The organism is Nocardia amamiensis NBRC 102102, assembly GCF_001612745.1.
GTDB lineage: Bacteria > Actinomycetota > Actinomycetes > Mycobacteriales > Mycobacteriaceae > Nocardia > Nocardia amamiensis.
The window spans coordinates 1-53946 of record NZ_BDBA01000069.1 but is presented as its reverse complement, the minus strand read 5'-3'; the positions used below and the strand labels follow the sequence as shown (position 1 = coordinate 53946).

Annotated in this window: 55 protein-coding genes, 1 pseudogene and 1 riboswitch; of the genes and pseudogenes, 32 read left to right on the top strand and 24 right to left on the bottom strand. The window is 67.6% G+C overall.

Going from position 1 to position 53946, the window contains the following annotated elements:
* Window positions 1-4 precede the first annotated feature (4 nt).
* Window positions 5-1228, top strand: coding sequence for an acetate kinase (locus tag NA4_RS15335; RefSeq protein ID WP_067470294.1), 1224 nt, complete (start codon window positions 5-7; stop codon window positions 1226-1228).
* 110 nt (window positions 1229-1338) lie between these two features.
* On the opposite strand, the gene NA4_RS15330 is transcribed toward NA4_RS15335, so the two are convergent.
* The 3 genes from NA4_RS15330 to NA4_RS15320 are packed head-to-tail and all read right to left on the bottom strand — an operon-like array spanning window position 1339 to window position 6443.
* On the bottom strand, window positions 1339-4083 hold the full coding sequence (locus NA4_RS15330) for a serine/threonine-protein kinase (protein WP_084497111.1): 2745 nt from the start codon (window positions 4081-4083) through the stop codon (window positions 1339-1341).
* Between the two features lie 6 nt (window positions 4084-4089).
* Window positions 4090-5070 carry a glutamate ABC transporter substrate-binding protein gene (locus tag NA4_RS15325; RefSeq protein WP_067470293.1) on the bottom strand — a complete coding sequence of 327 codons (981 nt, stop codon included), beginning with the start codon at window positions 5068-5070 and terminating at the stop codon, window positions 4090-4092.
* Window positions 5067-6443, bottom strand: a complete 1377-nt coding sequence (locus NA4_RS15320; RefSeq protein WP_067470302.1) for a GlnX family signal transduction membrane protein — start codon at window positions 6441-6443, stop codon at window positions 5067-5069. The genes NA4_RS15325 and NA4_RS15320 overlap by 4 nt, the downstream gene beginning before the upstream one ends.
* 187 nt (window positions 6444-6630) lie before the next feature.
* On the opposite strand from NA4_RS15320, the gene NA4_RS15315 reads away from it, so the two are divergent.
* The gene (locus tag NA4_RS15315; RefSeq protein WP_067470292.1) at window positions 6631-7317 is read left to right on the top strand and encodes an NUDIX hydrolase; all 687 of its coding nucleotides are present in this window, start codon (window positions 6631-6633) and stop codon (window positions 7315-7317) included.
* A gap of 220 nt (window positions 7318-7537) precedes the next feature.
* On the opposite strand, the gene thiE is transcribed toward NA4_RS15315, so the two are convergent.
* On the bottom strand, window positions 7538-8236 hold the full coding sequence (gene thiE / locus NA4_RS15310; RefSeq protein ID WP_067470291.1) for a thiamine phosphate synthase: 699 nt from the start codon (window positions 8234-8236) through the stop codon (window positions 7538-7540).
* 57 nt (window positions 8237-8293) lie between these two features.
* Between thiE and thiO the strand changes: the two genes are divergently transcribed.
* The 3 genes from thiO to NA4_RS15295 are packed head-to-tail and all read left to right on the top strand — an operon-like array spanning window position 8294 to window position 10363.
* Window positions 8294-9367 carry a glycine oxidase ThiO gene (gene thiO / locus NA4_RS15305; protein WP_067470290.1) on the top strand — a complete coding sequence of 358 codons (1074 nt, stop codon included), beginning with the start codon at window positions 8294-8296 and terminating at the stop codon, window positions 9365-9367.
* The gene (gene thiS, locus NA4_RS15300; RefSeq protein WP_040784432.1) at window positions 9364-9582 is read left to right on the top strand and encodes a sulfur carrier protein ThiS; all 219 of its coding nucleotides are present in this window, start codon (window positions 9364-9366) and stop codon (window positions 9580-9582) included. Before thiO ends, thiS begins: the two co-directional genes overlap by 4 nt.
* Window positions 9575-10363, top strand: coding sequence for a thiazole synthase (locus NA4_RS15295; RefSeq protein WP_067470289.1), 789 nt, complete (start codon window positions 9575-9577; stop codon window positions 10361-10363). The genes thiS and NA4_RS15295 overlap by 8 nt, the downstream gene beginning before the upstream one ends.
* 16 nt (window positions 10364-10379) lie before the next feature.
* On the opposite strand, the gene NA4_RS15290 is transcribed toward NA4_RS15295, so the two are convergent.
* Together NA4_RS15290 and NA4_RS15285 are read right to left on the bottom strand one after the other, a co-directional pair.
* On the bottom strand, window positions 10380-10760 hold the full coding sequence (locus NA4_RS15290; RefSeq protein WP_157129021.1) for a hypothetical protein: 381 nt from the start codon (window positions 10758-10760) through the stop codon (window positions 10380-10382).
* Window positions 10729-11202: a DUF6194 family protein gene (locus NA4_RS15285; protein WP_067470301.1), complete on the bottom strand. Its 474-nt coding sequence runs from the start codon at window positions 11200-11202 to the stop codon at window positions 10729-10731. The genes NA4_RS15290 and NA4_RS15285 overlap by 32 nt, the downstream gene beginning before the upstream one ends.
* 84 nt (window positions 11203-11286) lie before the next feature.
* Between NA4_RS15285 and NA4_RS15280 the strand changes: the two genes are divergently transcribed.
* Complete coding sequence (locus NA4_RS15280) at window positions 11287-11988, top strand: MerR family transcriptional regulator (RefSeq protein ID WP_067470287.1); 702 nt, start codon at window positions 11287-11289, stop codon at window positions 11986-11988.
* A 151-nt stretch (window positions 11989-12139) separates the two neighbouring features.
* Here NA4_RS15280 and NA4_RS15275 read toward each other — a convergent pair whose 3' ends face one another.
* On the bottom strand, window positions 12140-13018 hold the full coding sequence (locus NA4_RS15275) for an alpha/beta fold hydrolase (protein ID WP_067470286.1): 879 nt from the start codon (window positions 13016-13018) through the stop codon (window positions 12140-12142).
* Between the two features lie 301 nt (window positions 13019-13319).
* Between NA4_RS15275 and NA4_RS15270 the strand changes: the two genes are divergently transcribed.
* The 3 genes from NA4_RS15270 (at window position 13320) to NA4_RS15260 (ending at window position 16369) form a co-directional block, all read left to right on the top strand.
* Window positions 13320-14264 (top strand): ABC transporter ATP-binding protein, encoded by a 945-nt coding sequence (locus NA4_RS15270; protein WP_067470300.1) that lies wholly within the window; start codon window positions 13320-13322, stop codon window positions 14262-14264.
* Window positions 14264-15025 (top strand): ABC transporter permease, encoded by a 762-nt coding sequence (locus NA4_RS15265; protein ID WP_067470285.1) that lies wholly within the window; start codon window positions 14264-14266, stop codon window positions 15023-15025. The genes NA4_RS15270 and NA4_RS15265 overlap by 1 nt, the downstream gene beginning before the upstream one ends.
* A gap of 579 nt (window positions 15026-15604) precedes the next feature.
* Window positions 15605-16369, top strand: a complete 765-nt coding sequence (locus NA4_RS15260; protein WP_157129025.1) for an adenylate/guanylate cyclase domain-containing protein — start codon at window positions 15605-15607, stop codon at window positions 16367-16369.
* A 213-nt stretch (window positions 16370-16582) separates the two neighbouring features.
* Here the strand turns inward: NA4_RS15260 and NA4_RS41405 are convergent, their stop codons facing one another.
* Window positions 16583-16750 carry a CG2302 family histidine operon protein gene (locus NA4_RS41405; protein WP_169811045.1) on the bottom strand — a complete coding sequence of 56 codons (168 nt, stop codon included), beginning with the start codon at window positions 16748-16750 and terminating at the stop codon, window positions 16583-16585.
* 192 nt (window positions 16751-16942) lie between these two features.
* Between NA4_RS41405 and NA4_RS15255 the strand changes: the two genes are divergently transcribed.
* The 8 genes from NA4_RS15255 (at window position 16943) to NA4_RS15220 (ending at window position 26846) form a co-directional block, all read left to right on the top strand.
* Window positions 16943-18655 carry an acyclic terpene utilization AtuA family protein gene (locus tag NA4_RS15255; RefSeq protein WP_067470284.1) on the top strand — a complete coding sequence of 571 codons (1713 nt, stop codon included), beginning with the start codon at window positions 16943-16945 and terminating at the stop codon, window positions 18653-18655.
* Window positions 18652-19803 carry an acyl-CoA dehydrogenase family protein gene (locus NA4_RS15250; protein ID WP_245671380.1) on the top strand — a complete coding sequence of 384 codons (1152 nt, stop codon included), beginning with the start codon at window positions 18652-18654 and terminating at the stop codon, window positions 19801-19803. Before NA4_RS15255 ends, NA4_RS15250 begins: the two co-directional genes overlap by 4 nt.
* Window positions 19800-21398, top strand: coding sequence for an acyl-CoA carboxylase subunit beta (locus tag NA4_RS15245; protein ID WP_067470282.1), 1599 nt, complete (start codon window positions 19800-19802; stop codon window positions 21396-21398). Before NA4_RS15250 ends, NA4_RS15245 begins: the two co-directional genes overlap by 4 nt.
* An 8-nt stretch (window positions 21399-21406) precedes the next feature.
* Complete coding sequence (locus NA4_RS15240; protein ID WP_174552948.1) at window positions 21407-23437, top strand: acetyl/propionyl/methylcrotonyl-CoA carboxylase subunit alpha; 2031 nt, start codon at window positions 21407-21409, stop codon at window positions 23435-23437.
* 64 nt (window positions 23438-23501) lie between these two features.
* On the top strand, window positions 23502-24662 hold the full coding sequence (locus NA4_RS15235) for an acyl-CoA dehydrogenase family protein (protein WP_067470280.1): 1161 nt from the start codon (window positions 23502-23504) through the stop codon (window positions 24660-24662).
* 10 nt (window positions 24663-24672) lie between these two features.
* On the top strand, window positions 24673-25449 hold the full coding sequence (locus tag NA4_RS15230) for an enoyl-CoA hydratase family protein (RefSeq protein WP_067470279.1): 777 nt from the start codon (window positions 24673-24675) through the stop codon (window positions 25447-25449).
* Between the two features lie 5 nt (window positions 25450-25454).
* On the top strand, window positions 25455-26069 hold the full coding sequence (locus NA4_RS15225; protein ID WP_067470278.1) for a TetR/AcrR family transcriptional regulator: 615 nt from the start codon (window positions 25455-25457) through the stop codon (window positions 26067-26069).
* A gap of 75 nt (window positions 26070-26144) precedes the next feature.
* The gene (locus tag NA4_RS15220) at window positions 26145-26846 is read left to right on the top strand and encodes a hypothetical protein (protein ID WP_067470277.1); all 702 of its coding nucleotides are present in this window, start codon (window positions 26145-26147) and stop codon (window positions 26844-26846) included.
* Between the two features lie 97 nt (window positions 26847-26943).
* On the opposite strand, the gene NA4_RS15215 is transcribed toward NA4_RS15220, so the two are convergent.
* The 5 genes from NA4_RS15215 to NA4_RS15195 all read right to left on the bottom strand — a co-directional run bounded on the left by NA4_RS15215 (window position 26944) and on the right by NA4_RS15195 (window position 31924).
* On the bottom strand, window positions 26944-27309 hold the full coding sequence (locus tag NA4_RS15215; protein ID WP_067470276.1) for a hypothetical protein: 366 nt from the start codon (window positions 27307-27309) through the stop codon (window positions 26944-26946).
* A 241-nt stretch (window positions 27310-27550) separates the two neighbouring features.
* Window positions 27551-27925: a type II toxin-antitoxin system VapC family toxin gene (locus tag NA4_RS15210; RefSeq protein ID WP_067470275.1), complete on the bottom strand. Its 375-nt coding sequence runs from the start codon at window positions 27923-27925 to the stop codon at window positions 27551-27553.
* Window positions 27922-28176, bottom strand: a complete 255-nt coding sequence (locus NA4_RS15205) for a type II toxin-antitoxin system Phd/YefM family antitoxin (RefSeq protein ID WP_067470274.1) — start codon at window positions 28174-28176, stop codon at window positions 27922-27924. The genes NA4_RS15210 and NA4_RS15205 overlap by 4 nt, the downstream gene beginning before the upstream one ends.
* A 219-nt stretch (window positions 28177-28395) precedes the next feature.
* The gene (locus NA4_RS15200; protein ID WP_067470273.1) at window positions 28396-30468 is read right to left on the bottom strand and encodes a glycosyltransferase family 39 protein; all 2073 of its coding nucleotides are present in this window, start codon (window positions 30466-30468) and stop codon (window positions 28396-28398) included.
* 136 nt (window positions 30469-30604) lie between these two features.
* Complete coding sequence (locus tag NA4_RS15195) at window positions 30605-31924, bottom strand: bifunctional glycosyltransferase family 2/GtrA family protein (RefSeq protein ID WP_084497110.1); 1320 nt, start codon at window positions 31922-31924, stop codon at window positions 30605-30607.
* Window positions 31925-32080: 156 nt separating this feature from the next.
* Here NA4_RS15195 and NA4_RS43250 point away from each other — a divergent pair, with 156 nt between their 5' ends.
* Both NA4_RS43250 and NA4_RS15190 read left to right on the top strand, forming a co-directional pair.
* A complete protein-coding gene (locus tag NA4_RS43250) occupies window positions 32081-32203 on the top strand; it encodes a hypothetical protein (RefSeq protein ID WP_281180016.1) in 123 nt (40 codons plus the stop codon).
* Between the two features lie 69 nt (window positions 32204-32272).
* Window positions 32273-32995: a TetR/AcrR family transcriptional regulator gene (locus NA4_RS15190; protein WP_067470272.1), complete on the top strand. Its 723-nt coding sequence runs from the start codon at window positions 32273-32275 to the stop codon at window positions 32993-32995.
* A 181-nt stretch (window positions 32996-33176) separates the two neighbouring features.
* On the opposite strand, the gene thiD is transcribed toward NA4_RS15190, so the two are convergent.
* Entirely contained in the window at window positions 33177-34022 is an 846-nt protein-coding gene (gene thiD / locus NA4_RS15185; RefSeq protein ID WP_067470271.1) for a bifunctional hydroxymethylpyrimidine kinase/phosphomethylpyrimidine kinase, read from the bottom strand.
* An 89-nt stretch (window positions 34023-34111) separates the two neighbouring features.
* On the opposite strand from thiD, the gene NA4_RS15180 reads away from it, so the two are divergent.
* A complete protein-coding gene (locus NA4_RS15180) occupies window positions 34112-35248 on the top strand; it encodes a GTP-binding protein (protein WP_067470270.1) in 1137 nt (378 codons plus the stop codon).
* A 205-nt stretch (window positions 35249-35453) separates the two neighbouring features.
* On the opposite strand, the gene NA4_RS15175 is transcribed toward NA4_RS15180, so the two are convergent.
* Together NA4_RS15175 and NA4_RS15170 are read right to left on the bottom strand one after the other, a co-directional pair.
* Window positions 35454-36077, bottom strand: coding sequence for an NAD(P)-dependent oxidoreductase (locus tag NA4_RS15175; RefSeq protein ID WP_067470298.1), 624 nt, complete (start codon window positions 36075-36077; stop codon window positions 35454-35456).
* A gap of 167 nt (window positions 36078-36244) precedes the next feature.
* A complete protein-coding gene (locus NA4_RS15170) occupies window positions 36245-37327 on the bottom strand; it encodes an epoxide hydrolase family protein (RefSeq protein ID WP_067470269.1) in 1083 nt (360 codons plus the stop codon).
* An 88-nt stretch (window positions 37328-37415) separates the two neighbouring features.
* Between NA4_RS15170 and NA4_RS15165 the strand changes: the two genes are divergently transcribed.
* Together NA4_RS15165 and NA4_RS15160 are read left to right on the top strand one after the other, a co-directional pair.
* Window positions 37416-38060 (top strand): TetR/AcrR family transcriptional regulator, encoded by a 645-nt coding sequence (locus NA4_RS15165; protein WP_067470268.1) that lies wholly within the window; start codon window positions 37416-37418, stop codon window positions 38058-38060.
* 65 nt (window positions 38061-38125) lie between these two features.
* Window positions 38126-38533: a VOC family protein gene (locus tag NA4_RS15160; RefSeq protein WP_067470267.1), complete on the top strand. Its 408-nt coding sequence runs from the start codon at window positions 38126-38128 to the stop codon at window positions 38531-38533.
* A gap of 54 nt (window positions 38534-38587) precedes the next feature.
* On the opposite strand, the pseudogene NA4_RS15155 reads toward NA4_RS15160, so the two are convergent.
* The 3 genes and pseudogenes from NA4_RS15155 to NA4_RS15145 all read right to left on the bottom strand — a co-directional run.
* A pseudogene (locus NA4_RS15155) lies at window positions 38588-38824 on the bottom strand (inositol monophosphatase family protein); the annotation flags it as partial.
* Window positions 38821-39615, bottom strand: a complete 795-nt coding sequence (locus tag NA4_RS15150) for a thioesterase family protein (RefSeq protein WP_067470265.1) — start codon at window positions 39613-39615, stop codon at window positions 38821-38823. The pseudogene NA4_RS15155 and the gene NA4_RS15150, both read right to left, overlap by 4 nt.
* A 152-nt stretch (window positions 39616-39767) precedes the next feature.
* The gene (locus tag NA4_RS15145) at window positions 39768-41015 is read right to left on the bottom strand and encodes a KasA/KasB family beta-ketoacyl-ACP synthase (protein WP_067470297.1); all 1248 of its coding nucleotides are present in this window, start codon (window positions 41013-41015) and stop codon (window positions 39768-39770) included.
* Window positions 41016-41051: 36 nt separating this feature from the next.
* Between NA4_RS15145 and NA4_RS15140 the strand changes: the two genes are divergently transcribed.
* The 6 genes from NA4_RS15140 (at window position 41052) to NA4_RS15115 (ending at window position 45991) form a co-directional block, all read left to right on the top strand.
* Window positions 41052-41609 carry a TetR family transcriptional regulator gene (locus tag NA4_RS15140; RefSeq protein ID WP_067470264.1) on the top strand — a complete coding sequence of 186 codons (558 nt, stop codon included), beginning with the start codon at window positions 41052-41054 and terminating at the stop codon, window positions 41607-41609.
* Between the two features lie 253 nt (window positions 41610-41862).
* On the top strand, window positions 41863-42624 hold the full coding sequence (locus tag NA4_RS15135) for an SPW repeat domain-containing protein (protein WP_245671378.1): 762 nt from the start codon (window positions 41863-41865) through the stop codon (window positions 42622-42624).
* A gap of 45 nt (window positions 42625-42669) precedes the next feature.
* Entirely contained in the window at window positions 42670-44193 is a 1524-nt protein-coding gene (locus tag NA4_RS15130) for a PucR family transcriptional regulator (RefSeq protein WP_067470263.1), read from the top strand.
* Between the two features lie 283 nt (window positions 44194-44476).
* Window positions 44477-45028, top strand: coding sequence for a CBS domain-containing protein (locus NA4_RS15125; RefSeq protein ID WP_373862793.1), 552 nt, complete (start codon window positions 44477-44479; stop codon window positions 45026-45028).
* A gap of 49 nt (window positions 45029-45077) precedes the next feature.
* Window positions 45078-45578, top strand: coding sequence for a TraR/DksA C4-type zinc finger protein (locus tag NA4_RS40390; RefSeq protein WP_157129020.1), 501 nt, complete (start codon window positions 45078-45080; stop codon window positions 45576-45578).
* 146 nt (window positions 45579-45724) lie between these two features.
* Window positions 45725-45991: a hypothetical protein gene (locus NA4_RS15115; protein WP_067470260.1), complete on the top strand. Its 267-nt coding sequence runs from the start codon at window positions 45725-45727 to the stop codon at window positions 45989-45991.
* 20 nt (window positions 45992-46011) lie between these two features.
* On the opposite strand, the gene NA4_RS15110 is transcribed toward NA4_RS15115, so the two are convergent.
* Entirely contained in the window at window positions 46012-46473 is a 462-nt protein-coding gene (locus NA4_RS15110; RefSeq protein ID WP_067470259.1) for an SgcJ/EcaC family oxidoreductase, read from the bottom strand.
* A gap of 90 nt (window positions 46474-46563) precedes the next feature.
* On the opposite strand from NA4_RS15110, the gene NA4_RS15105 reads away from it, so the two are divergent.
* Window positions 46564-47025 (top strand): MarR family transcriptional regulator, encoded by a 462-nt coding sequence (locus tag NA4_RS15105; protein WP_067470258.1) that lies wholly within the window; start codon window positions 46564-46566, stop codon window positions 47023-47025.
* Window positions 47026-47035: 10 nt separating this feature from the next.
* Here NA4_RS15105 and NA4_RS15100 read toward each other — a convergent pair whose 3' ends face one another.
* On the bottom strand, window positions 47036-47710 hold the full coding sequence (locus NA4_RS15100) for a TetR/AcrR family transcriptional regulator (RefSeq protein WP_067470257.1): 675 nt from the start codon (window positions 47708-47710) through the stop codon (window positions 47036-47038).
* Between the two features lie 160 nt (window positions 47711-47870).
* On the opposite strand from NA4_RS15100, the gene NA4_RS15095 reads away from it, so the two are divergent.
* The 3 genes from NA4_RS15095 to thiC all read left to right on the top strand — a co-directional run bounded on the left by NA4_RS15095 (window position 47871) and on the right by thiC (window position 51789).
* Window positions 47871-48317 carry a hypothetical protein gene (locus NA4_RS15095; RefSeq protein ID WP_067470256.1) on the top strand — a complete coding sequence of 149 codons (447 nt, stop codon included), beginning with the start codon at window positions 47871-47873 and terminating at the stop codon, window positions 48315-48317.
* A 110-nt stretch (window positions 48318-48427) separates the two neighbouring features.
* On the top strand, window positions 48428-49807 hold the full coding sequence (locus tag NA4_RS15090; RefSeq protein WP_157129019.1) for a lipase family protein: 1380 nt from the start codon (window positions 48428-48430) through the stop codon (window positions 49805-49807).
* A gap of 217 nt (window positions 49808-50024) precedes the next feature.
* A riboswitch (TPP riboswitch) is annotated at window positions 50025-50147 on the top strand.
* On the top strand, window positions 50137-51789 hold the full coding sequence (gene thiC / locus NA4_RS15085; protein WP_067470254.1) for a phosphomethylpyrimidine synthase ThiC: 1653 nt from the start codon (window positions 50137-50139) through the stop codon (window positions 51787-51789). (Overlaps the previous riboswitch by 11 nt.)
* A 356-nt stretch (window positions 51790-52145) precedes the next feature.
* On the opposite strand, the gene NA4_RS15080 is transcribed toward thiC, so the two are convergent.
* Genes NA4_RS15080 through NA4_RS15070 form a run of 3 tightly spaced genes read right to left on the bottom strand, consistent with a single transcriptional unit; the run spans window position 52146 to window position 53846 of the window.
* On the bottom strand, window positions 52146-52979 hold the full coding sequence (locus NA4_RS15080) for a helix-turn-helix domain-containing protein (RefSeq protein WP_067470253.1): 834 nt from the start codon (window positions 52977-52979) through the stop codon (window positions 52146-52148).
* Complete coding sequence (locus tag NA4_RS15075) at window positions 52976-53494, bottom strand: DUF6879 family protein (protein ID WP_067470252.1); 519 nt, start codon at window positions 53492-53494, stop codon at window positions 52976-52978. The genes NA4_RS15080 and NA4_RS15075 overlap by 4 nt, the downstream gene beginning before the upstream one ends.
* Entirely contained in the window at window positions 53475-53846 is a 372-nt protein-coding gene (locus NA4_RS15070) for a hypothetical protein (protein ID WP_245671376.1), read from the bottom strand. The genes NA4_RS15075 and NA4_RS15070 overlap by 20 nt, the downstream gene beginning before the upstream one ends.
* Between the last annotated feature and the right edge of the window lie 100 nt (window positions 53847-53946).

Below are 53946 nucleotides of genomic sequence, written 5' to 3'. Positions count from 1 at the left end.
AGGCATGAGCAAGGCGGCCGGGGACTTGGTGCTGGTGATCAACTCCGGCTCGTCGTCGATCAAATATCAACTCCTCGATCCGGAGTCGAGCGTGGTGGCCGCGTCCGGAATCGTGGAGCGGATCGGTGAAGACGACGGGAGGATCGAGCATCGCGCCGACGGTCAGAGCACCGAACGTCCCGGGCGGATCGCCGATCACACCGCGGGGCTGCGCTTGGTTTTCGACGCGTTCTCCGCGACGGGACACGATTTGGTGGGGGAGGGGTTGCGCGCGGTCGGTCACCGGGTGGTGCACGGCGGCGAGGTGTTCTACCAGCCCACCCTCATCGATGACGCGGTCGTCGCCGCGATCTCCGACCTTTCCGTGCTCGCGCCGCTGCACAATCCGGCCAATGTTGCCGGTATCGAGAGCGCACGCGCATTACTGCCGGGCGTTCCGCAGGTCGCCGTGTTCGATACCGCGTTCTTCCACAGCCTCCCCGCCGCCGCGAAGACCTACGCGATCGACGCCGAAATCGCCGCCGCCCATGGCATCCGGAAGTACGGCTTCCACGGGACCTCGCACGAGTACGTGTCCGGCCGCGTCGCCGACCTGCTCGGGCGTGCTCCCGCCGAGTTGAATCAGATCATCTTCCACCTGGGCAACGGCGCGTCGGCCTCCGCCTTGCGTGGCGGGCGCCCGATCGACACCACGATGGGCCTCACCCCGCTGGAGGGGCTGGTGATGGGCACCAGGTCGGGTGATCTCGATCCTGGCATCGTGCCGCACCTGGTGCGGTCGGCGCATATGGACATCGACCAGGTCGACGCCCTGCTCAACCGGGATTCCGGGATCAAGGGACTGTCCGGCGTGAACGATTTCCGCGAGTTGCAGCGCCTCATCGAGAGCGGGGACCAGGCCGCCCGGCTCGCCTACGACGTGTACATCCACCGGTTGCGGCGCTACCTCGGGGCGTACCTGATCGAGCTCGGCGGCGTGGACGCGATCACCTTCACCGCCGGTGTCGGCGAGAACAGCCCGCAGGTGCGTGCCGACGCCCTCGCTGATCTCGTCGGGTTCGGCATCGAAGTGGACCCAGCCGCCAACATGGCGAAAGACCGCTCCGCCCGGCGCATTTCGCCACCCGATGCGCCGGTCGCGGTGCTGGTGGTGCCCACGAACGAGGAGTTGGCGATCGCGCGTGCCGCGCGGAAGGTGGTCGCCGACCTCGAGCTCGGTCAGCCCTGATGTCGTGTTGGGCTGTCCGCAGCCCGCCAGGGCGACCGCGTCGGCGGATCAGGCGAATCGCATCGGCCATGGTGCTGCCTGCCGTGCCTGGCCGACCGCCGATCGACCTGCTAGATCCAGCTTTTGGCGCGAATCGCGTTGGCCAGGTCGACGAGCGCGTAGCGGTGTTTGCGGTTGGGCGCGCCGCGGGCCAGGGCACGCAGCGTCGCCTCGGTGCCCTCCCGCAGTTCGTGTTCGGTGAAGGGCGCGCCGAACAGCGTCGCGTCGGGGCGTTTCGGCGTGTTGCCCGCTTGCAGCCAGGCCAGCGCCGCGCCGAGCACCAGCACCCGCATCTGCACCGCACGACTCTCGCCTCTGGGCAGGCTCGACACCCGCGAGGCCGAGATGTGCAGGGTGAACTCATCCAGTTCGGCCACCGGTGCGGCGGTCAGCATGAACAGCACGGCGGTCATCCGCGCGGTGGTGAAACACCGCGATGCCGCGGGCACGGCGTCGAGCGCCTGCACCGCCTCGGTCACCCTGCCGTTCGCGGCGAGCTGCCTGGCCAGCCCGAAGGCGGCGCTCACCACGCCGCGGTCGGTGCGCCAGACGGTCTCGTAGGTCTTCTCCGCATAGGCGCGCCAGTGTTCTGGATCCGGTGTATCCCACTGCTGAAGAATGAGTTCGGCGGTGGCGGCGAGGGCGAGCTTGGGGGCGATTTCGCCGGGCAGCACCCGGAAGACCTCGTCGAAGTTCGCGAAAGCGCGCTCGTACTCGCGGTCGAGCAGTTCGGCCACGCCGCGATACCAGCAGACCCGCCATTCCCGATCCGGCAAGCGCGCCAGCAGCTCCAGGACAGTGCTCGACTCGCGCAGATCGAGCCGCACCCGCGCCTCGGCAAGCGTGAGCTCCAGATCCAGATTCTCCGGCGCCTTCTCGGGATCGGCATCGGCCCGGGCGCGCGCATCCCACAGCGCATCGAGCGCCTGAGCGGGTTCGGGATGTACTGTGGCCGCGAGCAACGGCGCGGACGGATCCGCCGGGTCCAGCAGCGGAACAGACAGCCCTGCCACCACATCGAGGGGGTCGAGCTGGCTGCTGCGCGAGCGGCCGTCGGTGTAGGCGTCGGTTTGGCTGATCAGTTCGTCGGTACCGAAACTGGTGCGCGGCGGAGTGAAGACGGCCGACAGCTGCGGGTGCTCGTTACCGGTCTCCAGTGCGAGGATCTCCCGCAGCACGCCCGCCAGCTGCGCCGCCATCGCACGAGCGGAGGGGAATCGGCGTCCCGGGTCCGGGTCGGTCGCGCAGAGCAGCAGGCGATGGAAGAACGGGTAGCGCGCGAGCACCGGCTCGTCGGCGGGATCGGGGACGCCGTCGAGATAGCGTCCGTGCTCCAACGGCATGTGCAGGGTGAGCACAGCGAGCGTGCGGCCGACGGTGTAGATGTCCGAAGCGACGGTCGGGCCGGTCTTCGGGATCTCCGGCGCCTGGAATCCCCTGGTGCCGTAGAGGTTTCCGTATGCGCCGACGGCGGCGACCGCGCCGAGGTCGATCAGCTTGACCTGGTCTTCGGTGACCATGATGTTGTCCGGCTTGAGGTCGTTGTAGGCCAGCCCGGTCGAATGCAGGTACTCCAGCGCGGGCATGATCTCCAGCAGATAGGCGATCGCCTCGGTGACCGGCATGCGCTCCGGCCGTTCGTAGCTGTCGAGAATGGCGCACAGCGAACTGCCGCCCACGTACTCCATGACGATGTAGCCGACCGGCGTGCCGTCGGCCGCGGGGTGCTCGACGAAGTTGTAGATCTTGACGATGCTGGGATGGGCCACCTCGGCGAGGAATTGGCGTTCGGCCATCGCCACCGCCTGCGCTTCGGCGTCGCCGGTGTGCAGCAGGCCCTTCAACACCACCCAGCGGTCGCTGACATTGCGGTCGATCGCCAGGTAGATCCAGCCCAGCCCGCCGTGGGCGATGCAGCCCTGGATCTCGTACTGCCCGGCCACCATATCGCCCGCGTGCAGCGACGGCCGGAAATCGAATGGGGCTTCACACGTCGCGCAGGTGCCCGCCGTGGTGGACGGCCGAATCGGTGTCGCCCGGCCGACCGGCTTGCCGCAGCGCCAGCAGAACCGTCTGCCCTCGGACACCACCGGGTCGGCGAGCACGGCATCGCGTGGATCAGTGGGCGGCACCGTCGGAATAGGCACCAGACCAACGCCGAGCCGTCGCACCGCCGGACGGCTCCGGGGGGCGCGCACGCTGCGTCCTGTAGTGCGCGGCGCCGACGAGCCCGGTCCCGAGTACGGCCGCCGCGCACCCTCCTGTGCCGACTCCGGCGTGAGTTGCGTGGCGGGCCCTTCATCCGCCGGTGGTTGCTGTCGCGTTGCAGCCGCGTCCTCGGCATCCGATGACGGTTTCCATGCCACCGTGTTGGAGCTGGATTCCGGCTGGACCTGCTTGCCGCCGGCCTCGGACGCCCCTGATCCCGGTTCGCACGCGGGTGGGTCGTCGCTGTCCGATGCCCGGCTCCATGCCACCGCGCTGGAGCCGGTGTCCGGGCGGTCGCCGCGGATTGCGTGTGAGTCCTCTTCGCCTGCTCCCGACTTCGGATCGGCTGGAGCTGGGTCGGGCACGTCCGATGGCGGGCCGCCCGCCTGCTCAGTCGGCCCGGCCGCCGCGTCGTCGTGCTCGGTGGGTCGGCCGGTGGACGATGGCGTTCCGTCCGGATCGCGGCCGACCGCCTCCGGTTTCCTTCCCGCTACCCCTGGATGACGCCCGACCGGTCCGGGGAACCCGCCCTCGAGTAGATCGGCCGATCCCGGCTGTCCCGTGGCGGTTTCGTCCGGGTCGGGCTCGGGGACGGGCCGTGTGTTCATCTCCGGTCAGTCCTGATACCTGGGAGCGGGTGGAGCGGGAACCGGGCCGAGCGCGGTCAGATATTGCTGATAAAGCCGCGTCCAGGTGCCGTCGCCGCGGATGCGATCCAGCGTGCCGTTGACGAAGCGGACGAGATCCTCGTGGCCCTTGGGGATGCCGATACCGTACGGCTCCTCGGCGATGCTGCCGCCGACCAATTCGGTGTAGGGGTCCTGCTCGGCGAGACCGGCCAGGACGGCGTCGTCGGTGCTGACCGCGTCGACTTGGCGCTGCTGGAGGACGACCAGACAATCGGCCCAGGTGGGGACGGTGAGGATGGCCGCGGCGGGCTGGTACCGGCGCATGTGGTCCAGCGAGGTGGTGCCGGATACGATGCACACCCGCTTGCCCGCCAGATCGGCGATGCCGCGGATACCGGAGTTCTTCATCGCCAGCACGCGCTGATAGGCCTGCAGGTAGACGGTGGAGAAGTCGACTTTCTCGCGCCGTTCGCAGTTGATCGTCATGGTCTTGGCGACCAAGTCGACAGTGTGGTTCTGCAACGCGGTCTCGCGCTCGGCCGAGCCGAGGCTGCGGAATTCGATCAGGTCCGGGCTGCCGAGCAGGTCACGGGCGACCTCCCTGGCGATGTCGGCGTCGAAACCGACGACGGAGCCGGAGACCGGGTCGCGGTAGCTGAACAGGTTGCTGCCGGTATCCAGCCCCACCAGCAGCCTGCCCCGCGCCCGGATCGCGTCGATAACGGGTCCGCGCGCGGCGGCGCCCGCCCCGGTGGGTCGCAGACTCGCGGTCGGATCTCCGCAGCGCGGTGCGCCGGGCGCCGGCGGGACCGGCGAATCCGTCAGTACCGTGGCATTGGCGGGCAGCGGTGCATCGGTGTACTTGGGCGTCTTGGCCGCCAGCGGGGCGCTGGACTCGCTCGCACAGCCGCTCGCCAGAGCCACCACGACGAGGACGACAAGCAGAATGCCGCGCGGGGATCTCATCGGTACTCCCGAAGCCGGGGCCATATGCCGAGTGCGACATAGCCTGCCGCCAGAATGCCGAGCACCATCGCTCCTGCTCCTAGGAAGTCCAGTACGCGGGCCGCCTGGGAGATCTCGTCGCGCAGGTTGTCCCGTGTCTCGGCGATGCCCTGCTCCAGCGCGCTGTCCAGGGCGTCCACTTGCGCCGTGGCGTCTGCGGAGCCGGGGCCGATCGTCACCGCGGCCGCGCCGTTGAAATCGCCCTTGGCCAGCGCATCATTCATACGCTGATGGGCTAACCGCCAACGCTCCAGCGCGGGCACGGCATTGCGCACGTCGTCGGTGGCGGGCGCGGAGCCGGGGTATTTGCCGAGCAGGTCGGCCAAGCGCTCGATATTCACGTCGTATGTGCGGTCGTAGTCGCCGGTCGCGTCCCTGCGCACCAGCTTCAATGTCTCCGCGGCGCGCGCCTGCTGGGTCAGGATCCGGCTCTCGGTCAGCCGCGACGCCGGTACCGCGCCGTGGTCGCGGGCGCTGATCATCGACGCCGCCGACACCGAGCCCGCGAGCACCGTCCACGTCAGCAGGATCAGCATCGCCGCCGAGGCGAGCAGGAGACCCGGATTGAGCACCCGGCGCCAGCGCCGCGCCAGATCCCGCTGCACCCAGAACAGCACCCCCAGCGTGAGGATCAGCAGGCCGATGGCGGACCAGGGTGGGCGCACGTGATTGCGCTGCGCGGCGCTCACCGCGGCGGAGCGGTGATTCTGCAGTTCCTCGGCCATGGGTAGCAGCGTTGTCTGCATCTGGTTGGACGCCTCGCTCAGGTACGCGGCGCCGACCGGGTACCCGATGCGATTGTTCGTCCGTGCGGTCTCGACAAGGCCCGAGTACACCGGCAGGCCGGTGACGATGCCGGAGCGCAGCCGGGAATCCGAATCGGCCGTCGCGTGCGCTCCGACGGCGCGGTCGGATTGGGTCACCAATTCCGCGGCCGCCTCGCCCATGGCCTGGGTGTAGCGATCGCGCACCTCCTGCGGCTCCAGTCCACCCGAGATGAAGGCGGTGCTCGCGGCGGCGTCGGCGATCGAGAGCGAGGTGTACAGCCGGTGCGCGGAGTGCGCGTCCGGCTCGGTGTCGTAGAGCAGCACGTCCAGGCTCTGCTGCCGTTCGCTGACCGTCGCGGCGGTCATCGAGCCCGCGGCCAGGCACAGGCCGATGAGCAGCAGCCCGAGCGCGATCAGCCGCCCCGGGGAGGAATTGGCGAACGAACGTAGATTGGCCAGGTCGAGACGTTCGCGTACCACAGCGACGCTCAGCCCACCGGGATTCTCCCGGCCGGCGGGCGCGGACGGCGGCGTGAGTTCGGCCGTCGTCGGCTCGGAGCTAGCCATGTCCACCTCCCCAGTCTGGGCCGCGTGCGCGGATTTCTCACGGCCGGACCGCATATTCGATCACTCCGCGCGTATCGGTGCGGAGTTTATTGTGGTCGTACGAACGCTGCGGCGTGTGAAACACCCCCGGTTGGGAGCAAAGGGCGGGTGGGGGAGCACAGTCGTAGCTGGATGAGGATGGTACGAGATGCGTGGTGACGGCGACGGTTGGTCGCGCGGCCCGGACGGATTGCGGCACTGGGGCCGCTTCGGCGCCGCCGGACTGCTGCTGCGCGCTCCGCTCGCCGACGGCGGTTCGGCGGTACTGCTGCAACATCGCGCACCGTGGAGCCACCAGGGCGGGACCTGGGCATTGCCCGGCGGCGCCCGTGACAGTCACGAGACGCCCGAGCACGCGGCGGTCCGCGAGGCATGGGAGGAGGCGGGCATCGATCCCGCCGAGGTCCGGGTGCGCGGCGCGCGCGTGACCGCCTCCGCGCTGAGTGGCTGGACCTACACCACGGTGGTCGCCGACGCGGTTATGACCCTCCCGACCATTGGCAACCGGGAGAGCACCGAGCTGGCCTGGGTCCCCGAACACGATGTCGATTCCCGTCCGCTGCACCCCGGTTTCGCCGCCTCCTGGCCCACCCTGCGCGCCGCGCCCGCGCGGGTGCTGCTCGCCGAGATCGACCACGCGGTGGCCGCGGCGCTGCCCCGCACGATCGACCTCGCCGATGTCGGTTTCGTGTGGCTGCACTCGGATCCGGACGGACCGGGCGACTACGCCACGATCGTCGACGAGCCCGGCCTTCCGGCCGCCGAGCCGACCTCGAATGGGAGCGCCGCGGTGAACACCGCACTCTCGTTCACCCGGGGACAGTTGCTTTCCTGACGCAGAAAGGGACGCAGCCGGACGGAGTCCGTCGTCAGCCCGCGCCGGGCCGAGCGGAGGCTCGAGGCAGTCGCTTGTGCGCCGGGCCGAGCGGAGGCTCGAGGCAGTCGCTTGTGCGCCGGGCCGAGCGGAGGCTCGAGGCAGTCGCTTGTGCGCCGGGCCGAGCGGAGGCTCGAGGCAGTCGCTTGTGCGCCGGGCCGAGCGGAGGCGAGGCAGCCGCCTAAGCGTTCGCCAGCAGTGCCGTTTTCAGCTCCCGCGCCGCGGCTTCCGGGTCCCGGGCCTCGGTGATCGCGCGCACCACGACGACCCGCGTCGCCCCGGCTTCCAGCACTTGCGGCAGGTTCTCGGCGTTGATCCCGCCGATCGCGAACCACGGTCGGGTCGGGTGGGCGTCCGCGGTCGAGCGGATCAGTTCGGGTCCCGCCGCCTGCCTGCCCGGCTTGGTCGGGGTCGCCCAGATCGGTCCGGTGCAGAAGTAGTCGATGTGCTCGTCGATAGCGGCGAGGCCGGCCTGCGCGCGGTTGTGCGTGGATCGTCCGATCACCACGTCGGGGCCGAGAATCCGGCGCGCGTACCAGGGCGGGAGGTCGCCCTGCCCGAGATGCAGCACGTCAGCGCCCGACGCCAGTGCGATGTCCGCGCGATCGTTCACCGCGACGAGTGCGCCGTGCCTGCGCGCGGCCGCCTTCAATTCGGCGAGCGCGCCGAGTTCGGCCCTGGCTTCCAGGGGACCGAACTTCGCTTCGCCCGGCGAACCCTTGTCTCTGAGCTGGATGATGTCGACTCCGCCTGCGAACGCGGCCTCGGCGAATCTGGCCAGATCGCCCTTCTCCCGGCGTGCGTCGGTGCAGAGATACAGCCGCGCGCGTGCCAGACGCTCCCGGGGCGAAGGGAGTCGGTTCGGGTGGGAGGGTTGCACGCCTTCGACGGTAGCCGCGCTACCGTGGGGATGCGAAATAGGAGGCAGGTGGAGCGGATGCGGACTCTGGCGGTCGTCGGTGGCGGCGCCATCGGGCTCGCCGTGGCCTGGCGGGCCGCCGAGGCCGGTTGGTCGGTAACCCTGCTGGATCCGGCGGTGGCCAGCGGCGCCTCCTGGGTGGCCGGGGGCATGCTGGCACCGCTGTCGGAGGGCTGGCCGGGAGAGGAGCGGGTGCTCGAGTTCGGCGCCGCCTCGCTGGCCCGCTGGCCCGAATTCGCCGCCCGGCTGGAAGCGGCGACGGGGATCTCGGTCTTCGTCGCGGACGAGACCATGACTGTCGCGCTGGACGCGGCCGACGCCGCCGACCTGCGCACCGTCGCCGACTGGGTCGGCGGACGCGGCCACCGCCTGCGCATCCTGGACCGCGCCGGAGTCCGCGAGCTGGAACCCACGCTGGCCCGTTCGGTGCGCGCCGCGCTGCTCGCGCCCACCGAACCCGCGATCGACAACCGCAAGCTGATCGCCGCGCTGCGGCAGGCGGCCGAGGCGGCAGGCGTGGTGGTTCGCGCCGAATTCGTAGCCTCGCTGACCGACCTTCCGCAGGATCAGATCGTGCTCGCGGCGGGCGCCGCGTCGGCCCAGTTGTGGCCCGACTTGCCGGTTCGCCCGGTCAAAGGCGAGATCCTGCGCCTGCGGCAGCGGCCGGGCGTCGCTCCCGCGCCGCGGCGGGTGATCCGGGCCCGGGTGCACGGTAGGCAGGTATACCTGGTACCGCGGGCCGACGGAATCGTCGTCGGAGCCACTCAGTACGAGGCGGGTTTCGACACCGCGGTCACCGTCGCAGGCGTTCGCGACCTGATCGCCGACGCGGAGGCGGTCTTCCCCGGTATCGGCGAATACGAACTCGCCGAGGCCGGCGCCGGTTCCCGGCCGGGCAGCCCCGACAATCTGCCGCTGATCGGCCGGCTCACCGACCGGATCGTCGCGGCCACCGGGCACGGCCGCAACGGCATGCTGACCGTGCCGCTCACCGCGGACGCGGTGGCGAGCCTGCTCGGCGGGACAACGCTGCCCGAAGCGGAAGCCGCCGACCCGCAACGCTTTTCGACGACTGTAGGAGGAAGACGATGACGCTGTCATCCGTCCCCATCGGTGTCACGGTGAACGGCGACGAGCACGAGTTCGCCGAACCGCTCACCGTGCGCGAGCTGCTGGAACGTCTCGGCCTGCCGTGCAAGGGCGTCGCGCTCGCGGTGGACGGGGCGGTGTTCCCGAAGTCGCGCTGGGACGAACCGGTTGGGCGCGGCTGGCAGATCGAGGTGCTGACGGCGGTCCAAGGTGGGTGAGGAATCGGCCGCGCCGGGCTCGGAGATCGACGCCCCGCTGCGGATCGCCGACCGCACCTTCGGTTCCCGCCTGATCATGGGAACCGGCGGCGCGGAGAACCTCGCCGTGCTGGAGGAGGCGCTGATCGCCTCCGGTACCGAGCTGACCACCGTGGCCATGCGGCGAATCGACGCCGCGGGCGGCACCGGCGTGCTCGACTTGCTGAAGCGACTGAACATCGCGCCGCTGCCGAACACGGCGGGCTGTCGCACCGCCGCCGAAGCGGTGCTCACCGCCCAGCTGGCGCGTGAGGCGCTGGACACCGACTGGGTGAAGCTCGAGGTGGTCGCCGACGAGCGCACCCTGCTGCCCGACCCGATCGAATTGCTCACCGCCGCCGAACAACTCGTCGACGACGGTTTCGTCGTGCTGCCCTACACCAACGACGACCCGATCCTGGCCCGCCGCCTCGAGGATGCGGGCTGCGCCGCGGTCATGCCCCTCGGCGCCCCCATCGGCACCGGCCTCGGCATCGGCAACTCGCACAACATCGAGATGATCGTCGCCGCCGCGCATGTCCCGGTCATCCTGGACGCGGGCATCGGCACTGCCAGCGACGCTGCGCTCGCGATGGAACTCGGCTGCTCGGCAGTGCTTTTGGCTACCGCCGTGACCAGGGCCCGCCGCCCAGAATTGATGGCGGCGGCCATGGCGGACGCGGTCCGCGCCGGATATGCGGCGCGGTTGGCCGGGCGCATTCCGAAGCGGTTTTGGGCCCAGGCATCGTCTCCAGCGCCGTAGCGTGCCCGCCGCTGTCTCAGTGATCAATCGGCGAATCAGCCATATCGGCCCGGCCGACAGCGAACGCGATCACCCGGGCCCCTCCTCCGTCGAAGTGAAAGGCCTCGGCGTCGGCCAGTGAGCGATCGAGTGCGGTCTGCGCGGGCTGAAGCTGCCGCGTCTGCACCATTACGGATCCGGCCGGTTGCAGAATTCGTGACCGCATGAGCGGCGCTTCCTCGTATCCATCTTCGATGAGGCGCGGGAGTATTCGGGAGAGCTGGTCGTATTCGTTGTCGTGATAGAGCTTTACGGCCGAGGCCAGGGCTTCACTCAAACTCCGGTCCAGTTCGGAGTAGCGCGTCCCTGGAAGTGAGCCTGGGGCATCAGCTGTGCGCTGACGCGGCACGTCGCTCATAGCGGGAGCGTGCGCGTTCATACGCTGTGCGGAGCAGTTCGCGGGCCGCCTCCTCTGTGCGTTGGCCCGGGTTGATCACCGCGAGCCAGCCGGCGGAGCCGTATACGGGGTGGGCGATCACACTGTCGGTGACGCTTGGGTCGACCTCGACGGCTCGTTCGCGTGGAGCGTGGCCGGTCCAGTGGATGAAGGCTTCTTTTCCGGCGGCGATGTTGACGCGGAACGTATCCGTGCGGTCCAGGCGCGAGCTTTCGTCGCCCGGATAGTTCTTCGTCACGATCGTTGCGAAGGGCTGAGTTGCTTGCGGCACTTCCCCGCTCGGTGCGTAATAGAAGAACGTGTCGCCCCAGCTGATCTCGGGTGAGCCGTCGCCAGGTCCGGGCTGGAGGGTCAGGACTCCGTCGAGGCGGGATACCAGGCCGATGATCTCGTCGATGGTCATGTGCTCCAGCGTCACATTAAGGTGCTTGTGGAGACTTCGAGGCGGAAGACCAGGAACGAAAGGGTGTCGACTCTCAACTCGTCTATGCGCACGGTGGATGTCGCGCGGCATGCCGGTTACTCGGTGCAGCAGATCCGTAACCTCGAGCGTGCCGGGGTACTGCCGACCGCGCTGCGCACAGCCGCGGGTTATCGCAGCTACGGCGAGATCCACCTGCGTTCCGCGCTGGCCTATCGCGCGCTGGCGGCGGGCGTCGGCCCGGTCGAGGCCAAGCGAATCGTTCGGGCGGTGCATGACCGGCCGATCTCGGAGGTGCTCGCACTGCTGGATGCTGCGCACGCCCGGCTCGATCGTGAACGTGCCGACCTCGCGCTGGCCAAGCGGGCGGCCGAGGCGATCTCCGCCGAGCCGATCGAGGACGTGCGCGCGTCGGATTCTATGAGCGTGTCCGAGCTCGCCGCCGCACTCGGCGTGCGCCCGTCGACCTTGCGGCATTGGGACGCCGAGGGGCTTGTCGTTCCGGATCGCGTTGCCGGGCAGAGAACCCGACAGTATTCACCGGCTCAGGTTCGGGATGCTCGGATCGTCCACCAGTTGCGCAGCGCGGGTTACCGCGTCGACACCCTCCGGTCCTTGATGCCGGATCTGCCGCGCGGGCAGCGATCCGAAGACGTCGAAGCAGCGCTGGCAGCACGAGACGCGAGCATCACGGCTCGCTCGCACGCCCTTCTCGATGCCGCCGCCGCACTCAGGGCCGTGATCCTGCTTGCAGCAAACGCCGTCTGAACGACCCGCGTCGCGACCATGTCACCTGCCGGGCAGTGAGCCCCGCGAGTTCGGCGTCGCGATGACCTCGTGGAGAGGGTATTGCTAGATCATCCCCGCTTTCGGACGCACATGGGTACGGGCTGAGAGAGCGCCCGAGGGCATGCAGGCTTCAATCCGATGCCCAACCGCGGATTGCGTCGACAATCTCGTCGGACGCGTCTTCCTGGATGTAATGGCCCGCGCCGACGAGTGGGACCGTGTGGTGTTGCGGAAACAGCTGTTCCCACCGGTGAAGTTCGGTGGTGCGGAAGGCGATGTCCTTGGTGCCCCACACGATCAGCGCGGGTCGGTCGGTCACGGTCGGGAGTTTGCCTGCGACATCGGAGAGCAGACCGCGACTGCCGAGGATCTCGCGGGGAAACACGTGCACCGGTTCGCGGGAGGCCGGGGTGGGGAAGGGCCCGCGGTAGGCGTTCATCACGGTGTCGTCCAATTTCGTGCGACGGACTCCGGCCGGGATGATGCGTTCGACGAAGAAATTGCGTTCTCGGATCAGCCAGCCGCCGACCGGTCCGCCGAGAAAGCGCGAGAACGCTTGCGTTCCGAGGTCGGCTTTGGGCCAAGCCCAGGTGTTTCCGATGACGAAGGCGGTGAACCGGTCCGCATGACGTGTGGCGACGGCGAACCCGATCGGGCCACCCCAGTCCTGCACCATGAGAGTGATCTCGCGCAGATCGAGGTGCAGGACCAACTGCGCCACGATGTCGGCGTGCTCGGCGGGGGTGAAACGGTAGCCCGGCGAGGCGTAGGACAGACCGAAGCCGGGATAGTCGACCGCGATGCAGCGATAGCGGTCACGCAGGCCGATGACGATGTTGCGGTAGAGAAACGACCAAGTGGGATTGCCGTGCAACATCAGCAGCGGCGGCCCCTCGCCTTCATCGATGTAGTGCAACCTGACCCCGGTGAGGTCGAGGTAGTGATCGGTGAACGGGTAGAGGTGGTCGGGCACCCAGGACGGGCGCGGATGCGATTCGTGTGCGGGCATGCCGACGATCCTCCTTGCGGGTAGGTCGGGTCCGATCTGGTGAAGGTTCGGCCGTGGTCTTCCGTCATCCATGACTTCCACACCGAGTTCGGTCGAAACGCTCGTACCTGCGCGGATGATCGGGGTGGACGTCGCTCGCACAGGCGAGAGACGACCCGCACATGAATCTCGCGGTAGCCGCCGACGCGGTAGACGACGCGAACCGGGGGATACCCCTCATCTCGCCCTCATCCTCGAGGATGACCGAACTCGACACCATTTACCGACGCGCGTCGCCGCGTTTTGCGGAATGCTGGGCAGCATGATCGAGCTGAGAGGCCTGACCAAGCACTACGGGCAGACCGTCGCGGTGCAGGATCTGTCCTTCACCGTGCGACCGGGGCAGGTGACGGGCTTCCTGGGGCCGAACGGCGCGGGTAAGTCGACCACCATGCGGATGATCCTCGGGTTGGACAAGCCCACCGCGGGCACTGCCCTGATCGACGGCAAGCAGTACCACGAGCTGGACCATCCGCTGCGCGCCGTCGGCGCGCTGCTGGACGCCAAGTGGGTACATCCGAACCGGTCCGCGCGCGCCCACCTGGAGTGGATGGCCGCGTCCAACGACATCCCCAAGTCCCGAGTGGAGGAGGTGCTGCGGCTGGTCGGCCTGTCGGAGGTGGCGGGCAAGTCCGCGGGCGGATTCTCGCTCGGCATGTCACAGCGGCTCGGCCTGGCCGGTGCGCTGCTGGGCGACCCGCAGGTGCTGCTGTTCGACGAGCCGGTCAACGGCCTCGATCCGGAGGGCATCCTGTGGATCCGCCGGTTCATGCAGCGACTGGCCGCCGAAGGCCGCACCGTGCTGGTCTCCAGCCATCTGCTCTCGGAGATGGCGCAGACCGCCGAACACCTGGTCGTCATCGGGCGCGGCAAGCTCATCTCGGACTCGACCACGCAAGAGTTCATCGAGCGCGCGTCGGAGCAGTCGGTGCGGGTGCGCAGCCCTCAGCTCGACCAGCTGCGCAGCGTGCTCACCTCGAACGGCATGACCGTCCGCGAGGACGGCGCGGGCTCCGACGGCCCTGCGCTCGTGGTAGCGGGCGTGTCCAGTGACGCGGTCGGCAAGCTGGCCGCCGCGAACGACATCACGCTGTTCGAGCTGGCCCCGCAGCGCGCCTCGCTGGAGGAGGCGTTCATGCGGATGACCGGCGGTGCTGTGCAGTACCACGGCGAAGGCTTCGATCAGGTGATGGGAGGTGCGCTCTGATGGGCGTGCTGGCAGCGGAACGAATCAAGCTCACCTCGACCAGGTCGCCCTGGTGGTGCTCGGCGATCGTGGTGGCCCTCGCGCTCGGCATGGCCGCCCTGCTCGCCTGGGTGGCGCGGACGACCTACGGCGAGGAAGGCGCGATCGACCTGACCGTCTCCACCGCCGTGGCGGGGATCAGCGGTTTCGGTGTGATGGTCCTGATGATCATGGCGACATTGACCGTGACCAGCGAATATCGCTTCGGCATCATCCGGACGACGTACCAGGCCACGCCGCATCGGGACCGGGTCATCCTGACCAAGGCGGGATTGGTCGGCGTGTACGGCGCGCTACTCACCACGGTCCTGGTGTTCCTCGCCTACCTGGTGGCCAAGGCGCTCGGCGGCCCGGACGCGGGCGCGAGCCTGACCCTGTCGAGCCCGGAGGACTGGCGCGAGGTCTACGGCATTCCCATCTACGCCTTCCTGTGCATCGTCCTCGCGGTCGGCGTGGGTGTGCTGGTGCGGCAGTCCGCCGCAGCCATCTCGCTGATCGTGCTGTGGCCGCTGCTGATCGAAGGTCTGCTCGGCGCGTTCGGCAGCTTCGGCCGCAATGTCACCCCGTTCCTGCCGTTCGCGAACGCCAACCACTTCTTCAGCGCGGCCCCGTCCACCGCCAATTGGCACTGGGGACCCTGGGGGAGCTTGCTCTACTTCACCGCTTTCGTCGCTGTCGTCTTCGGCGCGGCCCTGATCTCGGTGAACCAACGCGACGCATAGGCGCAGCCGCACGGCGCCCGTCCTCGGCCCGCGCGGGGCCGAGTGACAGGTCGAGGCAGCCGCTCAGCGCGATCTACCCGAGTCGCCTTCCCTCGCCACTCGGGTTGTGGAGCGCCGACCTTGTCGGGAGGTCCGGGGCTCCGTCCACCGCCTGCCACTGCCCGGCGGACGGTGGGGCGATCGGCCCGGTGCGAATCTTCGCGCCGGGCCGATCGCTTTCGGCACAGCCGCGTGTGAACATCCCGGAAACTATGCCGCCTGCGCTTCCTGCACCCGTTCTCGGCCGAGTAGCCTCGGTTCAGCAACCAGCTCGTTATCCATCGCGGGGCCCGACGACGTGCTCGCTGACGTTCACCGCGGAGGTGAGAGATGGCGATGATTGCTGACCGGCCGAGCTCGGATCGGCTGCGATACCCTCGGGACGTGAGCGAAACACCTTCCGGCGGCGGCGAGTCGGCGCCAGGGCCGGAGGCCGACGGCGACATACCGCCCGAAACGGTCATTCCGTTGGAGTCGACCGAAGAGTTCGACTCTTCCCGCCGTAACGGTGGATCGCGGCGTGGCCAGCTGTCCGCGCTGATGAACGCCGCCAATCAGCGTGCCGATTTGATCGGTGTGCTGCGCAAGGCCCGTGAGCAGTTGCCCGGCGATCCCGCTTTCGGTGACCCGCTGTCTGTTTCGGGTCCTGGCGGCGCGCGGGCGGTCGCGCGAGCGGCCGACAAGCTGGTCGGCGACGCCCCCAGCGCGGCCAGGGAAATCGGCTTCGGCGCCTTGCAAGTCTGGCAGGCGATGTTGGAGCGCGTGGGCCGCGGTAAGGGTAGCCAAGAGATAACTGTGATGTTCACCGATCTGGTGGCGTTCTCCCGGTGGTCGCTGTCGGCGGGTGACGAGGCCACCCTCGAACTGCTGCGCGAGGTTGCCAAGGCCATCGAGCCGCCGATCGGCGAGCGCGGCGGCCAGGTGGTCAAGCGCATGGGCGACGGCGTGATGGCGGTCTTCCCCTCGGCGGACCGGGCAGTGCGCGCCGCGGTGAACGCCAAGTACAACCTCGCTGAGGTACACGTGCGGGGCTATCGCCCGCGAATGCGAATCGGTTTGCACACCGGCTCTCCGCGCGAGATCGGGGGTGACTGGCTCGGCGTGGACGTGACGATTGCGGCCAGGGTGATGGAGGCGGGCGGCAACGGGCACACCATGCTGTCCGAAGCCACGCTGCAAGCGCTGCGGCCCGAGACGCTGGACGAGCTCGGTCTCGCAGTCAAACCGTATCGCCGCAGCTTCTTCGCCGCGCCGCTCAACGGAGTGCCGGACGACTTGCGGATCTTCCGTCTGTCGCGGAATTAGGCGGCTGCCTCGAGCCTTCGTTCGGCCCGGCGCATGTGCGGCTGCCTCGAGCCTTCGTTCGGCCCGGCGCATGTGCGGCTGCTTCGAGCCTTCGTTCGGCCCGGCGCGTGTGCGGCTGCCTCGAGCCTTCGTTCGGCCCGGCGCGTGTGCGGCTGCTTCGAGCCTTCGTTCGGCCCGGCGCGGACTGTGGGCGGACTACGTCCGGCAGCGCCCTTATGCGAACCACCAGGCGAGAGCGCCACCTGCCGCGAGAACGGCGCAGACCGCCAGCGCGATGGACAGTGGGCGGGCGGTCTTCCAGGTGGTGTAGGCGCCGCCGACCAGAAACCCGGAGAGGGCGAGCAGAACGATCACGGTGATGTCGCTGGACACCGTGCTCATCTTGCTCCACGCGGCCAGGTCATCGCGTCGCGGGTGTGTGGACGCCGCCGCCGATGGTTCAGCACGCAATTAACAAGCACGCGTGCTTGCTTTTTTCTGCCGCGAGTGTGATGCTGGTCGCGGAACGCGGACTCCACGGATGCGGCATGCGGCCCATCCTGACGGTCCGCCGTACAGGAGGCATTCCCGCTGATGAGTATGCTGGCCGCCGACCCGGACGTGCTCCGGATCGGCAACTGTTCCGGCTTCTACGGTGATCGGCTCAGTGCCATGCGAGAGATGCTCGAAGGCGGGCAGCTCGATGTGCTCACCGGCGACTATCTCGCCGAGCTGACCATGCTGATCCTCGGCCGCGACCGGATGAAGGACCCGAGCCTCGGCTACGCGAAGACCTTCGTCAAGCAGATCGAGGACTGCCTCGGGCTCGCGCTGGAACGCAGGGTGCGCATCGTCGCGAATGCGGGCGGCCTCAACCCGGCCGGTCTCGCCGAAAAACTGCGCAAGGTCGCCGCGGATCTCGGACTGGACGCGAAGATCGCGCACGTCGAGGGCGACGATCTCCTGGCGCGCGCCGGTGACCTCGGTTTCGGCGCACCGCTGACCGCCAACGCCTACCTCGGCGCGTGGGGCATCGCGGAATGCCTGAACGCAGGCGCGGACATCGTCGTCACCGGACGAGTGACCGACGCGTCGGTGATCGTCGGCCCGGCTGCCGCGCACTTCGGTTGGGGCCGAACCGATTACGACCAGCTGGCGGGCGCGGTGGTGGCCGGGCACGTCATAGAGTGCGGCACCCAGGCCACCGGCGGCAACTACGCCTTCTTCACCGAACTCGCCGACCTGGGCAGGCCGGGCTTCCCCATCGCCGAAATCCGCGCCGACGGAAGCAGCGTCATCACCAAGCATCAGGGCACGGGCGGCGCGGTCACCGTCGACACGGTCGAAGCCCAGTTGATGTACGAGATCCAGGGCGCCCGCTACGCCGGACCCGACGTGACCGCACGCCTGGACACCATCCAGCTCGACCAGGACGGCCCGGACCGGGTGCGGATCAGCGCCGTCACGGGCGAGGCTCCGCCGCCTCGGCTCAAGGTCTCGCTGAACACCCTCGGCGGCTTCCGCAACGAGATGGAGTTCGTGCTCACCGGTTTGGATATCGAGGCGAAAGCCGAGCTGGCGCGTCGTCAGCTGGAGTCCTGGCTGCCGACTCGTCCCGCCGAGCTGACCTGGACGCTGGCCCGCCTGGACCGGCCGGACGCGGAGACCGAAGAACAAGCGAGTGCGCTGCTGCGCTGCGTGGTCCGGGACCCCGATCCGAACAAGGTCGGCCGCGCGTTCTCCAACGTGGCGGTGGAGCTGGCCTTGGCCAGCTATCCGGGATGCAGTTTTACGACCTTGCCGGGCAATGGTTCTCCGTACGGCGTGTTCACGCCTGGGTTCGTCGACGCCGCCGAGGTGCCACACACCGCGGTGCTTCCGGGCGGCACCCGTGTCGATATCGCGCCGTCCACCGACACTGCCGAACTCGCCGAGGTGGCCGAACCGCCCGCACCGGAGCCGTTGTCCGCTGGGGAGACTCGCCGCGTTCCGCTGGGCACGATCGCCTTGGCGCGCAGCGGTGACAAAGGCGGCGACGCGAACGTCGGTGTGTGGGTGCGCACCGACGAGCAATGGCGCTGGCTGGTGCACACCCTCACTGTCGCGCGCGTCAAAGAGTTGCTACCGGAGGCGGCTTCGCTCACCGTCACCCGGCACGTCCTGCCCAACTTGCGGGCGCTGAACTTCATCATCGAAGGCATGCTCGGTCGAGGGGTGGCCTACCAGGCCCGCTTCGACCCGCAGGCCAAGGGACTCGGCGAATGGCTGCGGTCCCGTCACCTCGATCTTCCCGTGGAGCTGCTGTGACCAAACCCTGGGACACGCCGGAACGACGCGAATTACGTTCCACGGTCCGTGGATTCGTGGAACGCGAGATCCTGCCGTACCTGGACGGGTGGGAGCGCGAGGGAGAGATCCCGCGCGGATTGCACAAGAAGGCGGGCGCGCTCGGCCTGCTCGGCGCGCAGTTCCCGGAATCGGCGGGCGGTTCCGGCGGCGACGGCGTGGACGCGATGATCGTCTGCGAGGAGATGCACCAGGCCGGGGCGTCCGGCGGGCTGTTCGCCTCGCTGTTCACCTGCGGTATCTCTGTGCCGCACATCATCGCCTCGGGCAATGCCGAGCAGATCGAACGCTGGGTGAAGCCCACCCTTGCTGGCGAGCGAATAGGCTCGCTCGCGATCACCGAGCCCGGCGGCGGCTCCGACGTCGGGCATCTCACCACCACTGCCCGCCGCGACGGCGACCACTACATCGTCAACGGCGCCAAGACCTACATCACCTCCGGCGTCCGCGCCGACTTCGTGGTCACCGCGGTCCGCACCGGAGGCCCTGGCTCCGCGGGCATCTCGCTGCTCATCGTCGACAAGGACACGCCAGGCTTCACGGTCAGCCGCAAGCTGGACAAGATGGGCTGGCTCGCCTCCGACACCGCCGAGCTGTCCTACGTGGACGTCCGGGTGCCGGTGGCGAACTTGGTCGGCCCGGAGGACTCCGGTTTCCACCAGATCGCGGGCGCGTTCGTCAGCGAACGCGTCGCCCTCGCGGTGCAGGCGTATTCGAGCGCGCAGCGCTGCCTGGACCTCACCCTGGCGTGGGTGCGCAACCGTGAGACCTTCGGCCGCCCACTGATCAGCAGGCAGGCGGTGCAGAACACGGTCACCGAGATGGCGCGGCGCATCGACGTCGCCCGGGTCTACACCCGGGACGTGGTGCAGCGCAGCGCCGAAGGCGAGACCGACCTGATCGCCGAAGTGTGCTTCGCCAAGAACACCGCGGTCGAGGCGGGCGAATGGGTGGCCAACCAAGCCGTCCAGCTCTTCGGCGGCCTCGGCTACATGCGCGAATCCGAGATCGAGCGCCAGTACCGGGACATGCGCATCCTCGGGATCGGCGGCGGGACAACGGAAATCCTCACCGGACTGGCGGCGAAACGATTGGGGTACCAGTCATGACCATCTTGCGGAGCACCCTGGACACCGGGTCGCCCGAGTACGCCGCGGCCGCGGAAGCCATGAGCGCCAAGCTCGTCGAGGTCGAGGCCGAGTTCGCCAAGGCCATCGCGGGCGGCGGGCCGGACAAGCTGGCCCGGCACCGCAAGCGCGGCAAGCTGACCGCCCGCGAGCGCATCGAACTGCTCATCGACGAGGATTCGCCATTCCTGGAGCTGTGCCCGCTGGCGGGCTGGGGCAGCGAATTCCACGTCGGCGCAAGCACCATCGCCGGCATCGGGGTGGTGGAGGGCGTCGAGTGCATGATCGTCGCGCCGGACCCGACCGTGCGCGGCGGCACCTCGAACCCGTGGACGCTGCGCAAGACCCTGCGCATCAACGACATCGTGCGGGAGAACCGGCTCCCGGTGATCTCGCTGGTGGAATCCGGCGGTGCGGATCTGCCCACGCAGAAAGAGGTGTTCGTCCCTGGCGGCCGGATGTTCCGCGATCTCACCCAGGCGTCGGCGGCGGGCATTCCGACCATCGCGCTGGTGTTCGGCAACTCCACCGCGGGCGGCGCCTACATCCCCGGCATGTCCGATCACGTGGTGATGATCAAGGAGCGCTCCAAGGTGTTCCTCGGCGGACCGCCGCTGGTCAAGATGGCCACGGGTGAGGAATCCGACGACGAATCGCTCGGCGGCGCCGACATGCACGCGCGGATCTCCGGACTTGCCGACTACTACGCAGTGGACGAGCAGGACGCGATCCGTATCGGCCGCTCCATCGTCAAGCGGTTGAATTGGCGCAAGCGGGGGCCCGCGCCGCGCGCCGAGGTGATCGAGCCGCTGTACGACCCCGACGACCTGCTCGGCATCGTGCCATCGGACCTGAAGATCCCGTTCGACCCACGCGAGGTGATCGCGCGCATCGTGGACGGCTCGGACTTCGACGAGTTCAAACCGCTCTACGGCAGCAGCCTGGTCACCGGATGGGCCGAACTGCACGGGTATCCGATCGGCATCCTGGCGAACGCGCGCGGCGTGCTGTTCTCCGAGGAGTCGCAGAAGGCCACCCAGTTCATCCAGCTGGCCAACAAGTCCGACACCCCGCTGCTGTTCCTGCACAACACCACCGGCTACATGGTCGGCAAGGAGTACGAGCAGAAGGGCATCATCAAGCACGGCTCGATGATGATCAACGCGGTGTCCAACTCGAAGGTGCCGCACATCTCGGTGCTGATGGGCGCGTCCTACGGCGCCGGCCACTACGGCATGTGCGGCCGGGCCTACGACCCGCGTTTCGTCTTCGCCTGGCCCAGTGCGAAATCCGCCGTCATGGGCGGGGCGCAGCTGGCCGGCGTCATCTCGATCGTCAGCCGCGCCGCCGCCGAGGCGAAGGGATTGCCGTTCGACGAGGAGGCCGACACCGGGATGCGCGCCATGGTGGAGGCGCAGATCGAGGCCGAGTCGCTGGCGATGTTCATGTCCGGGCGGCTCTACGACGACGGCGTCATCGACCCGCGGGATACCCGGACGGTATTGGGAATGTCCTTGTCGGCCATTCACAATGCCCCGATCAAGGGCGCCGAAGGCTTCGGCGTCTTCCGAATGTGAGGCGCGCCGTGTCCAATTCCCCTACGCCTATCACGAACGTCCTTGTCGCCAACCGTGGCGAAATCGCGCGCCGGGTCTTCGCCACCTGCCGCCGCATGGGCGTGGGCACCGTCGCGGTGTACTCCGATGCGGATGCCGCCGCGCCGCACGTCGTCGAGGCGGACGCCGCTGTGCGCCTGCCCGGCAATACGCCCGCGGAGACGTACCTGCGCGGTGAGCTGATCATCGAGGCTGCGCTCGCCACCGGCGCGGACGCCATCCACCCCGGATACGGATTCCTGTCCGAGAACGCCGAATTCGCCAAAGCGGTGCTCGACGCCGGGCTGGTCTGGATCGGGCCGCCCGTCGAGGCGATCGAGCAGATGGGCTCGAAGGTCGCGGCGAAGAAGATGATGGACGCCGCCGGTGTCCCCGTGCTCGCCGAGTTGGACCCGGCCGAGGTCACCGAGGAGCATCTGCCGGTGCTGATCAAGGCGTCCGCCGGTGGCGGCGGGCGCGGCATGCGGGTGGTGCGCGACCTGGCCGAGTTGGCACCGCAGATCGACGCCGCCCGCCGGGAGGCGGAATCCGCTTTCGGCGATCCGACGGTGTTCTGCGAGCGTTACCTCGAGACCGGCAGGCACATCGAGGTCCAGGTCATGGCCGACACCCACGGCACGATCTGGGCGGTGGGCGAGCGCGAGTGCTCCATCCAGCGCCGCCACCAGAAGGTCATCGAGGAGGCGCCCTCGCCGCTGGTGGAGCGCACCGAGGGCATGCGGGCGCGGCTGTTCGAGGCGGCCCGGCTGGCGGCGGGAGCGATCGGCTACACCGGCGCGGGCACCGTCGAGTTTCTCGCCGACGAGCAGGGCGAGTTCTTCTTCCTCGAGATGAACACCCGACTGCAAGTGGAGCACCCGGTCACCGAATGCACCACCGGTCTGGACCTCGTTCGGCTGCAATTGGATATCGCCGCTGGTGACGTCTTGGCTGCCGAACCGCCCGCGATGCGCGGGTATTCGATCGAGGTCCGGCTCTATGCCGAGGACCCGGCGCACGACTGGCAGCCGCAGAGCGGAACGGTGTATCGGATCGAGATCCCGTCGGTGCGTGCCGAATTCGATCTGCTCGACCGACCCGGCGTACGCCTGGACACGGGCGTGGTGGACGGTTCGGTGGTCGGCGTGCACTACGACCCGATGCTGGCCAAGGTCATTTCCTACGCTGAAACGCGAAGTGCCGCAGCGCGATTATTGGCCGCGGCACTGCGCCGGGCGAAGATCCACGGTCTGGTCACCAACCGGGACCTGCTGGTGCGGGTGCTGCGTCATCCGGCGTTCCTGGCCGGGGACACCGACACCGCGTTCTTCGAGACGCACGGCTTGAACGCCCTCGCCGCACCGCTGGCGTCGGAATCCGACGAGGTGTTGTCCATCGTGGCCGCCGCACTCGCCGACGCCGCGGCGAACCGCACCGGCGCGCGGGTGGGCGGCGGGCTGCCCAGCGGATGGCGGAACCTGCCGTCGCAGTCGCAGCGCAAGTCCTACGAGAGCCGCACCACCGGAACGCACGAGGTGGGCTACCGATTCGGCCGGACCGGTCTCACGGTGGACGGTCACGACGGACTCGGCCTCGTCGAGTCGGCACCGGACCGCGTCGTGCTGTCGGTTCCGGGCGAACGGGGTCCGGTGCGCAGGGAGTTCGAGGTCGCGCGCTATGGCGAGCAGGTCTACGTCGACTCGCCGCTGGGCCCGGTGGCCGTACGCAGGCTGCCCCGGTTCAGCGATCCGGCCGACCAGGTGGCCACCGGCTCGCTGCTCGCCCCCATGCCGGGCAGCGTGATCCGGCTCGGCGCCGAGGTCGGCAGCCGGGTCGAACAGGGTCAGCCGATCCTGTGGCTGGAGGCGATGAAGATGGAGCACACCATCGCCGCGCCCACCGCGGGCGTGCTCAGCGCCGTCAACGTCACCGTCGGCCAGCAGGTCGACGTCGGCGCCGTGCTGGCGGTCGTCGAACCCGCCTCCAACGACGAGACCAACGAAACGCAGGAGTCTCGATGAGACGCGATCGCGCGCTCATCGCACCGACGCCGTGCGAGAGCCCCCAGGTAGTACAGGAGAACTCATGAGCTTCATCGAAACCGACGAGCAGAAGGCGCTGCGGGCCGCCGTCGCCGCGCTGGCCGCGAAGTACAACTACCGCGACTACGTGCTTCCGAAGGCGCGCAAGAACGAGCCGCTCGACGAATTGTGGGAAGAGGCGGGCAAACTCGGGTTTCTCGGCGTGAACCTGCCGGAGGAATACGGTGGCGGCGGCGCGGGCATGTACGAGCTCTCGCTGGTGATGGAGGAACTGTCCGCGCAGGGTGCGGGCCTGCTGCTCATGGTTGTCTCCCCGGCTATCTGCGGCACCATCATCACCAAGTACGGCACCGACGAGCAGAAGCGGGAATGGCTGCCCAAGCTCGCCGACGGCTCCGGCAAGATGGTCTTCGGCATCACCGAGCCGGACGCCGGCTCCAACTCCCACCAGATCACCACCACTGCCCGCCGCGACGGCGAGGACTGGATCCTCAACGGCCGCAAGATCTTCATCTCCGGCGTGGACCAGGCCGAGGCCGTGCTGATCGTGTCCCGCACCTCCGACCACAAGACCGGCAAGCTCGAGCCCGCCCTGTTCATCGTGCCGACCGACGCCGAAGGCTTCACCAAGACGGCGCAGGAGATGGACATCATCGAGCCCGACCACCAGTACAGCCTGTTCCTCGACGATGTCCGGCTGCCCTCGACCGCGCTGGTCGGCAAGGAGGACGCGGCGCTGATGCAGCTGTTCGCCGGTCTGAACCCGGAACGCATCATGGGCGCTGCCATGGCCATCGGCCTCGGCCGCTACGCCATCGACCGCGCGGTGGAATACGCCAGGGAACGCACGGTGTGGAAGGCGCCGATCGGTGCGCATCAGGGCATTTCGCATCCGCTCGCACAGGTGAAGGTCGAAGTGGAGCTGGCCAAGCTGATGATGCAGAAGGCCGCGACCCTCTACGACGCCGGCGACGAGATGGGCGCCGCCGAGGCCGCCAACATGGCGAAATACGCGGCGGCGGAAGCCAGCATCAAGGCACTCGACCAAGCCATCCAGACGCACGGCGGCTCCGGCCTGACCAGGGACGTGGGGCTGGCCGCCATGCTGGCCGCATCCCGGATCGGCCGCATCGCGCCGGTCAGCCGGGAAATGGTGCTGAACTTCGTCGCGCAGCACTCGCTGGGCCTGCCGAAGTCGTACTGAGAGGACGCGCATGACCGAGACGGGCCCGTTCGTCCGCTACGAGGTGAGCGACGGTGTGGCGACGCTCACGTTCGACTCGCCGCACAACCGCAACGCGCTGTCCTCCAGGCTGGTCGCCGAGTTGCTGCGCGGGCTGGACGACGCGGCGGCCGACGACAAGGTGCGCGTCATCGTGCTCGCGCACACCGGCAACACGTTCTGCGCGGGTGCGGACCTCAGTGAGGCGAGCAACGCCGATCCGGCCGTGGCCGCCGACGAGCGCACCCGGGTGATGATCGGCGTGCTGCGCGGGCTGGTGGAGACACCGAAGCCGGTGATCGCGCGGATCGACGGCAATGTACGTGCCGGTGGCATGGGCATCGTCGCAGCCTGCGACATCGTCGTGGCCGGGCCGGGCAGCAGCTTCGCGCTCACCGAGGTACGGATCGGGTTGGCGCCGTTCATGATCTCGCTGACCCTGCTGCCGAGGCTCAGCCCGCGTGCCGCCAGCCGGTATTACCTGACCGGGGAGAAGTTCGGCGCTGCCGTGGCGCAGGAGATCGGCCTGGTCACGGTCACCGCCGAAGACCCGGCGGCCGAGGTGACGCGGCTGTGCGGGGAAGTGCGCAAGGGGTCGCCGCAGGGGCTCGCGGAGGCCAAGCGGCTGGTCAACGCGGACATCCTCGCGCAGTTCGACTCCTCCGCCGAGGAACTCGCGCAGCGTTCGGCGAGCTTCTTCGGCACCCCTGAAGTGCACGAGGGCATGCTGGCCTTTTTGCAGCGCCGCCCGCCGAGCTGGGCAGAATAGCGACCATGGCGACACCCCACGAACCGAAGCAGGACCGCAGCCGAGTCACCCGGCAGCGCCTGCTCGAGGCGACGATCGACTGCCTGGCCGAGATGGGCTGGGCGGCCGCGACGGTCGCCGTGGTCGCCGAGCGCGCCGGGGTGTCCCGTGGTGCGGCCCAGCACCACTTTCCGACCAGGGAGGATCTGATCACCGCGGCGCTGGAGTACATGTTCGACACGCGCAGCGGGCAGGCCGTGCAGGAGGCGGCGACGCTGGTGGAGCTGGGTGACGGACCCGCCCGCACCGAGGCGGTGGTGGCGGGTCTGGTCGAGTCCTACACCAGTCCGCTGTTCAAGGCGGCGCTGCAGGTGTGGACGCACGCCGCCGCCGATCCGGCGCTGCGCGAACGCATCGTCCCGCTGGAGGCCCGCTTCGGTCGCGCGTCACACCGCCGCGCCGTCGCAGCCCTCGGCGTGAACGACTCCGATCCGGTAGCCCATCACCTGGTCCAGGCGACTCTGGATATGGCCCGCGGCCTCGGATTGGCCGACGTCCTCACCGACGACTCGGCCCGCCGCAAACAAATCGTGCACCAATGGGCGGCGACGTTGCACGCCGCCCTGCACGCGCCGCGCTGAAACCGCCGCCGGTCGACGGATGTTGCCGCGTCGCACCGTCTTCCGGTTCGCGTGGTGAGCGGGGACACTGCATTCATGGTGTGGGTTCCGGTGGCGGCACTGGTGGCGACGGTCGTTGGCGTCGTCGCCGGGTTCTACTACTTTCTGGCGAATCGCCGCCGCAGTGTCGTGCGGTTCGATTTCGACTCCCGGCGGATGATCTCGGGCGTACCGGGATCTCAGGCGCTGCGGGTCTCCTATGGCGCGGCAGTGATCGGAAACCCTCATCTCGTGGTGGCGACGCTCGTCAACCGTGGCCAGAAAGACGTGCGGCCGGACGACTTCGTCCAAGGTCAGTCGTTGCCGATCGAGGTGAGTGCTCCGGTGATCGCGGTGATTCCGGACGACAGCGGCACCCGGCTCCCGATCGCTATCAGCTCGTCCGGCCTGGAGCTCGCACCCGTTCTGCTGCGCCGGAACCGCAGGTACACCATCACCGCGATCACCGATGGGCCACCGGCTTTCACAGTGCGTGATGATGTGCTGGCCGACACCGACATCTCCTGGAAGGAGAGCGATGCCGATTCGGCGTCCGCCCGATTCGGTGTCCGCCTGCTGATCGCGGGCGCAACGCTCATGACGCTCAACATCGTCACCGCGGCCGTGTTCGCCTCGTACTACGCGAAAAGCCAGGAGGTGCTGTATGAGCAGCGACGGACAATCGCGGAAATGTACGGCAAGAACATCGCACTCGATGAGGCCCTTCGCCGCCTCCTCGAATCTCGACCGCCTCGTTAGGGCGAGCCGCTGCCTCGGATACCCGTTGGGCAGAAGATGGCGACGGCCCCGCTTCCGCCAGCGCGGCGGAGCGGGGCCGGTCCGGTGAATCAAGTGGTCAGCACAATCCCTGCTGCTCGAGCCGCCCGGAATCGATGGCGTAGGAGGAGGCTCCGACCGCGGCCCCGATCAGTCCGACGATGATCGCGCCGGGGATCGCGCCGACGAAGAAGACCGGCAGCCCCACGAGCGCTCCGATCGCGGCTCCGACCGCCGCGCCGATGCCGGTGCGGAGCTCGATCGTGTCACCGGGCGGCAGACACGCCTTGATGTAGGTCACTTGCGGAGGTTCGCTGGTCGCCGCCGCGATCGGTGCGGCGTTGTCCACCGGCGCCGCCGACGCGGTGGACGCGAATCCCACGGCAAGCGCGGTTGCGACGAGTGCGCTGACCACCGTCACGGCCAGCTTCGTGAAAGCATTCAACTGTTTCCCTGAGTGTTCGCGGTGTACGCGTGACCTGATGGTGGCCGGGGCCCCGGCTCCCGACCCGAAGCCGTCACGTACCGAACATCATCGCTGGCGTTTTGCCGGGTGCCAAGAGCCCACCGCCGAATGACCCACCGTGGTAACGAACTCCTGCGGTCTCGCCGCCATGTCATACTCACCGATCCCGCGTGCCCGCCCTGATATCGAACGGTCCACCGATACGCCTACGCGTCCAGGATCACACCGCGAAGACGGCCACCTCGTATTTCTGGCAATACGGGTCCCGGGTGACAAGGGTGAGGTTCGCACATCGTGCCTGCGCGATCAGTATGCGGTCGAAGGGATCCCGGTGGATCAAGGGAAGCCGTCCAGCCATGACCGCATGCTCGTGGTCGATCGGCAGCGGAATGAATCCGCTGTCGCAAATTCGCTCGGGCAGGTCCTTCGGTCCCTCGAGCTTGCCGACGGCCTGCTTGATGGCGACCTCCCAGACGGTAGCCGCGCTCAGATACACGTCCGGATCACGATCGAGTAGATTTTTGATCTCGTCAGAGAGTGTGGGGTCGTCGGTCAGCCACCACAGCACGACATGGGTGTCCAGTAAGAGGCTCATGACAACAGGCCGAAGTCGCGGGCGATGGATGCGTTGGTCGCCTCAGTGTCCCAATCCGGCCCGAGAACGAGTTCTCCGCGCAGCGATCCGCGACCACTGCGATTCGCGCGACGGACCAGCGGCACCACCTTGGCGACCGGATGGCCTGCGCGGCTGATCACAATCTCTTCGCCGTGCTCGACCCGCTCGATGATCCGCGACAGGTGCGTTTTCGCGTCGTGGATATTGAATTGCTCAGCTGCGTTCCCCACTGCACACCTCCTTAGCTAAGAGGTTAGTCCACGAGGAGGCCGGAGCCAATGATCGGCATACAGGGGGCATAGCCGGGTGGTGCGTAGCCGAGCAGGCGCCGGAGCGTTCGGCGATTCGACGATCGACCGTGCGGCGGCGTCCACCAGTTCTGCGCACGCCACGCCGGTCGCGATGCAGCCCCGGGTTTGCAGGGCTTGCGTCGGGGCCGCATCGCATTGTCAGCGGGTGGCGGTCAGGTCGTACAAGGTGACGCCGTCCACCTGCGTGGCGGTGAAGTTCTCCTGGACCCACTGCGTGATCGGCGCGCTGGGCGAGGAGCTCGAGGAACCGGGACCGCCGCGGCCGCCGCCGACGAAATAGTGGATCTTTCCTTCGGCGACATACTGTTTGAACTGCTCCAGCGTCGGCGACGGGTCGCTGCCGTTGAAGCCGCCGATCGGCATGACGGGGAGTTCGGTGGCCAGCTGCAAACCTGCGGCGCTGTTCGAGCCGATGGCCGCGGCCACCCACGCGTAGTCGCCGCCGTTCTGCTCGAGCAGGGACACGACCTGCGCGCTCGGCTCACGAGCCCCGAGGAGCCCGCCGATTCCGCCGCCATTGGGCCCTGGACCGCCGTCCCCGGTCGCGTCGTCCGGTATTCCCTGCCCGGCCTGCCCATCGGATACCGTGCCCTGCGTTCCCGCGTCCGGCATCGGACCCGACCCCGGCGACCACCCATCCGGCGCTTGCCGGGCACCGGCGCGGCCATTCGTTGCCAGCCCGTCCTGCGGTGGACGGCCCATACCGATCATCACGTCGCCCCACGGCGGTCGATTGCCGTGCATCGCGACGTTCGGCCCAGCCGAGGGGATGGAACCGGCATGCGGGGTGGCGATCGTGTCGACCGCATAGGCGACCGGCCCGGCCAAGCCGGTGAACGCCACCGCGAGCGCCGAGACCACGGCCAGCTTCCGTGGCGCGGGGAAAGCGACGGCGAGCGTCGCGAATACACCGACGATCAGCACGGCCCAGCGCAGCCACGGCTGCCATTCGTTACTGCGGGACAACAGCATCCACGCCGTCGCCGTGGTGAGACCCACCGCGAGCGCCGACGCCAGCCGCACCGTCGGACGGCGGCGCTCCCGCCACAGCAGCACCACGCCGGCGCCGACCAGCGCGGCGACCGCCGGGGCCAACGCGACGGTGTAGTACTGGTGGAAGATGCCTCCCATGAAGCTGAACACCAGCCCGGTCACCAGCAGCCATCCGCCCCAGAGGATCAGCGAGGCGCGCTGCTGATCGGTTCGAATGCTTTTGCTGCGCAGGATGATTCCCACGACAAGCGCGACGAGGGCAGCTGGGATCAGCCACGCGATCTGGCCGCCCTGCGCGGGTTCGAACAGCCGCGTGATGCCGGTGTCGCCCCACATGCCATTGCCTCCGGGCGGAAGTTCGCCGCCGGGCCCGACGCTGCCGCGTTCGTTGCCGTTGAGCCGTCCCAGCCCGTTGTAGCCGAGGGTCAACTCGAGGATCGAGTTCTCGTGCGAGCCGCCGATCCACGGTCGCGACGAGGCGGGCCACAACTCCACCGCCAGCAGCCACCAACCGGCGGCCACCACCATCGCGGCACCCGCCGCGAACAGTTGCACAATGCGTTTGCCGAGCTTCGGCGGACCGGCGATCAGGTAGGTCAGTGCCAATGCGGGCACTACCAGCAGCACTTGCAATTGCTTGGTGAGGAAGCCGAATCCGATCAGCACGCCGGTCAGCACGAGCCAGCGCCAGCGGCCGTCCGCTACTGCGCGCGTCATCGCCCAGGCCGCGGCCACCATCAAGAACACCAGCAGCGCTTCGGGATTGTTGAACCGGAACATCAGCGCCGCGACGGGCGTCACCGCCAGCGCGGATCCCGCGATCAATCCGGCGGCGGGTCCGAACGGCTTGCGCACGGTAGCCCAGACGAGCGCGACCGTAGCCACGCCGAGCAGTACCTCCGGCACCAGGATGCTCCAGCTGTTCAGCCCGAACGCCCGCACCGACAATTCCATCAACCACAGCGAAGCGGGCGGTTTGTCCACGGTGATCGAGTTCGCCGCATCGGACGATCCGAAGAAGAACGCCTTCCACGACACCGAACCAGCTTGCACCGCAGCGGAATAGAACGAGTTCGCCCACCCGTTCGCGCTGAGGTTGCACAGATACGCCACCGTCGTGCCGATCAGAAGCACCGCCAGCGCCGGGTATTCCCAGCGGCGCTCGGGCTTCGGCCGCGGTGCAGCCGCGACCGGTGGTGTAGTGACGGTCGCTGTCACCGATGGTCTCCTTCAGGGGCGAGCGTGATGCGAGCGGACTTGAATGCGAGCTGCGCGAGAGCTCTCCGGGGCGGTCCGGCGAGCCCAGGGACAGCGGGTTGTCCGGCCGCGCCTGGTTGCGTAGGGCGTGTTGCTGTCACTGCTGGTCTCCTCCTCGGTCCACACCGATGGGCTTCGAGGGGGCCGCAGCCTTCGCGCCGGGCCCGGCCTGCGCAAGGCCAGAGGCGCGGCGTTCGGCCGTTCCCGCACTATCGCGGAACACCCACCGCAGCCCGACGAACCGCAACAGCGTCGCCACCAGATTGGCCAGTACCAGCACGGACAGCTCCAGATGCACCGCGGCGCCCGGCGCCCACTGATGCAGCGCGAACAGCGACCCACTGGTGAGCGCCAACCCGATCCCGAAAATCACCAGACCTTGGAATTGGTGCGCGACGACCCCGGTCGAGCCGCGCACCCCGAAGGTGAACGCCCGGTTGGCCGCGGTGTTCGCCACCGCCGTGATCAGCAGCGCCGCGAAGTTCGCCACCTGCGCGCCGGTGAACGGTTGCAGCACGACATACAGCAGCAGATAGGCCAACGTGCTCAGCACGCCGACGATCGCGAACCGCACCAGCTGTCCCACCATGCCCAGCGGCACACCGGGCACCAGCGGTTCCCGGCCCACCGCCCGGCGCAGTTCCTCCAGCGGCAACGCGCCGGTCGCCAATGCCCGTCCGAGCCGCCAGATGCCGCGCAGATCTTTGCGCGCGGTGTCGATGATGTCGACCCTGCTGTCCGGGTCGTCGATCCAGTCCACCGGCACCTCGTGGATGCGCAGCCCGACCCGTTCGGCGAGTACCAGCAACTCGGTGTCGAAGAACCACTCCCCGTCGCGGACCAGCGGCAGCAGGCGACGCGCCACGCCCGCGCGCATTGCCTTGAATCCGCACTGCGCGTCCGAGAAGTGCGCTTGCAGTGAAGCTTTCAGCAGCAAGTTGTAGCAGCGGGAGATGATCTCACGCTTCGGCCCGCGCACGACGCGGGAGGCGGAGTCGAGCCGAGTGCCGATGGCCAGGTCGGAATGTCCCGTGATCAGTGGTGCGACCAAGGGGAGCAGCGCGTTCAGGTCCGTGGACAGGTCGACGTCCATATAGGCGACCACCTGCGCGTCGGAGCGTTCCCACACCGCCCGCAGCGCCCTGCCGCGGCCCTTGGCAGCCAGGTGCACTACGCGCACGTCGGACAGGTCCTCGGCGAGCAGCTGTGCGACCTGGAGCGTGTCATCGGTGCTCGCGTTGTCGGCGATGGTGATGCGCGCCGGGAACGGGACCCCGTCGCGCAGATAGGCGTGCAACCTGCGCACGCACATGCCCAGGTCGGTCTCTTCGTTGTAGACGGGTATCACCACGTCCAGCACGGGCGACCCCGTGTTCTCGGTTCGTTCCGTCGCCGCGACGGTCACAGTCTCGGTCATGCGCACAACCCTCGACGCCGACGCTGGTGCGAAGCTGGGCCCGAGCTGTGAGCTTGCTGGGGGTGGAGCACAGCTGTGATGTGCCTGTGGCAGGCCGACATAGCGTACGGTCGAGGACAGCGGGACCACTCAGGTTCTCGGAACAAAGGACCACGATTGTCCGACAAATCTCCGCGCAGTTCGATGTCCAAGAAGTCCGGCAAATCCATCAAGGTAAAGCGAGCGGAGAAGAAGGCGAAGGCCGCAGGCGATAGCGGCGCCGACCCCAGGAAGCGCTGAGCGAGGCCGACTACACCGCTGACGGCCGGGTATCGGTACCGGTGGTAGCGGGTAGCATCCGCATTCGTGATGCGTAGCGGCCCGAGACCAGACGAGGCGTCGCGCAAGCGTGTCGACGCTCGCTCCGAGCGATGGCGCGAGCATCGGCGGAAGGTCCGCGAAGAGTTCGTCGACGCGGCATTCCGTGCGCTCGACAAGCACGGCCCCGGCGTCAGCATGGGTGATATCGCCAAGGAGGCGGGCGCGGCCAAGCCGAAGCTGTATCGCCACTTCGAGGACAAGGCCGATCTCTACAACGCGATAGTCGGCCGGATCCGCGACATACTGTGGGAACGGATCACGGCCAGTTTCGACCTGACCAACGATTCGGCCGGCGAACTCGTCCGCCGCGGGGCGTCCGAATATGTGCTGGTGGTGTCACAGCACCCGAACATCTTCCGGTTCATCCTGCACAGCCACTTCGCGCAACGATCCGACGAGTCCGCCCGCGCGGTGCAATCGGCCAGGCAGTCCGCGAAGCGCGCCGCCGAGCTACTCGCGGGGGCGTCCGGCGACGAGTCGGTGCCGATCGCGAGCGCGGAACTGGTCATCTATTCGATTTTCGGGGCGGTGGCCTCGGCCACCGACTGGTGGCTCGGCGCGAACCGGCTGGAGACACCGGCCATGCCGATCGAGCAGTTCGTCGCCTACCTCGCCGAGACCATCTCCGCGCTGGTGGCGGCGAACGCACGGCTCAACGGCATCGTTATCGATGCCGGCCGTCCGCTGCACCTTGCCGTTTCCCGTAGGTGACCGTGGCGCCGCCCGGGCGGACGCCGAGGCCGGTTGTCGCATACACGCTGAACGCCGTTGTTCCGATTGCCTTCACCGTTGAAGCCACCTGTGTTCTGCGACGCCCTCAGTATCGCAGTGCCCACCGACAAGAAATAGTGCTGTGCGGTGATGCCGGAAATCGAACTGAGCGGTGGGCTGGTCAGTTCTCGGTCAGCCGCCACAGCGGGGATACCGGCCCGTGGCCCGCGCCGAGATCGTAGGACGCGGCGAGGCAGCGGTAGGTCCACTCCTTGGCGAACTCCACCGCCTCGGGAACCGAATAGCCGTGCGCCAGCGCGCAGGCGATCGCGGCGGCCAGCGTGTCTCCGCCGCCGTGGTCGTTGCCCGTCGCGATGCGCGGCGCGGAGAACTCGAGGAACTGCTCGCCGTCGAACAGCAGATCTGTGCTGTATTCGGAGGAGCGCAGGTGCCCGCCCTTGACGATCGCCCATCGCGGCCCGAGCTTGTGCAGCGCCTCGGCCGCGCGCCGCGCCGAATTCTCGTCGTCCACTTCGAGGCCCGTGAGCAGCCTGACTTCGTCCAGGTTGGGCGTGACCACGGTCGCGAGCGGAATCAAGGTGTTGCGCAGCGCGTCCAGCGCTTCGATGTGCAGCAGCGGATCGCCGTGCATCGAGGCCGCGACCGGATCGACGACCAGCGGAATGTGGCCGTCGCGGCCGATACCGACCTCCTGACACACCGCCGCGACCGCCTCGATGATCGCGGTGGAGGCCAGCATGCCGGTCTTGGCTGCGCCCGCGCCGATATCCCCGACGACCGCGCGCACCTGATCGGCCACGATCTGCGGCGGAATCTCATGGAAGCCGCTGACCCCCACCGAGTTCTGCACGGTCACCGCCGCCACCGCCACCAGTGCGTGCACTCCGCACAGCGCCATGGTGCGGGTATCGGCCTGGATTCCGGCGCCTCCGCCGGAATCGGTACCGGCAATGGTGAGCGCCCGGACGGGGGTCTGCCCCTCGGCGGGCAATGGCAGCAGTTTCACGCCACAAACCCTACGGCGGTCCCGCCGCGTCGCCATCGCCAACCAGAACCCGCGCGGCGACAGCAAATGAAAATCGTTATCATTAGGGCATGAACTCCGATCTGCTTCCCGTCACTGTGCTGTCCGGCTTCCTCGGTGCGGGCAAGACGACGCTGCTCAACCACATCCTCGCCAACCGCGAGGGCCGCCGGGTGGCGGTCATTGTCAACGACATGAGTGAGGTGAACATCGACGCCGCGCTGGTCGCGGGACAGGGCCACCTCGATCGCACCGAGGAGAAACTGGTCGAGCTGACCAATGGCTGCATCTGCTGCACACTGCGTGAGGACCTGATCGAGGCCGTCGCCAGGCTCGCCCGTGAGGGGCGGTTCGACCAACTGGTGATCGAGTCGACCGGTATCTCCGAACCGATGCCGGTGGCCGCGACCTTCGACTGGGAGTTCGAGGACGGATTCCGGCTCGGCGATATCGCGCGCCTGGACACCATGGTGACCGTGGTCGACGCTTCGACCTTCCTGGCGGAGGTGGCGCGGGGGCAGGCGTTGGCCGAGCGGAACCTGCAAGCCGGGGACGGCGACGCCCGAACGATCGCCGATCTACTCGTGGACCAGGTGGAATTCGCCGACGTTTTGCTGGTCAACAAGACCGACCTGGTCGGCGCCGCGGCGGCGGGTGCAGTGGAAGCGACGGTGCGCAGGCTCAATCCGCGCGCCCAGGTGCTGCGCACGAGCAACGGCGTTGTCGACTTGGCGGAGGTGCTGGACACCGGCCGCTACAACCCGTTGGTCGCGGCCGAAGCCGAGGGATGGACGGAGGAACTCGCCGGTGGGCACACGCCCGAGACCGAGGAGTATGGCATTCGCAGCCTCACCTACACCGCCGACCGGCCGTTCCATCCACTGCGCTTGTCCGACGCGTTGGACCAGCTGCGCGGTCTGCTGCGCAGCAAGGGGTTCTGCTGGATCGCGAGCCGGTCTACGCTGGCCGCGGTCTGGTCGCAGGCCGGTCCGAACCTGGTCTTCGAACCCGCCGCTTGGTGGTCGTCGCTAGAGGTGCCGCCGGGGCAGGAGATCGTCTTCATCGGGATCAAGCTGGATTGCGACGCGGTGCGGGCTTTGCTGGACGCGGCCTTGCTCACCGACGCGGAGTTCGCCGAGGGGCCGGGCGCATGGGCCGAGTATCCCGACCCGTTTCCGGCGTGGGGCGAACTGCACGAGCACGCCTGAACTACGTTGGGCGCAATGGATGCGGCCCACGCCCGGAATTCGGGACGTGGGCCGCAAGCGCTCTAGTCCTTCCGCCGAGCGGGACTCTGTGGTCGCGGCCCGCTTCCTGCCGGACCGCTCTCGACTACGCTTGGCGCTCGGCTCCGTCATGCGCGCTGTGTCGATAATTCGCTCACTCATACTGCCGCCGCATGGCGCGCTGTTCTCAGTTGGAGATGCCGGGCGCCCGGTGGAGGTAGGTCGTGTCGGTCAGCTGCTCGATCATGAAGTCCGCGATGTCGGCGCGGGCGATTTTCAGGGCCAAACCATGCTCGTCCGCCGGGAACCCACGCCGGTAGGTGCCGGTGCGGGGTCCATCGGTGAAGGCGCTCGGCCGCACGATGGTCCAGTCCAGGCCGCTGGCCCGGACGTACTCCTCCTGCCGGACATGGTCGGCGTAGGCCGGACGCAGCAGCAGCCCGAACATCACGTACTTCCACAGGAAGTTCAAGTTGCCCTTGCTGTCGCCGACACCGAGGGTGGTTTGGCAGATCAGCCGCTTGACGCCGGTGCGGTTCATCGCCTCGATGATCGCTTTGGTGCCGCCCGCCCGCACGACGCCCTTGCGGCCGGCGCCGAGCGAGATCAGCACCGCGTCCTGCCCCTCCACCGCACGCTGCACCGAGTTCGTGTCCAGCACGTCACCTTCCACCACGCGCAGCCGCACGTGCCGCTGCCCGACGCCTGCCGCGTTGCGGGTGAACGCCGTCACCTCGTGCCCCTCCTCCAGTGCCCGCTCGACGACGAGACGCCCGACGGTACTGGTGGCTCCGAAGACCGCGATTTTCATGATGTCCCTCTCCTTGTTCGAAAGCTGTTGCGCTGTTTGGTGAATCCAGTACATCAGCGGGAAGCGAGACGAACCATGGCCATGAGTCTCGATGGCATAAGCGACTGTCTCGAGCGTTGGCCTGCGCGAAGACCGCCGCCCACACCGGGCGGCGGCCGTCGTGCCGGTCAGCGCAGCTTCGCGAAGAACTCCGTGATCTCCTGCGCCATGAGTTCGGGTGCCACATGGTGCAGGTAGTGGGTGAAGACGTCGTGCGTCCGCCAGGACACGATGTTGTGGTCGCGTTCGGCGAAGCGCCGGATGCCGTGGAAATCACCGGCGGAGCCGGAGAGCGCGAGCGGCACCGTGGTGGGGCTGGTGGGGCGTTCGGCCTTGTCCTTCTCGAAGTAGTGCCGGATCGCCGAACCCGCGGTGCCGGTCAGCCAGTGGATCGCGATGTTGGTGAGCACGAAATCGTCGTCCAGGTCCGCTCCGAGCAGCTGGCCGTTCCAGCCGACCAGTCCGGCGGGCGAGTCCATGATCGCGTGCGCCAGCGTCTGCGGCTGCTGGGATTGCAGGATGTTGAACCCCATCTTGTGCTTGGCGAACCAGTCCAGGGTGGCCAGCGCCTGCTGCTCGTCTTCGGTGAGGTCGGCCAGCTCGGCCGGATCGCCGGACGGGAACGAGTACACCTGCGCGACGTGCACGCCCACCACGTTGTCCGGCGCCACTCGGCCGAGCTCCGGCGAGATCATCGCTCCGCCGTCGTTGCCCACCGCGCCGTAGCGGGTGTAACCCAGTCGTCGCATCAACTCCGCCCACGCGCGGGCGATCCGGGCGTCGTTCCAGCCCGCCTCGGTGGTGGGGCCGGAGAATCCGTACCCCGGCACGGACGGGATCACCAGATCGAATCCAGCCGCGGTGAGCGGCTCGATAACGTCGACGAACTCGACGAAGGTACCCGGCCAGCCGTGCGTGAGGATCAGCGGAAAGGCGTTGTCCTGCTCGGCTTTCACGTGCAGGAAGTGGATGTTCTGGCCATCGATCTCGGTGGTGAACTGCGGGTGGGCGTTCAGCGACGCCTCGACCGCGCGCCAGTCGAATCCGTCGCGCCAGTAGTCGACCAGGTGACGGACGCGCTCGACGCTCACCCCGTAGCTATCGCCCGATCCCGGGATCTGCTCGGCCCAGCGTGTGCGGGCCAGCCGGTCGCGCAGGTCGTCCAGGTCGGCCTGGTCGACGTCGATGCGGAAGGGGGTGATCGCGGTCATGTCCTGCTCCTCAGTGAAACGGAATGCTCTGTTCTGTTTCAACAGTAACAGAACGGAGTATTCCGTTTCAAGTGTTACCCTTGGACTCATGCCGAAGACATCCGACGTCCCAGCTCAGAAGGGCCTGCCCGGCCGCAAGGCGCAGGCGGCCCGCAACGACGGACTGATCCTGGAGGCTGCCCGCGCGGTGTTCCTCGCCGACGCCTCGGCCCCGATCTCCGCTGTCGCGGACCGCGCCGGCGTGGGGATCAGCGCGCTCTACCGCCGCTATCCGAGCAAGGAGACGCTACTGCGCACGCTCTGTTACGAGGGCCTCCGCCGGTACAACGCGGAAGCCGATGCGGCGCTGGAGGATTCGGACGGCTGGCGCGGCCTGGTCGGCTTCTTGGAGCGGGTGGTCGACGCGGACGTGCACTCGCTCGCCGTGCATCTCGCGGGCACCTTCATCCCAGACGAATCCATCCTGCCGGACGTCCAGCACTCCGGACAGGTGACCGAGGAGATCGTGCGCCGCGCCCATGCCACCGGCAAGCTGCGTCCGGACGTCACTCCGCAGGATCTGGCACTGATCCTGGAGTCCTGCGCCGCCATCGCGCTACCGAACCGGGAACGCACCGTCCAGCTGCGCCGTCGCGTGCTCGCCATGCTGGTGGCCGGGCTCGGCGCGAACGGTGACCTGCCCGGCCCCCCTCCCGCGCCGGACGAGTTCGCCTGGCGCTGGGCGCGGCGATGAATTTCGCGGCGTGAACGCGTCTGCACTGGTACGAATACCGCTGTCCGCCCCCGAAAGGATGCGCCATGAACTGGACCCTCGAGGTAGTGATCGTGCCCGTGTCGGATATCGACCGAGCCAAGGAGTTCTACGCGGAAAAGCTGGGCTTCGCCGTCGACCACGACACCAAGATCGGCGATGACGTCCGCATCGTGCAGTTCACCCCGCCCGGTTCGGGCTGCTCGATCGTCATCGGCACGGGCGCGGTGCCGGACATGGAGCCCGGCTCACAGCAAGGCCTGCAACTGGTGGTCAACGATTTGCTCAGGGCGCACAAAGAACTGGTCTCCCGCGGCGTCGAGGTGACCGAGATCCAGGTCCTGGGCGAGAACCCGACCCCCATGCCCGACCCGCTCGACAACGTCGGTTTCTTCTTCTTCACCGACCCCGACGGGAACGGCTGGGCCGTCCAGCAGATCTCCACCCGCCCCTGAGCAAACCCTCGGGGTCAATTGCCGGTGCAAACCAGGTCCTGGTTGTGCCGTTGATCAGTGGATCGATTTGTTGATCAGATTCACGAATTCGTCGGCGACGGCGGAAGATGCGGCGATGGTGTCAGGAGAGTCGAGACTGTGCCGCCGGGAGGTCGAGTCGACGACGGTAGCGCCTGCTTCGCGGGCGATGACCACACCAGCGGCCGTATCCCAGGGCTTATTGGACAGCATGACGCAGGCATCGGTCCGTCCCTCGGCGACCCACACGAGATCGAGGGCGGCTGAGGCTATCGGGTGCCGAGGAATAGGGTTTGTGTGCTGCGGCCCAGTGGGCCTTTTTCGTCATACAGCGACGATTCGGCCATGCCTATGCCGTGGGGTTGGGGATAGGTGACGGCGTCGAGGCAGACCCATTCGCCCGCTGGCTGACGATGCAGCGTCACGGTCAAATCGGTGTTGATGAACAGGTATTTCGACCAGTCCAGCACCGCGCTGACGCCATTGCCGGAATCGGCGGCCGCGAGAGTACGTTCCAGCGGGCTCGGATCGGTACCCGCGACGATCGGGTGTTTGAGCCTGATCCAGCAGATGGCCGGGCCCGGTTCGGTGAAAGTGCCGCTGACGAAGCGGTATTCGATGGCGGTATGGAAACCGACGGGTTGGGCGGAGGGGAACTGTGCTGGAACCGATGCCTGTTCGGGTCCTGGGCGCACCCCGGTGGGCACGAAGCGTTCCGGTACCGGCAATTCCGGCTCGGCGAGCTTGAATCGCCAGGCATTCGCCCGCATCACCGGCCCGCGATCAGTGGAGAGCGTGGCCTCGATCAGCTCGACGCTGCGGCCGGGGCGGGCGACGCGGGCCGTCGCCGTCAGCGGTACCAGCGGCACTGGGCCGAGGATTTCGACCGCGACGCGCCCGACCTGAAACCCGGGCCGCGGCTCGCACCGTTCGATCACGTGACCGAGCAGCGCGGAGGGCGGCCCCGCATGCTGGGCGTCCGGCGACCAGGGGCCGCGGGTGAGTTCGGTGGAGAGGAACCGATCCGAGTGCTCCGGATCGGGCAGATAGAATGCGTCGCTCACGACATCGCCTCGCCGGCGCTCGGCTGCGTCGCGCGCGAGAGCGCGCTGTGTCCTCGGTTCGCTCGCTGACGCTCACTCACGTCGTTGTCCGTTCTTTGGGACGATCGGTCTGTTATGTATCGACTGTAGCCCGCATCGCTAGCGGGGTACGGTCAGACCCGGCCGAACGCGAGGGCGACATTGTGGCCGCCGAACCCGAACGAGTTGTTCAGCGCGAAGTCGATGCGCTGGGGCCGCGCTGCGTCCGCGACGATGTCGAGATCGATCGCCGGGTCGCGGTTGTCGAGATTCAGCGTGGGGGGAACGACTTGGTCACGCAGGGTAAGCATGGTGACAAGAGATTCCAGGGCGCCGACGGCTCCGATCGAATGCCCTAGCGCGGATTTGGGAGCGTAGACCGATGCGTCGGGGACGACGGATGTGATCGCGTTGGCTTCCGAGGCGTCGCCGATGGATGTCGACGTGGCGTGCGCGTTGACATGCTGGATATCCGAAACCCGCAATCCCGCGGTCTGGATGGCCTTGCGCATGGCTCGGGCGGCGCCGATGCCCTCCGGTTCGGAGGCGACGATGTGATAAGCGTCCGACGTGATGCCCGCACCGAGCACCCTGCCGTGCACGGTGGCTCCGCGGGTCCGTGCATGTCGTTCGGACTCGAGCACCAACAGGGCGCCCGCTTCGCCGAAGACGAAGCCGTCGCGGTCCCGGTCGAAGGGACGTGAGGCGCGTTCCGGTTGGTCGTTACGGGTGCTCATGGCGCGCATCATGGCGAAGCTCGCGATGGGCACGGCATCGATATGCCCTTCCACCCCGCCCGCGACCACCACGTCCGCCTCGCCGGTCGTGATCAGTCGCCACGCGTGCGCGATGGCTTCGGAACCAGACGAGCAGGCCGAGACCGGCGCGAAAACACCTGCTCTGGCCCCGATCTCGAGTCCAACGGTGGCGGCGGGCCCATTCGGCATCACCATGGGCACCGACATCGGCGACACCCTGCGGTACCCGCCCTCGCGCATCGCGTCGACTGCAGCGATGAGCGCGTCGCCGCCGCCGAGTCCGGTCCCGATGGCCACGGCCAGCCGCGCACCATCCACCTCGGGTGCGCCCGCCGAGCGCCAGACCCGGCGGCCGAGCACCAGCGCCATCTGCTCGACGTAGGAGTGGCGGCGCTGTTCGATCCGGGTCAATTCGGCGCCGGGGTGTGACTTCAGCTTTCCGCCGATCCGGACCGGCAGGTCGTACTCGGCCACGAAATCGTCATCGAGCACACCGATCCCGCTGCGTCCCGCCAGCAGTTCGGACCAAGTCGTGTCCATGTCGTCGGCGAGTGACGTGGTGGCCGCGTATCCGGTGATCACGACCGAACTCCGAGTTTCTGAAGCGATTGTTACAGTCGCGATGTCATGAATACCTGTACCAGTCGCTACAGTCAACTCATGGCCCGCCCTCTCGACCACGCCAAACGCGCCGAACTCCTCGCCGCCGTCGTGCGCTACATCGCCGATCACGGCCTCGTGGACCTGTCGCTGCGGCCGCTGGCCGCCGAACTCGGCACCAGCTCGCGCATGCTGATCTACTACTTCACGACCAAGGAAGAGCTCCTGGTCCAGGCGCTGGCGACCCAGCGCCCCGACATCACGGCCCTGTTCGCCGACATCACCGACGCGGCCGAACTCCGGGAACGGCTGTGGGATTTCTGGACCGCCAACACCTCGGGTGCGGGCGTCACGAGCGTCAAGGTGATGCTCCAAGTCCTCGGTGCGGCCTGTGTGCCGCGCAGTCCGTATATGGACTACGCCACCGCGGCCATCGCCACGTTCATCTCGGCACTCACCAGCGGGCTGCGCCGTCTGGACGTCGCCGACGATCCAGAAGTGGTAGCTACCCTGCTGGTCTCGGGTCTACGCGGCATACTCCAGGATCGAGTGATCACCGGCGAGGTCGAGCGGACCGATCGTGCCGCCCGGCGTCTGAGCGACCAGATGCTCCGCTAGCGTGCGGCAGTGCCTCGCATGTCTCGATGGAAGTCTGAACCTGTGGCTGCTAGGGCGGATCCCGGCATGGTCGCCGATGGGCGATCGTCTGGACCTCGATCAGGTCGGCGAACGCGGGGTGGCCTGGGGATTCTTGTCGTCGAGTTTGCATTGGCCAGGTCCGGGAAGTTCGCCATGGGGCGAGTGCGACTGCTCGTGTGCTGGGTGGTGCGTTCGTTGCAAAGCCACGCGGCTGGGAGCGGAGGTGAAACTGATGGGAAGGTCCACGTGGGTGGGGTGGGCGGCGCTGGTGGTGGGGATCGCCGCGGTGGTGGCGTCGGTCACAGTGAGTTCAACCCGAGTCGGCGAGGGTCTGACGTTCGGGTTCGGTGCGTTCATAGCGTTCTTCGGGGTGTTGTCGCTACCGGCGCGGAATCGGACTCCCGATCATTGGGGCCTGTTCGTAATCGGCTTGGCGATGTTCCTGCTGCCCTGGCTCGGCGGCGGTTTCGTCCCTGATCGTGGGGCCGCGTGGACAGCGTGGATAGCGGGGTTTCTCGCCATGGCACTCGGGGCCATGGCATGGGCCCGGGGTAATCCGCCCACCGCATCCGGCATCCGCGACTACAGCACCGGCGCGGCCGAGCGCAGCGCCCTCAGTTATTGGATAAGCCGGGGGGCGCTCGTCGTGGGAGTCGTGACCGTAGTGCTGGCGGGCACGGTGGTGCACTCATCCACTGTGGCGACTGCCGTCATGATCGGTCTAGGTGGCCTCACTGCGGTAACCGCGTTGTGGTCGTTGCTCGCAGGCGACCCCACGCGCGATTACCTGGCCCTGGCCGTCGTGGGGTTTGCATTGTTCCTCGCGCCGTGGGTCGGTGACTTCGCTGGGGGCGGCGCCGCATGGACGGCCTGGACATCCGGCTGCATCGTCACCGTCCTCGGTGTCGCTGGGTATCTGCGCGGCGAGTCCCTGGATATCGGCAGCACCGTTGCCGACGCCGCCGAGGCGCGCTACCGCGAACGGTTCCGCTGACGCAGTGGACTAGCAGATCTCACCAGCTCGATATCGGAGCGGCTCATGGTGACGTTGGACCGGTTGGCGAATGTGCTGGGTGGCTATGGGATCCGTTTGCGCTTGGGTTCGGTTCCCCGGTCCACCCCATTGCGCAGTGTGGTGATTCAAGGGGCCGAGCAGGACCCGGCGGAAGCGGGCGATGTGCTGCTGGGGATCGGGGCGCGCTCGGTATCGGAGGTGGTGGACTGGGCGGTCTCGGCGCGGGCTGTTGTCGCGCTCATCCGTGGGGGTGAGGAGACCGAGGATGAGTCGGAGATCGAGGGCGTGGCCGTGATGGTGGTCGACCCTGCGGTGGCCTGGAGCGAGGTGGCGGCGGTGGTCTACGGGCTGGTACTGGAAGGCCGCGAGACCGAGGCCGGTCGCGGCCCGACCGATTTGTTTGCCTTGGCCGACAGTCTGGCCGACGCGGTCGGGGGTGCGGTGACGATCGAGGACCGCCGGTCTCGGGTGCTGGCGTATTCCAGGCCGCAGCAGCACCTCGACCCCGCACGAGTGGAGACGATCCTGGGCAGGCAGATGCCGCAGTGGTTGCGCGCGGTGTTCGATGCGCACGGTGTCTTCGCACATTTGGCGTCCTCGGCGGAACCGTTGTTCGTTCCCGCGCAGACAGAACGTGGGATGACGGGGCGGATGGTCGTGGCTGTGCGCGTGGGCCGCCAACTGCTGGGCTCGGTATGGGTATCCTGCCCCGCGCCGTTGGATGGGGCTCGATACCAGGCCTTGACCGACGGCGCGCGCACGGTGGCCCTGCATCTGCTGCGGTCACGGGCCAGCGCAGACCTGGAACGTCAGGTGGAATCCGAACTGGTGATCCGTTTACTTGAAGGCGCCGCGGACGCGACGACGGTCGCCAGCAGACTGGGGTTGGCACCGGAAAGCTTGCGGGTGATCGCGCTGCGCTCTCGAATCGCCGACGAGCAGCACGCCGCGCTGCTGTTGATCTTCGAGCGAGCAACCACCGGATTCGGCTGGTCGCGTTCGAGCCGCAGCGCCTTGGTCGGCGACACCGTCTACACCGTGCTGCCCGCTGATCAGGCGGCCACGGCACGCCGCTGGATAAGCGAGCGACAGGCGGCACTGCCCGCACAGATGACAATGTCGGCCGGCATCAGCGGTGTCGCCCGGGCCACGGAATTGGCGTTGGCGCGCCAAGAGGCCGACGAATGCCTGGCACTGCACGAGGCCCGCTCAGCGGGTACCGAGCCTCCCGCCTATGACGAGTCGTGGGACGAAATCCTGCTACAACGGTTGCGCACCGCAGGGCTTTCCGGACGCACCCCCGCCCGGGGACCGGTGTCGGAGTTGCGGCGCCATGACAGCACGAACTCCACCCAGTATGTGGCAACACTGCGCGCCTGGTTGCAGGCGCAGGGCGACCCGGTGGAGGCGGGTGCGCAGCTGGGCGTGCACGAGAACACCGTCCGTAATCGGCTGCGCAAGATGGCAGAGGTGACCGACCTCGACTTGGACGACCCCCGCAAACGGCTCGCCATGCTGATCGAACTCGCCGTCACCGACAACGCCTGACCCACCCACGCTGTCTCATCGCCACAAATCCCGGCGCCGCGATTGTCGGATCAGCTCAACCGACCGCTGCTACCCAACGGCCATCATGGAGTTGAACAGAAACCGCAGGTAGGGCCAGCGAAATGGGGAGTGATGCTGCTCCACACGGTCTCCCTACGGATTGACGGAGCCAGCACCCGGAGGACACGACGACGGCCCGATAAAGGGATCCGCCCTTTCGAGCCGATCCGGGACAAGTGAAGCGGAGTTGAACGGAATGAGGAACATGCGGGTTTGCGAGGTCATGCAAAGACCAATCGTCGCCGTGCGGCACAACAGCACAGCACGTGAGGCGGCGCTGATGCTCACCGAACTGGGTTACGCGGCGTTGCCCGTTCTCGACCGGGACGATCGCCTTATCGGGATCCTCACCAGCGGTGACCTGTTGAGGGCCGGCGAACTCGACGACACCGTCCGCGCCATGATGACCACACCGGCGGTGTCGGTCCCCGGCAACGCGGCCCTGGCCGAGGTCATGAGCAGGCTGGTAACGCGCGGAGTGCGCAGCCTGCCCGTCGTCGATGCCGACGGTCGCGTGGTCGGGATGTTCAGCCGCGGGGACGCGTTACGAATCATGCTCACCCCCGACGACACACTCGCGGCCGACGCACAGATCCTCCTCGACGAATACACCGGCGCACGGCGGTGGCATGTCACCGTCGACGACGGCGACGCCAGCGTCTCCGGCCGGTTCGCCGACGAATCCGAGCGGCGCATCGCCATTGCCTTGACCCGCACAGTGCCCGGCATCCGCACCGCGACCATTGCGACCACAAGGGCCGCTCCCGTGCATTGACACCGACCAGGCCCACCACAACCCCGAACCACTAGTTCTGGAGACCCGGATGACCGGCGACCACCCTGTTTCACCCGAACGCCTTACCGACCACCTACCGGCGCTGCGTGCCAGACTGAATCAGCAACGCCGCTTCCGCGTGCAGCAGCTGGCCGAACTCGAAGCCGAGATCGATCGCGCCGCCGTACCCACCGACGCGGCTGATGCGGCCAGGTATGAGGTCACCAAGAAACTGGCCGCGGCCGCACGGCACGCGTTGGCCGACATTGATGAAACCTTCACCCTCATCACTACAGGCCGCTACGGCCGCTGCCGTGGCTGTCACACCGAGATCCCGATCCACCTCCTGCAAACCATTCCCGCTACACAGTGGTGCCTGACTTGCCGGCGGCATCTACCTGCCTTCGACGGTTCCCGCACGCTGAGCGGACAGCTTCCTCGAACAGTTTCCCGAGGAGTTCGACGTGACCTGTCGCAACGGCAAACCGGCCGCCGCCAGACACGACGCTCACGGCAACTACAACAGAGAACAGCGATTTCCGGGCTATAAAACGTGTGACGTGACGCTCAGGCGTGTTTCCCCTGTGCCCGATCGGTCAATCATGTGCGCGGCGAAACGTCGGCCCGGCGCGACGGACGCCCGCAACGCATCAATCGAGGCACGACAACTGCGCCGAGCGCGCACCAGGAGGGCAAGTGCGATCCATCAAGGGCGGCCTCATCGCCGTGATACTGGCCGCCGCCATCGTGGCCGGAGCAAGCCCGGCGCACGCCGATGAGCCCGCGCCCAGTGGGCCGGACGAAGTCATCTGGATCGACCTCAACGTGCTGGGATGTTCTTTCGGTGCCGGGCTCGGTGCGGACGTCCTGCTGGCTCTCACCGCGGGCAACGGTTCCAGCGCCGGCGTTTCCTCCGGATTGGCGACCCGCCTCCGGATCGCCGGTTGCCTTCCCTGGAAATGACGATCCACTGGAACGAGACTCTATCCGGCCACCTCGGACGGTGCCTGGCGCGAATCGAACCAGGCGGCAAGGGTTTCCATAAACCAGTGGTATTTGGTGTTCTGGAAGGCGGCGAACAGCCATCGACCGTCCTGTCGTACGGCGATGGTGGTCTGCATCTTGGTGTTGCGCCGAGTGCGTCGCTGCTTGCCTTTGAGCACCGCGCCTTTGCTGTGGATGACGGCGACATCCGGTGTGAGAAAACGAAGCTGGGTGATTTCCCCGTCCAAACGGGTGCCCTTCAGGTACTTCTCGAACAGCGGCACGTGCGAGGCGGCGATCGCGGCGCGGCCTTTGAAGTGTGAGCCCACCCAGGTGACGTAGTCCGCGTCCTCGGTGAACACCTCGGCGAAAGCCTCGGCATCGCCCTCGGCCCAGGCTTCGCCCTGGCGGGTGATCAGTTGACGGATAGCGTCCGCGTCGGTGCGCTGGTCGACGGTCATGACATCTCCAGTAGAATGAATCGATCAACAACTGATCGAGTAAGTAGTTGACTGAGTAAGATACTGACCGAGTAACGCGAGGTTGTCAATATGCCGAAGCGTGCCGAGCTGGATGCCGCGCTGACCATGGCCGCCCAGCGCAGCGCCACCGACGCCGTGATGATGCACCAGGCGGTCGCCGATCGACTCGGCCTGCACGTGACCGACCTGCGCTGCCTGAACCTGCTGCGTCTCGGCGGCCCGGCCACCGCGGGGGAACTCGCGACGCAGACGGGTCTGACCACCGGAGCGATCACCCGGATGATCGACCGGTTGCTGAAGGCGGGCTACGTCCTCCGCGAGCACGACGAGCAGGACCGGCGGCGGGTCATCGTGAGCGTGATCCAGGAGCGCATCGACGAGATCGCCCCGCACTACGAGATCCTGGCGCGGGAATTCGGGGCGGCGATGGCGGATTACACCGCCGAGCAGATGGAACTCGTGGTGGAAGTGTTCAACCGGCTGCACGAGACGTCGTTGCGGGTGACCGCGCTGCTGCGCGCGGGAAAGTAGGGTGTGCGGTTCACGGGGAGGCTCGGCGTCCCGCGTCGACGACCGTGATGAATCTGGTCAGGTCGTCGATGAGGGCGGGAGCCGAGTCGGCCGTGTTGTCGTGATGTAGCCAGTCGGTGACCAATTCGAACATGCCGCCAATGGTGGCGAGCGCCAACGCCAGGCGTCCGCGCTCCTCGTCGTGGTCTTTCGCGACCTCCTCCGCCCACTGCCGGTCCAGGAACGCCGCCGCCCAGCGTCGATTGCTCCGCCGTTGCCGCTCGACGGCGGGCGAGATGCCACCGGCTTCGCCGAAGGTGACCTTGCCCAGCCGCGGATCGTCCGTGATGGCGTGCACGAAGGCGCCGACGATTGCCTCCACCCGATGTGGCCACGGCGAATCCGCGACTGCGGCCGCGACATCGGCGACGCGTTGCTGGATCTGTGCGGTCACCTGCTCGAGCAGCGCGATGTAGCACGCTTCCTTGCTGTCGAAATGATCGTAGAAGCCCTTGGTTCCGACGTAGGCGCGCTGACAGATCTGCTCGATCGATGTTGCCGAAAATCCTTGCTCGGCAAACAGTTCGGTGGCGGCCTTGAGGAGTTGGCTACGCCGCTGGGCGCTGCGCTGCTCGGCGTCGAGGCCACGGATCCGGCGCCGGGACCCGGTAGCGGCAGGCCGCGCGGCGGAGGTGCTGCGGGTCATGTCTCGACGATAGCCGGGACCGGTCGGCGCGTCCGCCGCGCCGCGTGCTTGAGAGCGGCGTACTCGGGTACCGCCGCTACACGAGTTCGATCTCCGACACCAGCCGGTCAGCCCCGCGGAGATCACGACCGCAACCCGGAGCAGACGAAGGAGCGAGGTCATGACCGACCGCCCGGATGTTCGTCACCGCAGGCCCGACGGCGTCGACGACGCCACGGTCGCCGCCACCGGGAAGCTCTCCGAGGCGCTGGAGACCGCCGAGCGCGCCCGCGGCCACCTGTACGCCTTCCATCAGTTGACCGGCCGTGCCGACCTCATGCTCGACCTCGCGGTGGATCAGTTCCGCGTGGCGGGCCACCTCCAGATCGCCGACCGGATCTCCACCGAGTTGATCGGCCGCAACGTAATCGCGGGACGCTGGACATTCCAGGTTGTCGAGGAATACGACGACGGATACTTCGACCTGTTCCGCAGTATCGAGCGTGCGGTGCGGGACGAACTCCTCGACGGCCGCAGGCACGTCTACGAGGCCGAGATGAAGGAAGCCCGCCGCACCCACGGCTTGCCGGACCACTCCGCCACACCGGAATCGACCGAAGGCAACTGACCACGACACCGGCCGCCGGCCGCCGATCGTCCAGTTTCAACAAGAGCTCTTGTTGGTAACTTGTCATCGTGTTGTAATCACTGTCACGTCGATGAGGGAAGGACGTGCCGGTGATCAAGGGAGATCTGGCCGGCCGCGGGGTACGCGTGCTGGCAACGGCGATCGTGGCGGTGGTGACGGCGGGCTGCGTCATGCTCGCGGGAGGCGTGCCGGCTACGGCAGTGCCGCTGCCGCAAGCGGATTCGTTCTATCAGCCGCCCGAGGGGTTCGAGTCCCGCGAGCCGGGCGATATTCTCCGCGCACGGGAGGTACGGCTGGCCGCGCTCACCGTGCTGCCGCTGAACGTTCGGTCCTGGCAGTTGCTGTATCGGACCACCGATCTGTTCGGGCGACCCGCGGCGGCGGTGACCACGGTGCTGTTGCCCGCGGGCGCGGATCCGAATCGGTCTCGCCCGCTGGTATCGCTGCAGTTCTACTACGACAGCGCGAGCCCCGCTTGCGCCCCGTCGTTCGTGCTGCGACAAGGCGCGGGGCTGCCGGGTCTCGAAGGCATCCACTCGCAGAGTGAATTGATCGCGGTCGCCGCGCTGCTCAGCCAGGGTTGGGCGGTCTCCATCCCGGACTACGAGGGGCTGGAGGGGCATCTCGCGGTGGCCGAGGAGCCCGGCTACATGACCCTCGACGGCATTCGCGCCGCCGAACGTTTCGAGCCGCTGGGCCTGGACGGCGCGAACACGCCGGTCGCGCTGTGGGGGTACTCCGGCGGCGGGATGGCCTCGGGCTGGGCGGCGGAGATGCAGCCGACCTATGCCCCCGAACTGAACGTCAAAGGCATCGCGCTCGGTGCGCCCACCTCGGATGTGGTGTCCCTGTTGCACGTCAACGGCTCGATGTTCGCCAGTCTCATCGGTATCGGCATCTCCTCGCTGCGCAAGGCGTACCCGGAATTCCGCGCTGCGTCCGATCGCTACCTGACGCAGGAGGGCCGAGCGCTGATGGATCGCACTGCGGCGCAATGTCTTCCGCGTAACGCATTGAGCCAGATGTTCGTCGACTACCAGCGCATGCTGACGATTCCGATCGCGGATTTCCTCGCCGTACCGGAGATAGCGGAGGTCTTCGACGCGACGGTGCTCGGCCGGAATACCCCGACCGCACCGATTTTCCTCTACCACGGCGTCTGGGACGAGGCGGTGCCGATCTGGACCAATGATGTTCTGGCCCAGAGGTATTGCGCGGGCGGCGCGTCCGTGATCTACCAACGCGACCATCTCAGCGAGCACCTGAGCTTGCCGTCGCTCGGCATGGCGGACACCTTCAACTGGTTGAAGGCGCGGCTGGCGCCGAGCGCGCCGGACCAGGTCGGCTGCCGCACCGAGAACGTGGTATCCATGCTCGCCGACGCCGACGCGCTGCTGTCCCAGATCGAGATCAACCTCAACGCGACGTTCGGCGCGCTCGGATTCCCGATCGGGCCGCGGGAGCGGTGAGGCGAGGTCCATCCGAGGAGCAGGTGCCGGTTCTGCGGGCGCCGTTTCTCGATCGGGCTGCGGGAACGCTGCGGCGAGACCCGTCGAGGGAGTCGGCGGACGGCTTCGAGTCGGCGGCGTAGTTGGGCCACCGACCGCGCCGACCTCGGAGTTCACCCGATCCTGTCGAATCCCCGGGCACGCGCGCGGCACGGCCGGGTATGGTCGGGCGGGAAATTTCAGCACCAACGGGGGCTCGCACCAGCGGGCTGAGAGGACGGCTAGCCGAGAGGCGTCAGGGCCGTCGACCGTATGAACCTGACCGGGTAATGCCGGCGTAGGGAGGAAGAATGGCACCCACCGCTGCGTCCGACGGCAGTTCCGCGCCTGTCGACAGCGTCACCACCGGCCCCATCGAGGGCAGCGTCAAGCACTATCTCGAGGTCGACGACCTGCGCATTCCGGTGCGCCGGATCAACCTGACCAACGGTGAGCACTTCGACGTCTACGACACGTCGGGTCCGTACACCGACGACACGGCGTCCATCGACGTGGAAGCCGGACTACCGAAGCTGCGCGACACCTGGGCGAAGCCCGAGGTAGAAGGTCCGCGCACGCAGCTCGCCTGGGCGCGCCAAGGCATCGTCACGCCGGAGATGCGCTTCATCGCCGCGCGCGAAGGCGTTTCGCCGGAGCTGGTACGCGAAGAGGTGGCGGCGGGTCGTGCGGTGATCCCGGCCAACCACAAGCACCCGGAGCTCGAGCCGACCATCATCGGCAAGAAGTTCCTGGTCAAGATCAATGCGAATATCGGCAACTCGGCCGTCTCCTCCTCGATCGCCGAGGAAGTGGAGAAGATGGTGTGGGCCACCCGCTGGGGCGCCGACACCATCATGGACCTGTCCACCGGCAAGAACATCCACGAGACCCGCGAGTGGATTCTGCGCAACTCCCCGGTTCCGGTCGGCACCGTGCCGATCTACCAGGCGCTGGAGAAGGTGAACGGCGATCCGACCAAGCTGACCTGGGAGATCTACCGCGACACCGTGCTCGAGCAGTGCGATCAGGGCGTGGACTACATGACCGTGCACGCGGGCGTGCTGCTGCGCTACGTGCCGCTGACCGCCAAGCGCGTCACCGGCATCGTCTCGCGCGGCGGGTCGATCATGGCCGCGTGGTGCCTGGCGCATCATCAGGAATCGTTCCTGTACACGCACTTCGAGGAACTTTGCGAGATCCTCGCGCGCTACGACGTCACCTTCTCCCTCGGTGACGGCCTTCGGCCCGGTTCCATCGCCGACGCCAACGACGAGGCGCAGTTCGCCGAGCTGCGCACCCTCGGCGAACTGACCAAGATCGCGAAATCGCATGGCGTGCAGGTGATGATCGAAGGTCCGGGCCACGTGCCGATGCACAAGATCGTGGAGAACGTGCGGCTGGAGGAGGAGCTGTGCGAGGAGGCGCCCTTCTACACCCTCGGCCCGCTCGCCACCGACATCGCGCCCGCCTACGACCACATCACCTCGGCGATCGGTGCCGCGATCATCGCCCAGGCGGGCACCGCCATGCTCTGCTACGTCACGCCGAAGGAACACCTCGGCCTCCCCAATCGCGACGACGTGAAGGTGGGCGTGATCACCTACAAGATCGCCGCACACGCCGCCGACCTCGCCAAGGGACACCCGCACGCACAGGACCGCGACAACGAATTGTCCAAGGCACGCTTCGAATTCCGCTGGCGCGACCAGTTCGCACTGTCGCTGGACCCGGACACCGCCCGCGAATATCACGACGAGACCCTGCCCGCCGAACCCGCCAAGACCGCGCACTTCTGTTCCATGTGCGGGCCGAAGTTCTGCTCCATGCGGATCTCCGCCGACGTGCGCGAATACGCCGCCAAACAGGGCCTGGACGAGACCGAGGCGCTGGAGGCGGGCATGGCGGAGAAGTCCGCCGAGTTCGCCAGCAGCGGCAACGCGGTCTACCTGCCGGTCGTCTCGTAACGACCGCCCGCCGCCCGCCGCCCGCCCAGCTTCGGCGGGCGGCGGTGCAGCGAACCCGCGACGGTCCACAGTTATCCACAGCTGTGTGAGTTATCCATCGATTCTTTGAGAACCGCAGGATGCCGGGGCATCGGTCGGCGAATTTCACGGTTCACTCGACTTGATCCAAGAACCGAGGAAAGTGATGAAACTCCGATGATGACTGCCGTGCTGCTCCTCGCAGCTGTGTCGTTGGTCGTTGCAACGATTGGCCGGACCGTGGCGATCGCGCTCACTATGCACGGCGTGCCCGCGAGGTATAAAGCCGAGATTCTGCGTGGGCTTGCCGAGTGCTTCCGGTTCTGGCGCAAGTGAAGTCACCTAACGCGAAACCGGTCCATCGCCGCGGCGATCATCGCCCGCGCGTCCTGCCCATGGATCGCTTGGTCCTTGAGGCGATGGAATGCCTTCTCGTACAACGCTATCTCGCTGGGCTGGGTGATCGTCAGCTCTGCGGAGATGGTCTCTACCTGCACCATGCGGCTGTCGAACATGATGAAGTTGTTGGTAGGCGCGGTGTACTGGTGCGCTGACGGGACGATGCCCAGAACGACGCGAGGCAGAGACATCGCCGTGAGCAAGCGGTCCATCTGTTCGCGCATTACGTCCGCGGTGCCCACGCGGGTGTGGAGAACCTGTTCGGCGAGGATGAAGTAGAAGCGGTGATTGCCTCGGTACAGCACTTGCTGACGTTCGAGGCGCGCGGCAAGGCTGGATTCGAGGTCGTCGCCTGGTCCGTCGTAGAAGTCGAGTACCCGGCGAAGAATCGCTTCGGCGTACGGCGGTGTCTGCAACAGGCCCGGCATCAGGACCGGCTCAAACCAGCGCATGAGGTTGGTCTTGTCCGCGACAGCTATGGATTGTTTCTGTCTGTGTGGGAGGCGCATCCGACGCCATTCGAGATATGCCGTCTCGACGTTGCGCAGCGTAGCGATGAGGTCGGGCACTTGATCGGCACTGCGGGTATGGATGCACCAGACGCGCACGTCGTCATCGGTCGGTACTTGCCTGCCGTACTCGATTTTCGAGACTTTGGAGCCAGGCCAACCGGCAAGCTCAGCGAGTTGCCTGCCGGTCAGCCCAGCGTCCTTACGGAGGTTGCGCAGGCGCTCACCGAACGCCTCGCGGGCCTGTTTCGCGGTTGTGGTCACGCCCGGATGTATTCAGCATGGGGGATGGCCTTGTCCCACACCCGATTCCACACGCCGCGAATGTATTCGACTATTACGGGGTCCGTCGTGGCCGCGCCTCCGCCCGCAGCACCATCGGGAGTGAAGGTGGTGAAGGACACGAGGTTGTCATCGAACAGCCAGAAGTCATCCGAAGACAGTTCGCTCGGGTCGATCTGGTGGCGAGGAAGGTACCGGATCACCTCGCCGGCCTCGATGTTCCGATGCGCGACGACGAGACCCCAACGGGTGTAGTCGACATTCGGCTCCGTGACCACGCGAGCACGCCGCATCACCTTCCCGGACACCGTTACCTCGCGGACGAGGTTCGTCCAGTCCTCGAACCACTCGAAGTCGTCCGGCTCTCCGGCGAGGAATTTGCGGAACGGCTCGGACTCGTCCGGTGTGTTGTAGGTGTCGACTACTTCGAGATGGCAGGCCGTGTGCTTAAACGTTCGGAAGAGGTCGAAGAACGCCTCATGCCGCAGGAGTTGCATACTTCCTGATCTCCTTCCCCTGCGGTACCTCGATGCAGGTCTCATGGTCTGGTATGTCCATCTGCGCCAACGCCTCTGGATCGGTCACCGGCTCGCCACTGAGGATGAAGGTCCCGTGGCCGGTGTCCTGGAGCAACACGCCCAGGCACGTCCCCGGCTCGAGGAACGCGAGTAGCGGGTGCGAAATCTCCACTTGGTCGTCGTAACCGGGTACCTTCCAGCCCTGCACGATGTAGGTGCCGTGATCGGTGAAGTACAACGTGGGCGAATCTCCGCCCTGGGTGTGTTTGCCCAGGAACGTTAAGCGCACGGTTGTGTCTTCAGGCAGATCGTTTCGCATGTTTTCTTTCATGATTTCGATCGTCAGACACCGGTAGAAACCAGTCAACAGAAATCACTTCATCGAGAAAACAGTAGCAAACCGGTTCAGGTTTGCGCGCTCAGGTTCTTAG

Coding starts and splice junctions, on each gene's coding strand:
- NA4_RS41405 (WP_169811045.1), bottom strand. CDS start 16,750: ATGAGCACGGTGTCCAGCGACATCACCGTGATCGTTCTGCTCGCCCTC.
- NA4_RS15075 (WP_067470252.1), bottom strand. CDS start 53,494: ATGCAACTCCTGCGGCATGAGGCGTTCTTCGACCTCTTCCGAACGTTT.
- NA4_RS15230 (WP_067470279.1), top strand. CDS start 24,673: ATGACCGAGACGGGCCCGTTCGTCCGCTACGAGGTGAGCGACGGTGTG.
- NA4_RS15245 (WP_067470282.1), top strand. CDS start 19,800: ATGACCATCTTGCGGAGCACCCTGGACACCGGGTCGCCCGAGTACGCC.
- NA4_RS15315 (WP_067470292.1), top strand. CDS start 6,631: ATGCGTGGTGACGGCGACGGTTGGTCGCGCGGCCCGGACGGATTGCGG.
- NA4_RS15175 (WP_067470298.1), bottom strand. CDS start 36,077: ATGAAAATCGCGGTCTTCGGAGCCACCAGTACCGTCGGGCGTCTCGTC.
- NA4_RS15285 (WP_067470301.1), bottom strand. CDS start 11,202: ATGACCATCGACGAGATCATCGGCCTGGTATCCCGCCTCGACGGAGTC.
- NA4_RS15165 (WP_067470268.1), top strand. CDS start 37,416: ATGCCGAAGACATCCGACGTCCCAGCTCAGAAGGGCCTGCCCGGCCGC.
- NA4_RS15070 (WP_245671376.1), bottom strand. CDS start 53,846: ATGAAAGAAAACATGCGAAACGATCTGCCTGAAGACACAACCGTGCGC.
- NA4_RS15275 (WP_067470286.1), bottom strand. CDS start 13,018: ATGCCCGCACACGAATCGCATCCGCGCCCGTCCTGGGTGCCCGACCAC.
- NA4_RS15130 (WP_067470263.1), top strand. CDS start 42,670: ATGGTGACGTTGGACCGGTTGGCGAATGTGCTGGGTGGCTATGGGATC.
- NA4_RS15105 (WP_067470258.1), top strand. CDS start 46,564: ATGCCGAAGCGTGCCGAGCTGGATGCCGCGCTGACCATGGCCGCCCAG.
- NA4_RS15330 (WP_084497111.1), bottom strand. CDS start 4,083: ATGAACACACGGCCCGTCCCCGAGCCCGACCCGGACGAAACCGCCACG.
- NA4_RS15290 (WP_157129021.1), bottom strand. CDS start 10,760: ATGAGCGACGTGCCGCGTCAGCGCACAGCTGATGCCCCAGGCTCACTT.
- NA4_RS15140 (WP_067470264.1), top strand. CDS start 41,052: ATGGCCCGCCCTCTCGACCACGCCAAACGCGCCGAACTCCTCGCCGCC.
- NA4_RS15280 (WP_067470287.1), top strand. CDS start 11,287: ATGCGCACGGTGGATGTCGCGCGGCATGCCGGTTACTCGGTGCAGCAG.
- NA4_RS15265 (WP_067470285.1), top strand. CDS start 14,264: ATGGGCGTGCTGGCAGCGGAACGAATCAAGCTCACCTCGACCAGGTCG.
- NA4_RS15325 (WP_067470293.1), bottom strand. CDS start 5,070: ATGAGATCCCCGCGCGGCATTCTGCTTGTCGTCCTCGTCGTGGTGGCT.
- NA4_RS15225 (WP_067470278.1), top strand. CDS start 25,455: ATGGCGACACCCCACGAACCGAAGCAGGACCGCAGCCGAGTCACCCGG.
- NA4_RS15110 (WP_067470259.1), bottom strand. CDS start 46,473: ATGACCGTCGACCAGCGCACCGACGCGGACGCTATCCGTCAACTGATC.
- NA4_RS15095 (WP_067470256.1), top strand. CDS start 47,871: ATGACCGACCGCCCGGATGTTCGTCACCGCAGGCCCGACGGCGTCGAC.
- NA4_RS15220 (WP_067470277.1), top strand. CDS start 26,145: ATGGTGTGGGTTCCGGTGGCGGCACTGGTGGCGACGGTCGTTGGCGTC.
- NA4_RS15270 (WP_067470300.1), top strand. CDS start 13,320: ATGATCGAGCTGAGAGGCCTGACCAAGCACTACGGGCAGACCGTCGCG.
- NA4_RS15255 (WP_067470284.1), top strand. CDS start 16,943: ATGAGTATGCTGGCCGCCGACCCGGACGTGCTCCGGATCGGCAACTGT.
- NA4_RS15180 (WP_067470270.1), top strand. CDS start 34,112: ATGAACTCCGATCTGCTTCCCGTCACTGTGCTGTCCGGCTTCCTCGGT.
- NA4_RS15190 (WP_067470272.1), top strand. CDS start 32,273: ATGCGTAGCGGCCCGAGACCAGACGAGGCGTCGCGCAAGCGTGTCGAC.
- NA4_RS15135 (WP_245671378.1), top strand. CDS start 41,863: ATGGGAAGGTCCACGTGGGTGGGGTGGGCGGCGCTGGTGGTGGGGATC.
- NA4_RS15210 (WP_067470275.1), bottom strand. CDS start 27,925: ATGAGCCTCTTACTGGACACCCATGTCGTGCTGTGGTGGCTGACCGAC.
- NA4_RS15320 (WP_067470302.1), bottom strand. CDS start 6,443: ATGGCTAGCTCCGAGCCGACGACGGCCGAACTCACGCCGCCGTCCGCG.
- NA4_RS15195 (WP_084497110.1), bottom strand. CDS start 31,924: ATGACCGAGACTGTGACCGTCGCGGCGACGGAACGAACCGAGAACACG.
- NA4_RS15170 (WP_067470269.1), bottom strand. CDS start 37,327: ATGACCGCGATCACCCCCTTCCGCATCGACGTCGACCAGGCCGACCTG.
- thiS (WP_040784432.1), top strand. CDS start 9,364: ATGACGCTGTCATCCGTCCCCATCGGTGTCACGGTGAACGGCGACGAG.
- NA4_RS40390 (WP_157129020.1), top strand. CDS start 45,078: ATGACCGGCGACCACCCTGTTTCACCCGAACGCCTTACCGACCACCTA.
- NA4_RS15335 (WP_067470294.1), top strand. CDS start 5: ATGAGCAAGGCGGCCGGGGACTTGGTGCTGGTGATCAACTCCGGCTCG.
- thiO (WP_067470290.1), top strand. CDS start 8,294: ATGCGGACTCTGGCGGTCGTCGGTGGCGGCGCCATCGGGCTCGCCGTG.
- NA4_RS15160 (WP_067470267.1), top strand. CDS start 38,126: ATGAACTGGACCCTCGAGGTAGTGATCGTGCCCGTGTCGGATATCGAC.
- NA4_RS15235 (WP_067470280.1), top strand. CDS start 23,502: ATGAGCTTCATCGAAACCGACGAGCAGAAGGCGCTGCGGGCCGCCGTC.
- NA4_RS15125 (WP_373862793.1), top strand. CDS start 44,477: ATGCAAAGACCAATCGTCGCCGTGCGGCACAACAGCACAGCACGTGAG.
- NA4_RS15260 (WP_157129025.1), top strand. CDS start 15,605: ATGAACGCCGCCAATCAGCGTGCCGATTTGATCGGTGTGCTGCGCAAG.
- thiC (WP_067470254.1), top strand. CDS start 50,137: ATGGCACCCACCGCTGCGTCCGACGGCAGTTCCGCGCCTGTCGACAGC.
- NA4_RS15100 (WP_067470257.1), bottom strand. CDS start 47,710: ATGACCCGCAGCACCTCCGCCGCGCGGCCTGCCGCTACCGGGTCCCGG.